At 44.7% G+C, this 57,671-nt stretch carries 55 protein-coding genes and 7 tRNA genes (1 of these 62 running past the window's edge); 21 read left to right on the forward strand and 41 right to left on the reverse strand.

Going from position 1 to position 57,671, the window contains the following annotated elements:
- The coding region (locus L876_RS21620; RefSeq protein WP_211237662.1) for a phage integrase N-terminal SAM-like domain-containing protein at positions 1–290 on the forward strand (290 nt) is incomplete at its 5' end.
- A 53-nt stretch (positions 291–343) separates the two neighbouring features.
- Positions 344–1,270: a LysR family transcriptional regulator gene (locus L876_RS0111375; protein ID WP_028763928.1), complete on the forward strand. Its 927-nt coding sequence runs from the start codon at positions 344–346 to the stop codon at positions 1,268–1,270.
- Positions 1,271–1,358: 88 nt separating this feature from the next.
- Here L876_RS0111375 and gntH read toward each other — a convergent pair whose 3' ends face one another.
- From gntH to L876_RS21630, 16 genes are all read right to left on the reverse strand, one after another.
- Positions 1,359–2,600 carry a guanitoxin biosynthesis MBL fold metallo-hydrolase GntH gene (gene gntH, locus L876_RS21625; RefSeq protein WP_051413093.1) on the reverse strand — a complete coding sequence of 414 codons (1,242 nt, stop codon included), beginning with the start codon at positions 2,598–2,600 and terminating at the stop codon, positions 1,359–1,361.
- 1,221 nt (positions 2,601–3,821) lie between these two features.
- The gene (dinB, locus tag L876_RS0111385; RefSeq protein ID WP_028763929.1) at positions 3,822–4,901 is read right to left on the reverse strand and encodes a DNA polymerase IV; all 1,080 of its coding nucleotides are present in this window, start codon (positions 4,899–4,901) and stop codon (positions 3,822–3,824) included.
- A gap of 140 nt (positions 4,902–5,041) precedes the next feature.
- On the reverse strand, positions 5,042–5,509 hold the full coding sequence (gene bfr / locus L876_RS0111390) for a bacterioferritin (RefSeq protein ID WP_028763930.1): 468 nt from the start codon (positions 5,507–5,509) through the stop codon (positions 5,042–5,044).
- Between the two features lie 10 nt (positions 5,510–5,519).
- Positions 5,520–5,993: a bacterioferritin gene (bfr, locus tag L876_RS0111395; RefSeq protein WP_028763931.1), complete on the reverse strand. Its 474-nt coding sequence runs from the start codon at positions 5,991–5,993 to the stop codon at positions 5,520–5,522.
- Positions 5,994–6,299: 306 nt separating this feature from the next.
- Positions 6,300–6,521, reverse strand: a complete 222-nt coding sequence (gene nqrM, locus L876_RS0111400; protein ID WP_028763932.1) for a (Na+)-NQR maturation NqrM — start codon at positions 6,519–6,521, stop codon at positions 6,300–6,302.
- Positions 6,522–6,631: 110 nt separating this feature from the next.
- A complete protein-coding gene (locus L876_RS0111405; RefSeq protein ID WP_028763933.1) occupies positions 6,632–7,648 on the reverse strand; it encodes an FAD:protein FMN transferase in 1,017 nt (338 codons plus the stop codon).
- Between the two features lie 104 nt (positions 7,649–7,752).
- Positions 7,753–9,000 (reverse strand): NADH:ubiquinone reductase (Na(+)-transporting) subunit F, encoded by a 1,248-nt coding sequence (nqrF, locus tag L876_RS0111410; protein WP_028763934.1) that lies wholly within the window; start codon positions 8,998–9,000, stop codon positions 7,753–7,755.
- 46 nt (positions 9,001–9,046) lie between these two features.
- Positions 9,047–9,655 carry an NADH:ubiquinone reductase (Na(+)-transporting) subunit E gene (gene nqrE, locus L876_RS0111415; RefSeq protein WP_028763935.1) on the reverse strand — a complete coding sequence of 203 codons (609 nt, stop codon included), beginning with the start codon at positions 9,653–9,655 and terminating at the stop codon, positions 9,047–9,049.
- A 5-nt stretch (positions 9,656–9,660) separates the two neighbouring features.
- Positions 9,661–10,293, reverse strand: a complete 633-nt coding sequence (locus L876_RS0111420; RefSeq protein ID WP_028763936.1) for an NADH:ubiquinone reductase (Na(+)-transporting) subunit D — start codon at positions 10,291–10,293, stop codon at positions 9,661–9,663.
- Positions 10,293–11,087, reverse strand: a complete 795-nt coding sequence (locus L876_RS0111425; RefSeq protein WP_028763937.1) for a Na(+)-translocating NADH-quinone reductase subunit C — start codon at positions 11,085–11,087, stop codon at positions 10,293–10,295. The genes L876_RS0111420 and L876_RS0111425 overlap by 1 nt, the downstream gene beginning before the upstream one ends.
- Positions 11,080–12,282, reverse strand: coding sequence for an NADH:ubiquinone reductase (Na(+)-transporting) subunit B (locus tag L876_RS0111430; RefSeq protein WP_028763938.1), 1,203 nt, complete (start codon positions 12,280–12,282; stop codon positions 11,080–11,082). The genes L876_RS0111425 and L876_RS0111430 overlap by 8 nt, the downstream gene beginning before the upstream one ends.
- Entirely contained in the window at positions 12,282–13,616 is a 1,335-nt protein-coding gene (locus tag L876_RS0111435) for a Na(+)-translocating NADH-quinone reductase subunit A (protein ID WP_028763939.1), read from the reverse strand. The genes L876_RS0111430 and L876_RS0111435 overlap by 1 nt, the downstream gene beginning before the upstream one ends.
- 497 nt (positions 13,617–14,113) lie before the next feature.
- The gene (luxS, locus tag L876_RS0111440) at positions 14,114–14,623 is read right to left on the reverse strand and encodes an S-ribosylhomocysteine lyase (protein ID WP_028763940.1); all 510 of its coding nucleotides are present in this window, start codon (positions 14,621–14,623) and stop codon (positions 14,114–14,116) included.
- A 183-nt stretch (positions 14,624–14,806) separates the two neighbouring features.
- Positions 14,807–15,106, reverse strand: coding sequence for a BolA family protein (locus L876_RS0111445; protein WP_028763941.1), 300 nt, complete (start codon positions 15,104–15,106; stop codon positions 14,807–14,809).
- 113 nt (positions 15,107–15,219) lie between these two features.
- Positions 15,220–15,729 carry an ACT domain-containing protein gene (locus L876_RS0111450; RefSeq protein WP_028763942.1) on the reverse strand — a complete coding sequence of 170 codons (510 nt, stop codon included), beginning with the start codon at positions 15,727–15,729 and terminating at the stop codon, positions 15,220–15,222.
- Between the two features lie 142 nt (positions 15,730–15,871).
- The gene (locus tag L876_RS21630) at positions 15,872–16,510 is read right to left on the reverse strand and encodes an alpha-ketoglutarate-dependent dioxygenase AlkB family protein (protein ID WP_037428547.1); all 639 of its coding nucleotides are present in this window, start codon (positions 16,508–16,510) and stop codon (positions 15,872–15,874) included.
- 134 nt (positions 16,511–16,644) lie between these two features.
- Here L876_RS21630 and L876_RS21635 point away from each other — a divergent pair, with 134 nt between their 5' ends.
- The gene (locus L876_RS21635) at positions 16,645–17,838 is read left to right on the forward strand and encodes a methyltransferase (protein ID WP_051413094.1); all 1,194 of its coding nucleotides are present in this window, start codon (positions 16,645–16,647) and stop codon (positions 17,836–17,838) included.
- A gap of 50 nt (positions 17,839–17,888) precedes the next feature.
- Here the strand turns inward: L876_RS21635 and L876_RS0111465 are convergent, their stop codons facing one another.
- Both L876_RS0111465 and L876_RS0111470 read right to left on the reverse strand, forming a co-directional pair.
- Positions 17,889–18,800, reverse strand: a complete 912-nt coding sequence (locus L876_RS0111465) for a sterol desaturase family protein (RefSeq protein WP_028763943.1) — start codon at positions 18,798–18,800, stop codon at positions 17,889–17,891.
- A 34-nt stretch (positions 18,801–18,834) separates the two neighbouring features.
- A complete protein-coding gene (locus L876_RS0111470; protein WP_028763944.1) occupies positions 18,835–19,878 on the reverse strand; it encodes a DUF2804 domain-containing protein in 1,044 nt (347 codons plus the stop codon).
- Between the two features lie 284 nt (positions 19,879–20,162).
- On the opposite strand from L876_RS0111470, the gene L876_RS21640 reads away from it, so the two are divergent.
- The 5 genes from L876_RS21640 to L876_RS0111495 all read left to right on the forward strand — a co-directional run bounded on the left by L876_RS21640 (position 20,163) and on the right by L876_RS0111495 (position 24,471).
- Positions 20,163–21,068 (forward strand): LysR family transcriptional regulator, encoded by a 906-nt coding sequence (locus L876_RS21640; RefSeq protein WP_245686987.1) that lies wholly within the window; start codon positions 20,163–20,165, stop codon positions 21,066–21,068.
- Between the two features lie 186 nt (positions 21,069–21,254).
- Positions 21,255–21,854, forward strand: coding sequence for a YajG family lipoprotein (locus L876_RS0111480; protein WP_373316141.1), 600 nt, complete (start codon positions 21,255–21,257; stop codon positions 21,852–21,854).
- A gap of 12 nt (positions 21,855–21,866) precedes the next feature.
- Positions 21,867–22,448, forward strand: a complete 582-nt coding sequence (locus L876_RS0111485) for a peptidylprolyl isomerase (RefSeq protein WP_028763946.1) — start codon at positions 21,867–21,869, stop codon at positions 22,446–22,448.
- A gap of 148 nt (positions 22,449–22,596) precedes the next feature.
- On the forward strand, positions 22,597–22,926 hold the full coding sequence (locus L876_RS0111490; RefSeq protein WP_028763947.1) for a hypothetical protein: 330 nt from the start codon (positions 22,597–22,599) through the stop codon (positions 22,924–22,926).
- A 120-nt stretch (positions 22,927–23,046) separates the two neighbouring features.
- Positions 23,047–24,471: an AmpG family muropeptide MFS transporter gene (locus L876_RS0111495; RefSeq protein WP_028763948.1), complete on the forward strand. Its 1,425-nt coding sequence runs from the start codon at positions 23,047–23,049 to the stop codon at positions 24,469–24,471.
- A gap of 69 nt (positions 24,472–24,540) precedes the next feature.
- Here the strand turns inward: L876_RS0111495 and L876_RS0111500 are convergent, their stop codons facing one another.
- Positions 24,541–25,026: a YajQ family cyclic di-GMP-binding protein gene (locus tag L876_RS0111500; RefSeq protein WP_028763949.1), complete on the reverse strand. Its 486-nt coding sequence runs from the start codon at positions 25,024–25,026 to the stop codon at positions 24,541–24,543.
- Positions 25,027–25,183: 157 nt separating this feature from the next.
- On the opposite strand from L876_RS0111500, the gene L876_RS0111505 reads away from it, so the two are divergent.
- From L876_RS0111505 to L876_RS22760, 4 genes are all read left to right on the forward strand, one after another.
- Positions 25,184–25,546, forward strand: coding sequence for a VanZ family protein (locus tag L876_RS0111505; protein WP_028763950.1), 363 nt, complete (start codon positions 25,184–25,186; stop codon positions 25,544–25,546).
- A 20-nt stretch (positions 25,547–25,566) separates the two neighbouring features.
- Positions 25,567–26,511 (forward strand): ketopantoate reductase family protein, encoded by a 945-nt coding sequence (locus tag L876_RS0111510; protein WP_051413095.1) that lies wholly within the window; start codon positions 25,567–25,569, stop codon positions 26,509–26,511.
- A gap of 92 nt (positions 26,512–26,603) precedes the next feature.
- Positions 26,604–28,106: a sodium-dependent transporter gene (locus L876_RS21645; protein ID WP_037428550.1), complete on the forward strand. Its 1,503-nt coding sequence runs from the start codon at positions 26,604–26,606 to the stop codon at positions 28,104–28,106.
- Between the two features lie 9 nt (positions 28,107–28,115).
- Positions 28,116–28,235, forward strand: coding sequence for a MetS family NSS transporter small subunit (locus tag L876_RS22760; RefSeq protein ID WP_139151878.1), 120 nt, complete (start codon positions 28,116–28,118; stop codon positions 28,233–28,235).
- Here the strand turns inward: L876_RS22760 and L876_RS0111525 are convergent.
- Positions 28,232–29,116 (reverse strand): LysR family transcriptional regulator, encoded by an 885-nt coding sequence (locus tag L876_RS0111525; protein ID WP_028763952.1) that lies wholly within the window; start codon positions 29,114–29,116, stop codon positions 28,232–28,234. The two genes, L876_RS22760 and L876_RS0111525, sit on opposite strands and share 4 nt — an antisense overlap.
- Before the next feature lie 153 nt (positions 29,117–29,269).
- Between L876_RS0111525 and L876_RS0111530 the strand changes: the two genes are divergently transcribed.
- From L876_RS0111530 to L876_RS0111545, 4 genes are all read left to right on the forward strand, one after another.
- Positions 29,270–29,626, forward strand: a complete 357-nt coding sequence (locus L876_RS0111530; RefSeq protein ID WP_028763953.1) for a MaoP family protein — start codon at positions 29,270–29,272, stop codon at positions 29,624–29,626.
- Positions 29,627–29,848: 222 nt separating this feature from the next.
- On the forward strand, positions 29,849–31,846 hold the full coding sequence (locus L876_RS0111535; RefSeq protein ID WP_037428552.1) for a flavohemoglobin expression-modulating QEGLA motif protein: 1,998 nt from the start codon (positions 29,849–29,851) through the stop codon (positions 31,844–31,846).
- 105 nt (positions 31,847–31,951) lie between these two features.
- The gene (locus L876_RS21650) at positions 31,952–32,614 is read left to right on the forward strand and encodes a phosphatase PAP2 family protein (protein ID WP_051413096.1); all 663 of its coding nucleotides are present in this window, start codon (positions 31,952–31,954) and stop codon (positions 32,612–32,614) included.
- Between the two features lie 153 nt (positions 32,615–32,767).
- A complete protein-coding gene (locus L876_RS0111545; protein WP_028763955.1) occupies positions 32,768–34,207 on the forward strand; it encodes a methyl-accepting chemotaxis protein in 1,440 nt (479 codons plus the stop codon).
- 58 nt (positions 34,208–34,265) lie between these two features.
- Here the strand turns inward: L876_RS0111545 and L876_RS0111550 are convergent, their stop codons facing one another.
- From L876_RS0111550 to L876_RS0111575, 6 genes are all read right to left on the reverse strand, one after another.
- Complete coding sequence (locus L876_RS0111550) at positions 34,266–35,150, reverse strand: DMT family transporter (RefSeq protein WP_028763956.1); 885 nt, start codon at positions 35,148–35,150, stop codon at positions 34,266–34,268.
- A gap of 146 nt (positions 35,151–35,296) precedes the next feature.
- Positions 35,297–36,829, reverse strand: coding sequence for an AbgT family transporter (locus L876_RS0111555; protein ID WP_028763957.1), 1,533 nt, complete (start codon positions 36,827–36,829; stop codon positions 35,297–35,299).
- 171 nt (positions 36,830–37,000) lie between these two features.
- A complete protein-coding gene (gene kdsA / locus L876_RS0111560) occupies positions 37,001–37,849 on the reverse strand; it encodes a 3-deoxy-8-phosphooctulonate synthase (protein WP_028763958.1) in 849 nt (282 codons plus the stop codon).
- 65 nt (positions 37,850–37,914) lie between these two features.
- Positions 37,915–39,168: a DUF819 family protein gene (locus tag L876_RS0111565; RefSeq protein WP_028763959.1), complete on the reverse strand. Its 1,254-nt coding sequence runs from the start codon at positions 39,166–39,168 to the stop codon at positions 37,915–37,917.
- 115 nt (positions 39,169–39,283) lie between these two features.
- Complete coding sequence (locus tag L876_RS0111570) at positions 39,284–40,063, reverse strand: transglutaminase family protein (protein WP_037428555.1); 780 nt, start codon at positions 40,061–40,063, stop codon at positions 39,284–39,286.
- Between the two features lie 8 nt (positions 40,064–40,071).
- Positions 40,072–40,458, reverse strand: coding sequence for a SirB2 family protein (locus tag L876_RS0111575; protein WP_028763961.1), 387 nt, complete (start codon positions 40,456–40,458; stop codon positions 40,072–40,074).
- A gap of 133 nt (positions 40,459–40,591) precedes the next feature.
- Here L876_RS0111575 and L876_RS0111580 point away from each other — a divergent pair, with 133 nt between their 5' ends.
- Both L876_RS0111580 and L876_RS0111585 read left to right on the forward strand, forming a co-directional pair.
- A complete protein-coding gene (locus L876_RS0111580) occupies positions 40,592–41,026 on the forward strand; it encodes a GNAT family N-acetyltransferase (RefSeq protein ID WP_028763962.1) in 435 nt (144 codons plus the stop codon).
- A gap of 357 nt (positions 41,027–41,383) precedes the next feature.
- Entirely contained in the window at positions 41,384–42,592 is a 1,209-nt protein-coding gene (locus tag L876_RS0111585; protein ID WP_028763963.1) for a class I SAM-dependent methyltransferase, read from the forward strand.
- 123 nt (positions 42,593–42,715) lie between these two features.
- On the opposite strand, the gene prmC is transcribed toward L876_RS0111585, so the two are convergent.
- The 3 genes from prmC to hemA are packed head-to-tail and all read right to left on the reverse strand — an operon-like array spanning position 42,716 to position 45,943.
- Positions 42,716–43,558, reverse strand: coding sequence for a peptide chain release factor N(5)-glutamine methyltransferase (prmC, locus tag L876_RS0111590; RefSeq protein ID WP_028763964.1), 843 nt, complete (start codon positions 43,556–43,558; stop codon positions 42,716–42,718).
- Positions 43,559–43,593: 35 nt separating this feature from the next.
- On the reverse strand, positions 43,594–44,679 hold the full coding sequence (prfA, locus tag L876_RS0111595; RefSeq protein WP_028763965.1) for a peptide chain release factor 1: 1,086 nt from the start codon (positions 44,677–44,679) through the stop codon (positions 43,594–43,596).
- A 13-nt stretch (positions 44,680–44,692) separates the two neighbouring features.
- Positions 44,693–45,943, reverse strand: coding sequence for a glutamyl-tRNA reductase (hemA, locus tag L876_RS0111600; RefSeq protein WP_028763966.1), 1,251 nt, complete (start codon positions 45,941–45,943; stop codon positions 44,693–44,695).
- Between the two features lie 272 nt (positions 45,944–46,215).
- Between hemA and lolB the strand changes: the two genes are divergently transcribed.
- The 3 genes from lolB (at position 46,216) to L876_RS0111615 (ending at position 48,717) form a co-directional block, all read left to right on the forward strand.
- The gene (lolB, locus tag L876_RS0111605; RefSeq protein WP_028763967.1) at positions 46,216–46,845 is read left to right on the forward strand and encodes a lipoprotein insertase outer membrane protein LolB; all 630 of its coding nucleotides are present in this window, start codon (positions 46,216–46,218) and stop codon (positions 46,843–46,845) included.
- Between the two features lie 3 nt (positions 46,846–46,848).
- Positions 46,849–47,703: a 4-(cytidine 5'-diphospho)-2-C-methyl-D-erythritol kinase gene (ispE, locus tag L876_RS0111610; RefSeq protein ID WP_028763968.1), complete on the forward strand. Its 855-nt coding sequence runs from the start codon at positions 46,849–46,851 to the stop codon at positions 47,701–47,703.
- A 66-nt stretch (positions 47,704–47,769) separates the two neighbouring features.
- Complete coding sequence (locus tag L876_RS0111615; RefSeq protein WP_028763969.1) at positions 47,770–48,717, forward strand: ribose-phosphate pyrophosphokinase; 948 nt, start codon at positions 47,770–47,772, stop codon at positions 48,715–48,717.
- A gap of 105 nt (positions 48,718–48,822) precedes the next feature.
- On the opposite strand, the gene L876_RS0111620 is transcribed toward L876_RS0111615, so the two are convergent.
- The 12 genes from L876_RS0111620 to L876_RS0111675 all read right to left on the reverse strand — a co-directional run.
- The gene (locus L876_RS0111620; protein ID WP_028763970.1) at positions 48,823–50,178 is read right to left on the reverse strand and encodes a transcriptional regulator; all 1,356 of its coding nucleotides are present in this window, start codon (positions 50,176–50,178) and stop codon (positions 48,823–48,825) included.
- Positions 50,179–50,362: 184 nt separating this feature from the next.
- Positions 50,363–52,720, reverse strand: a complete 2,358-nt coding sequence (locus tag L876_RS0111625; RefSeq protein WP_028763971.1) for a multiheme c-type cytochrome — start codon at positions 52,718–52,720, stop codon at positions 50,363–50,365.
- A gap of 943 nt (positions 52,721–53,663) precedes the next feature.
- A tRNA-Leu gene (locus L876_RS0111630) sits at positions 53,664–53,748 on the reverse strand.
- Between the two features lie 79 nt (positions 53,749–53,827).
- Positions 53,828–53,902: transfer RNA gene (locus L876_RS0111635), tRNA-Gln, on the reverse strand.
- A 49-nt stretch (positions 53,903–53,951) separates the two neighbouring features.
- Positions 53,952–54,036 (reverse strand) — tRNA-Leu (locus L876_RS0111640).
- A 93-nt stretch (positions 54,037–54,129) separates the two neighbouring features.
- Positions 54,130–54,206: transfer RNA gene (locus L876_RS0111645), tRNA-Met, on the reverse strand.
- 20 nt (positions 54,207–54,226) lie between these two features.
- A tRNA-Gln gene (locus tag L876_RS0111650) sits at positions 54,227–54,301 on the reverse strand.
- Between the two features lie 50 nt (positions 54,302–54,351).
- A tRNA-Leu gene (locus tag L876_RS0111655) sits at positions 54,352–54,436 on the reverse strand.
- A gap of 115 nt (positions 54,437–54,551) precedes the next feature.
- Positions 54,552–54,628 (reverse strand) — tRNA-Met (locus L876_RS0111660).
- A 266-nt stretch (positions 54,629–54,894) separates the two neighbouring features.
- On the reverse strand, positions 54,895–55,986 hold the full coding sequence (gene ychF / locus L876_RS0111665; protein ID WP_028763972.1) for a redox-regulated ATPase YchF: 1,092 nt from the start codon (positions 55,984–55,986) through the stop codon (positions 54,895–54,897).
- A 66-nt stretch (positions 55,987–56,052) separates the two neighbouring features.
- Positions 56,053–56,640, reverse strand: coding sequence for an aminoacyl-tRNA hydrolase (pth, locus tag L876_RS0111670; protein ID WP_028763973.1), 588 nt, complete (start codon positions 56,638–56,640; stop codon positions 56,053–56,055).
- 201 nt (positions 56,641–56,841) lie between these two features.
- Positions 56,842–57,671, reverse strand: the 3' portion of a protein-coding gene (locus tag L876_RS0111675; RefSeq protein ID WP_175427343.1) for an FAD-dependent monooxygenase. Its footprint extends 379 nt past the window's final position; the window shows 830 of its 1,209 coding nt (coding positions 380–1,209); its start codon lies off the right edge, out of view — the gene reads right to left on this strand; the stop codon is at positions 56,842–56,844.

Genomic DNA, 57,671 nt, shown 5'->3' on the forward strand with positions numbered 1-57,671 from the left:
CTGCTTACTTTGACTGTTGCCCTGATAACCTGAGCACCGACGATTTGAAGCGCTACTTTGCTCAACTGATTGCATCACACTCATGGAGCACGGTTAAGCTCGACCGTAACGGCCTGCAGTTTTTCTATCGCCATGTGCTCTACCAACACTGGGAGTGGCTCAACATCGTCAAGCCGCCACAGGTAAAACGCTTGCCTGATATTCTTACGCCTAATAAAAATCAAAGCCAGCCATTATTAATCATTCATGGGCCGAACTCAGCATATTTGTTCCACATCATTACTACATAGCGTTCAATACAGCTACAATACAATGTCGATATTTCACTTATCAGGGAAGTTTAATGGACAAAGCACTGACCGAAATGGATTTGAACTTACTCAGAATGTTGAAAGTGCTGGTTGAAACTCGGAATACCTACAAAACTGCTGAAATATTGGGTATTTCACAAACCAGTGTGAGTCGTGGTGTGGCAAAGCTTAAAGAAACGTTTGGAGACCACCTATTTCTAAGAAAAGCGCACGGCATCGAACCCTCTGAATTAGCAATCCAGCTTTCCGAAGCTACCGTAGAAATGCTCAACCCTGTCGCAAAAGTTATTGATTCATTTAGTAACTTCGAACCATTTCAGTTTCGTGGCACCGTGTCGATCTCCGTTAATACTTACATATTAGAAGTGTTCGGAGAACGGTTAATAAAACTGCTTTTTTCTAAGCTTCCAAATGCGAAAGTCGAATTAGACTTTTGGCAGAATCAGTCTTTAAGAGATATGTTAAATGGAAAAATTGATTATGCTTTACAAATTTCAAACTTTCCATTCCCTCAAGATATTTACAGCCACCATGTAAAAACCGTGACTTCAGGAATTCTTGCTAGAAAGAATCATCCAGTTTTAAAAGAAGGGAATGAGTGGGAAAGAATTCATGAATTACCTATTGTTCAACTCTATTTAGCAGGTGTCAACTACGACAAAAGCGCGCTACACGACATCTACCAATTAAAAGGGTATCAAGCTAATGTAGTACTGAAAACACACAGTCTCAAAGCGGCGTTGCATACCGTAAAAACAACCGACGCGATTTGTTTTTCCAGCAGTTATGTAGCCGAATTGGGAGAAGATTTAGACGTTCATCCGCTACCACTAGTTGCGGATGAACATAAACGGTTTGATATTATTGGTGGGTATCTGCAAACACGTAGGAGCTATCCTTTAAATCAATACTTACATCAAACCCTGCAAGATTTTTTTAACTCTGTTGAACAGCCCTAACGCTAAACAACATTTTCTTTTATCGCTAAAAAACGCCCTGTCAGGGCGTTTTAAGTTTTACATGATCAAGCCAATATATTGTTCATTGTTACAAACGAGTGTCGGATACCCATTTAGGCGTTAGCCCTTCCGTGGGTTTTTCATCAAATGTCACTTCACCAGGCTCAGATGGTGCAGACCAACTCAACAAATCTGTTCGTGCCATTCTAGTGACAATTTGCTCTTTAGTTACATTAATAACCATAAGATCTTGAGCAATAGCAACTGGGCCACCATATGACTCGACAAGTCCTTTAAAGGCCCTATCAATCGTATCTTCATTAGTGAAGAAATGCGTTCCTACCCCTAAACCAGGCTTAGAAATTGTAAATATTTCTCCAAGCTCACTTGCTGAAGTATGTTTATGCACAATATTCTCAGCGACTTCTATAGGCATATTGTTTTTGTCTGAAAATGTTGGAGCATCAATAAACAGCTCGTGGATGAACACATCTACACCTTTCGCCATTTCAGCTTCATGTGTTGTAGGCTCACTATCGCCAGTAAATGCCATTGATAACCCATTCCACTCTAGTCGATAACCCACTGAACCAACCAGAATATGATCAACCGGGAACGCATATATTTTCACATCGTTTTCTGAATATACTAACTGTTTCGGCGTTTCGGGGCTAAATTTCGAGTAATCAAATTCATGGGCTTGGATTTGCATGCCTTCATTTGCGGCGATCCCGGTTTTACTAAGTACATGCCAAGCCGCCGCCTTTTCAACATGCTCGACAAAGCTTGCAACTCCCAGCTCAGGATTATGACCAGAAGATCCATACACATTTAAAGGTGCATTGCGCCCCCAGCCCATTGAATCCCATAAATTAAATATTCCGCCAACGTGGTCTAAGTGTAAGTGAGTGACGAAGACTTTATCCAATGAATCGTGAGGTAAACCAAGACTCCAGAGATTTGGTACTGTTCCACCCCCTACATCAAAGATGAAATTATCACCATTTCCAAGTTCTACTAACCAACTTGTGGATGCTTGTCCCATACGTACAGGTGGGTTACCAGAGCCGATTGTCGTTATTCGCATTTCATCAAGCTCGATTGATTCTTGCCCTGCTATAAAGTGCTCTGAATATTGACGATGCTCGCCGTCAGTTTTTGAAATAACATTGTGTTTAGTTATTGGTTGTCCACATAAGGGGACTGGATACCCTGCCTCTGTTAATCGGCATTCTCGCGGGAATTGGAAATCTAGTGGTGATTCTGCCAACGCAGGAAGCGTGAAAGAAGTGCACAGCGCGTAAGTTAATAATTTGGGGATCGATTTCATAGGTACTCCGATAAAAAACTAGGTACTGAATAAGTTAGTGCAAGCAGATTATCTATGATTGAATACGATAAGAATATGAATTACAGAGACCCGAATTTGGTTAAGACGGGGAAATTTTCAACAATCAAAGAATTCTTATGGCCGACGGTATAGTAGTCTTGTTGAGCACATGCATTATTTTTTTTGGGGGGGGGAGGTGTAGTGGATTAGCTAATTTGGCCATAGAGTTAGAGCCCTGGGCATGAGGGAAAGTAAGTCAAACAGCAGATGTTTGAAACTAGGGTCAATCCCGTCCTGACACACTTTGGGGCAAAAGCATGTTAGCTTTTGAACTAGCGACTCACACCAAATGAAGCTAAATCGAAGAGATAAAATAACCTAGTGTAGATGCAGCTGCGGACGTTGATGGCAGGGATGCCATCGTCGAGCCTCCAAGGATGGATTCACGGCGTGGAGCAGAAGTATCTGCACATACCCTCGCAGGGAAGCGATAGATAACAATAAAGGAATAACCTTCATACAAACTAACCAATACCAACTCAGCCAGAAGCTAAACCAAAAAATGTAATCGGCCTTCATTCGAAGGCTAGCTAACTTTGGGGCAAAAGCACGTTAGCTTTTTACTCGCCCTCACACCAAATGAAGCTAAATCGAAGAGATAAAATAACCTAGTGTAGATGCAGCTGCGGACGTTGATGGCAGGGATGCCATCGTCGAGCCTCCAAGGATGGATTCACGGCGTGGAGCAGAAGTATCTGCACATACCCTCGCAGGGAAGCGATAGATAACAATAAAGGAATAACCTTCATACAAACTAACCAATACCAACTCAGCCAGAAGCTAAACCAAAAAATGTAATCGGCCTTCATTCCAAGGCCAGCACACTTTGGGGCAAAAAAACCTTAGCTTTTTACTCGCCACTCACAGCAAATGAAGCTAAAACGAAGAGAGAAAATAACCTAGTGTAGATGCAGCTGCGGACGTTGATGGCATGGCCGCTCTCTGACATCCATTTCATCGCGGCATTTGTGAATCCATTCACGTCAGATGCCGCCGTGGAGCGTATAGGGACATATTCACAGCGAGCCAAAAGAGCGCTTGCACATAAGGTCTGCGGCAGGCAATTAACGACCATTGAAGGTATAACTTCAAACAAACATAACCAATAACCATCCCATCAGCGGCAACACGCAAAAGGAATAAAGGAATAAAGGAATAACCCTAAAACCCGAGATTTAATTGCGCTGTATTCACTTCATCTTCGCTGTCAGAAATGACAGCAGCACTCTCTAACCCCACCGATACACCAAGCAAACGAATGCCGCGCCCTTCTCTGCGATTAAGGGCTTGAGATAATAGCTCGTAAAACAACTTCACAGACAGTGCATCGCTGCGATGTTCTATGGTGGTTTGCTTAAAGTCATCAAATTTAAGTTTAACCACCTGCTTATGAATACCACGGGTTTTAGCACTGCGGCTTAAACGCGCGCCAAGCTCCTGGATCAACTGCGGCATCACTGACTTACACTGCTCAAAGGTATAGATATCTTTTGCTAGAGTCGTCTCAACGCCGACTGACTTGCGCTCTCGGTTAAGTGATAAGCCTCTAGGGTCAATACCATAAGCCCTATCTACTAACACGCTGCCAAATTTACCAAACCGCTCAAGTAACGCCTGTTTAGGGTACTGCTGCACATCTAAACAAGTCACTAAGCCTATCTGTTCAAGTTTGGCAGCAGTGACTTTGCCCACCCCAGGTATTTTAATCAACGGCAGGGTTTTAACGAAGCCTTCAATCCTATCGGGTGTTATCACATACTGCCCATTGGGTTTGTTCATGTCGGAGGCGATTTTGGCTAAAAACTTCACGAGGGCGATGCCTGCCGATGCAGTGAGGCCTGTCAGCTCAAAGATATCTTGCCTAATTGCGGCGGCAATCAATGTCGCAGAGCCTTTATGTTGCTCGCAGTCAGTAACATCAAGGTAGGCTTCATCGAGCGATAAAGGCTCTATCAGATCGGTATAATGGGCAAACACCGAGCGTATTTGGCTTGAGACCTCTTTATATACACTCATTCTGCCGGGGACGAGTATCAAGTTTGGACACAGTTTCAGTGCATAGGCCGACGCCATTGCTGAGCGCACGCCAAACTGCCTCGCTTCATAGTTGCATGTACTGATCACCCCACGGCGATCGCTACGCCCACCTACCGCAATGGGCTTGCCCCTCAATTCAGGAAAATCACGCATCTCTACCGCAGCATAGAAACAATCCATATCTACATGAATAAACTTTTTCAATCTCGATACCTCCACGGCAAGAATACTGTATATTTAAACAGTATTCAATTAGGCCATAAGAGATTTTTCTGCTCAATAAAAAGGGCAGCGAAAGTTTCCCATCGCCGCCCAACAACAGCAGATATAAAGTTATGTTGCATTTACATTTTTGATTGTAGGTAGTTTTGCAGGCCTACCTTATCGATAAGCCCTAGTTGCTTCTCAAGCCAATACATATGATCTGATTCAGTCTCTTCCAGCAAGACTTCTAGTAGCTCACGTGAAACAAAATCTTCTTTTTGTTCGCACAGCGCAATCGCGCTACGTAAGTTAGCCGCGACCTGATATTCATAATTAAGATCGTTTTGCAGCATCTCTTGCGGGTTCTTACCAATATTGAGGGCTTCACGACTGGCAACATCGGGAGTTCCCTCTAGAAACAAAATACGCTCAACCAGCTTTCTCGCATGCTCTCGCTCATCATCAGACTCATGTGAAATGCGCTCATGAAGTTCAGTGAGCCCCCAGTCGTCATACATCAAGCCATGAACGAAATATTGGTCCATTGCCGATAGCTCGCCAGTCAGGAGTTGATTAAGTGTGTCTATCACTGCTTGATTACCTTTCATCGCTTAGCTCCTACTCTGACTCTATCTGTGCTTGTAAATAGTTTTGAATACCTGTCATCGCAATTAAGCCTTGCTGTGCTTCAATCCAATCTAGGTATTCCTCTTCATCTTCGAGCAGATCTTCAAGGATCTCCCGGCTGACATAATCTTGCTCTGTTTCACATAAGGAGATTGCCCCGCGAAGCTCAACCAGTTGCTCTTCGAGCATGGTTTTATCGCAATGCAACATCTCTTCAGGCTTTTCGCCGATGCGTAACTTTTCTAATTGCTGCAGATTGGGAAGTCCTTCGAGAAACAGCACACGTTCAATAAGCTTGTCTGCATGCTTCATATCTTGAATCGACTTTTTGTAGCATTTTTCATTGAGCTCTTCTAAGCCCCAATTTTTATACATGCGTGCATGGAGAAAATATTGATTAATCGCCGTCAACTCAAACGTTAACATCTTATTAAGCTGCCTGATCACATTGGGATGGCCTTTCATTTGAAATCCTTTTATTGATCTAAATCAATAAACAGCCTAGCTCAAAAAACAAGCGATAACAAATTAAACATTGACTTTCAGCCACTTACCAAAGTCAATCATTCTTATTTTCATTATGATTTACAAAAGCACTAGCTCATTTTTGCTGAACAATTAGGGGCGGTGTTATCCATTATCATCGAAAATTCACAGGATTCAGCAACCTAGATAAATGCCATAGTTAACACCACTGGCGTTCCCATAGCTCAGCCACAAAAAAGGCTCCACATAGGAGCCTTTAATCATTATCGCATTGAGCGAGATAACTTAGATGATGCGATCTTTGGTCAGTTTTTCACGACGCTCTTCTTCCGCCATTTTGGCTTTGCGCTTATCACAGGGATCATCGCAATCACAGGCTTTGTCGATTCCTAGGGCACCAAGGCCGCCACAACTTCCCGCAATTGACTTTTGCTTGACGATATAGCCAATCGACATCAATACGAAAAATAGTAGTAATACAACAAAAGCCGCTATAAAAGTGCTCATCACTTACTCCAACTGCATGTAAACCCTTGATCGATTTAGATGCTTTGCTACACGAATGTTTGGCGCCGTCTGCCTATCATCAAAAAGGGCTGCACAGCGCGGTCATTCTATCACAAACCTACGAATGGCTTAAAGGCATCACTATAATAGACCTTGTAGCCGTCAGCTTTCTTCTCAATCAGCATAATCGCTAACTGCTGCTCGTTCGCTAATGCCAGCGAGGCTTCAGTGCCTAACACCATCATTGCGGTTGCATAGCCGTCAGCAATCATACTTTGAGGATGCAAAACGGTCACTGAGGCTAACCGATGATCGATAGGATAGCCATTACGAGGATCGATGATATGCGTAAAACGCTGACCATCTTCTTCATAATAGTTACGATAGTCGCCAGACGTCGCCATTGCCATATTGCCCGGCTTAATCACTAACTGAACTTGGCGCTCATCAACATCGGGTTGCTCAATAGCGACGACCCATGCACTGCCATCGGCTTTTACGCCATAAAGGCTTAACTCACCGCCTATTTCGACCAAATAGCCTTTAGGCTGGTACTTGGCAAGCAAGCTAGCCACTTTATCGACACCAAAACCTTTTGCTATGGATGACAGATCGACATACAAATCTGCATTACGTTTACTCAAACGTTGACCATCGACTGAGAGGTATTTTATTCCCGTCTTGGCTTTTGTCTCTGCGATAAGGGCTGCACTGGGCACCTTTGTCGGTCGCTTGTCTGGACCAAAGCCCCACAAGTTAACCAGCGGACCTAAGGTAATATCTAATGCACCATCCGTCTTGTTATACAGGTCTATCCCCGCCTGAATAACTAGCGCAGTATCACTAGAGACCTCTGTTGTGGACGATAAAGACATCTGATTAAACTGTGAGAGTTCTGAGTTGTTGCGGTAAGTCGACATCTGATCATTGACTTTCTCTAGCGCAAGATCGATCTCAGCCTGTAACAGCTGTTCGTCAGGCATACGATCGCCGCCCACGAATTTAATATGATATGTCGTCCCCATCGTTTGGCCCGACAGAGAGATCATTTCAGCAGGTTTAGTACATGCTGAAATAAAAAAGGCTAGTCCGATAAGGACTAACCCATTTAAAAAGGTCTTAAACATGTTGACCATATTCCTCAATAACAACCCTGATTCGGTTACCGAAAACCAACCTAGCGGTTGATTCTCGGCACTATACAGGGCGATATTATCATAAGAATTAACGATTAACCGCCGAAGTCATCCAGAAGGATGTTTTCATCTTCAACGCCCAAATCTTTAAGCATACCGATAACAGCAGCGTTCATCATTGGAGGTCCACACATGTAGAACTCACAATCTTCTGGCGCATCGTGATCACGTAGGTAATTTTCATAAAGTACATTATGAATAAACCCAGTGTAACCATCCCAGTTATCTTCAGGTTGCGGATCAGACAGTGCAACATGCCAAACGAAGTTATCGTTTTCTGCCGCTAAGCCATCGAAATCTTCAACATAGAACATTTCACGCTTAGAACGAGCACCATACCAGAAGCTTATCTTACGCTTAGAGTTAAGACGTTTAAGCTGGTCGAAGATATGTGAACGCATTGGCGCCATACCTGCACCACCACCCACAAATACCATTTCCGCATCAGTCTCTTTAGCGAAGAATTCACCAAATGGACCAGAAATCGTCACCTTATCACCCGCTTTTAGGCTAAAGATGTACGATGACATCTTACCGCAAGGTAAGCTCAGGTTACGTGGTGGAGGCGTTGCAATACGCACGTTCAGCATGATGATACCTTCCTCTTCAGGATAGTTCGCCATGGAGTATGCACGGATGGTTTCATCTTCAACGCTAGACTCTAGATTAAAGAATCCAAAGTGCTCCCAGTCGCCACGGTACTCAGCAGGAATATCATAATCTGCATATTTAACATGGTGAGCAGGGGCTTGAATCTGAATATAACCACCGGCACGGAACGGCACTGAATCGCCATCTGGAATTTGCAGCTTAAGCTCTTTAATGAAGGTCGCTTTGCTATCGTTAGAGATAACTTCACAATCCCACTTCTTCACGCCGAAGATCTCTTCTTCTAACTCGATCTCCATGTCGTTCTTGACGTTAACCTGGCAAGATAAACGACAGCCTTCGCGCGCTTCGCCTTTACTGATATGGTCCATCTCAGTCGGCAGAATATCACCGCCACCGGATTTAACGTGTACTTTACACTGACCACAAGTACCACCACCGCCACAAGCAGATGATACGAAGATACCGCTCTCGGCGAGTGCACCAAGTAGCTTACCGCCTGCAGCTGTTTTAATTGCTTTACCCGCATCATCGTTGATGCCGATTGTGACATCACCGCTTGCAACTAATTTTGACTTAGCGAACAAAATCACTAATACCAAAACCGTTACAATCACGGTAAACATACTCACACCGAGATATACATCGATTGGAGTAGATTCAAGAATACCCATTAACTTATCCTTAAAGGTTCAAATTAAGACGTCGTTAGGTGTCTCTTTACAGAGACACACCAGAAAACGACATGAAACCTAGAGCCATCAAACCAGCGGTAACAAAGGTAATACCTAGCCCGCGCAGCCCGTTAGGAACATCAGCATATTTTAGCTTCTCACGGATACCAGCAAGCAAGACAAGCGCCAATGCCCAACCGATACCAGAACCTATACCAAACACTAAACTTTCAGTCAGGTTGTAGTCACGCTCAACCATGAAAGACACTGCACCGAAAATCGCACAGTTAACAGTGATTAGTGGTAGGAAGATCCCCAACGCGTTATAAAGCGGTGGAAAATACTTATCCAATGTCATCTCAAGGATTTGAACCAGTGCTGCAATCACACCAATAAAGGTGATGAACTTCAAGAAGCTCAAATCAGCATCTGGTACACCCGCCCACGCTAATGCGCCTGGCGCTAAAATACCTTGATAGATTATTTGGTTAACAGGCACTGAAATTGCCAGTACCACGATAACTGCAACACCTAGCCCTATAGCTGTCTTAACTTTCTTAGATACCGCCAAGAAAGTACACATACCGAGGAAAAAGGATAACGCCATGTTTTCAATGAAAACAGAACGAATCAATAGACTAATATAATGTTCCATTATGCTTATCCTTTTGCTTCAACTTGTTCTGGCTTCATCGTACGGATAATCCAGATCAATGCACCGATCAGGAAGAACGCACTAGGAGGCAGAAGCAGTAGGCCATTTGGCTGATACCAGCCACCGTCTGAAATCTTGCTTAAGATTTCAATACCGAACAATGAACCATTACCAAATAGTTCACGTACGAAGCCGACAGACAATAGGATTGCACCGTAGCCTAGACCATTTCCGACACCATCCATGAAACTCATCAAAGGTGGGGTCTTCATCGCATACGCCTCAGCACGGCCCATAACGATACAGTTAGTAATAATCAAACCAACGAAGACTGATAATTGCTTAGCCACATCGTAAGCATAAGCTTGCAACACTTGGTCTACCACGATTACAAGCGATGCGATAATGGTCATCTGCACAATAATACGCACACTACTAGGAATGTGGTTACGGATCATTGAGATGAACAAGTTAGACAACGCCGTTACCGCAGTCAGTGCAATGGTCATTACGATAGCTGTTTCCATTTTAGCGGTAACAGCTAGTGCACTACATACACCCAGAATTTGCAAAGCAATCGGGTTATTACTGATGATAGGTCCAGTGAGAACCTGTTTAAGTTCTTTAGCATCAGCCATTAGCTAAGCCCTCCGTTGCGAGCTTTTTCGATAAAGCGAGCAAAACCTTCTTCACCTAACCAGAAGTCCAGTGAGTTTTGAACACCATTACCGGTCAGCGTCGCACCTGATAATGCATCAACACCGTAAGGAGAAGCTGCAACTGTTGGGTTTTTAGTTACGCTAATCGCTAACTCCCCCTTATCGTTATATAGCTTCTTACCATTCCATTTAGCGATCCACTGTGGGTTTTGCACTTCACCACCAAGACCTGGTGTTTCACCAGAACCAGTAAAGCTGTAATACACCAAGCTTCGAATTGTATTCAGATCTGGCTCAACAGCAAGGAAAGCAAACATCGTTGACCACAAACCATAACCTTTCACAGGAATAATCACGGTTTGCAGTTGCTGGTTATCATCACGAACAAGGTAAACCACCGCTTCATTTGCTACACGTTTAACTGACGCTATGTCGTTTTTCGGTACAAAAGAGGTCGCTGGCGTACGCGCCGCTTTCTCTGTATCAAAAGTATCGGCATCACCCTCTACCCAGTCACCTGTTTTCAGGTCAACCAGCTTAGCTTCAACATACTTATTGTATGTTTCAAGGATCTGCTCTTTCTCTACTTTGCCTTCTTTGGTATTAATCAGGCCAGCAGCTTCAAGAATGTACTTCTGCTTATCGAGTAATTTGTTTTCTTGTTGAACTGGTTTCAATAGCACTGCAGCCGTCGAAACGAACATAGAGCAAATGAAACACAAGCCAATAACAACAAACAGTGTTCTTCCGAACGAATCTTTATTACTAGCCACGAGCAATCCTCCGCTTGATATTCGACTGAACCACAAAATGGTCAAATAATGGAGCAAATAGGTTAGCGAATAAGATGGCCAACATCATGCCTTCAGGGAAAGCAGGGTTGATAACACGAATGAATACAGCCATAGCACCGATGAGGATACCGTAGGCCCATTTAGCATTATTGGTAAATGACGCTGACACAGGGTCTGTCGCCATGAACATCATACCAAACGCAAAACCACCTAACACAAGGTGCCAATACCAAGGCATTGCAAACATTGGGTTAGTGTCACTACCAATCGCGTTAAGCAATAGTGATACAGCAATCATACCGGCCATTACACCACCCACGATGCGCCACGAAGCGATACGGGTATAGACGATAACTGCGCCACCAATCAAGATAGCTAAGGTAGATACTTCACCCACCGAACCAGGAATGAATCCAAAAAACGCATTCCACCAGTCTTGCGTTAGGCCATATTCTAATGTGCCTTGCGCTGCTTGGCTCAGTGCCGTTGCGCCAGAGAAACCATCAGCAGCAACAACCCAAGTTGTGTCGCCAGACATGCTTAGCGGGTAAGCGAAGAATAGGAACGCACGACCCGCCAACGCAGGGTTTAAGAAGTTACGCCCAGTTCCACCGAAGATCTCTTTGGCAACGACCACACCGAAGGTGATACCCAGTGCAACCATCCATAATGGAATCGTTGCGGGTAGGGTCAGTGCAAATAGAATCGAGGTAACAAAGAAACCTTCGTTAACTTCATGTCCACGTACTGATGCAAAGAGTACTTCCCAAATACCGCCGACAGCAAATGTCACGGCATAGATGGGTAAGAACCAACAAGCGCCATACCACATCAATGCGGCGACACCTGAATTTGCAGTCAATTCAGTACCAAACAGTCCGAACAAAGCAACTTGCCACGTATCAGGAGCGGCAAAGCCAGCAGCCAATGCGTCTTGTGCTTGTAAACCTACGTTATACATACCCACAAACATCGCAGGGAATGCACAAGCCCAAACCGTAATCATCATACGTTTTAGGTCTAGGTTGTCACGAACATGGGTACGGCCCTTGTTCACATGACCTGGCGTATAAAAGACAGTATATGCGGCTTCAAAAATCGCATAAAACTTTTCGTATTTACCACCCTTTTCAAACTGGGGTTCAATACTTTTGAATAACTCTTTCAAGCCCATTAGCCTTCCCTCACAATCGTATCTAAGCAGTCGCGTAGGTATGATGCATAGTCATACTTACCAGGACATACGAAAGTACATAGTGCCAAATCTTCTTCGTCTAACTCCAACGCACCAAGTGTTGCCGCGCCGTCTGTATCACCAGAAACGAGGTCACGTAGTAACATTGTCGGAAGAATATCGAGAGGCATAACACGCTCATAGTTACCAATTGGCACCATCGCACGGTCCGAACCACCAGTACTCGTTGTCATATTAAATAAACGAGATGGTGATAAGTGCCCTAAGAATGCACGAGTAATAGAGAACTTATTCGCACCAGGCATAGCCCAACCAATAAACTCTTGCTCTCTGCCTTCTTCAAGCAATGAAACTTGGTTATGGAAGCGACCAACGTAAGCGTGAGCGCCAACAGCGGTTTTACCGTTTAAGACTGAGCCCGCAATAATACGTACTTCACCTTCGGCAGCTTCACCTGCAGTTAATTCAACAGTTGATGCACCACCCACTGTACGAACTAATCTTGGCTTTAATGCTTTAGGACCCGCAACCGCAACAACACGCTGAGTGTTTAATTCACCAGTCGTAAATAGTTGACCGATTGCTATCACATCTTGATAACCCACTTGCCAAACAGTACGTTTAGCCGACGCTGGTAATACAAAATGAATATGCGTACCAGCAAGACCTGCTGGATGCGGACCGGCAAACTCTTCAACCTGCGCATTAGCCGCTGGGATATCAGTACCAGGCGCTTTACACAGATAAACTTTACCTTCCGTCAATCTCGCTAAGACTTTTAAGCCATTAGCAAAATCGTCCTTGTGCTCGTTAATGATAACGGCAGGATCGGCGGCAAGCGGTTGAGTATCGATGGCGGTCACAAAGATACCAGCGGCAGATGAATCTACGCTAGGTGCTTTGCTGAAAGGACGCGTACGTAGTGCGGTCCACAAACCTGATTCAATCAAGTTGTCACGCACCAGTTGCTGGTCAAGAGTGTCTAAAGCCGCTGCATCATATTTAGCAAAGGAAACGCTATCGTCCCCTTCCACTTCAATGACAACTGACTGAAGAACACGCTGTGCGCCCCGGTTAATTTCTGAAATTGTGCCACTGGCTAAAGCAGTATATTTAACGCCAGGATTCTTTTTGTCTTCAAAAATCACCTGACCTTTTTGCACTTTATCGCCCACTTTAATCTTCATTGTGGGACGTAAGCCAATATACTCTTCACCCAAAGTAGCTACATGTTTAATGGCTGGGCCATTATGGATAACTTGCTCTGGTCCACCTGTTATAGGTAGGTCCAATCCTTTCTTTATTGTAATCATATCCACAAGCACTACGTTATGAAGGAAAGATAATGCGTCGCGTTCCTGCTAAACGAGATAGATTTCAAACAAAACCTATCGCGTTGAGCTAGCGCAGATTTATTACAGAAATGCGATCGCAATCACGCTGGTCGGGCGCATTTTACCGTAAATATTTAGTTATCGCTATGAAAAATACGGGTGTTTTAAAAGGGAACAGAGCTTTTTTACAGTGAGGAGTAGATCACAGTTAATGTAATTTATATGATTTAGGTGATGCCAAACTAATTTAGCCCCCTGTCCTAGCAGGGTTATATGCATTTAGGTAGTCGGAAATACCATAAAAGCGGGCAATACTGGACGTCACAAGACGCCAACACTGATTGAACAAAAAAAATACAGTTCACGAGTTAAAATCGTGAGATTGCTGATGATGAACTGGCCATCAAGTTGATCAGCAATTCAGTTAACGCCGCAAAAAAAAGCGACCTTAGTCGCTCTTTTATTATGGGCGAATATTACAAACCATTGAGGATCTCATCGCTCAATTTTAAGTCATCGTTCTTATTCACGTTCACGCCCGCGGCAATAATGTTTTTAGCAATTTCTTTGGCTTGCTCTAAGGAGTGCATCTCATAAGTGCCGCACTGAAACTCGTTTAACTCTGGAATTTCATTTTGCTGTTTCACTTTGAGTACATCTTCCATCGCCGCTAACCAGCTTTCAGCCACGACTGACTCAGCAGGCGTGCCAATTAGGCTCATATAAAACCCAGTACGACACCCCATAGGTGAAATGTCGATAATTTCCACGCTATCACCATTTAAATGATCACGCATAAATCCGGCAAAAAGGTGCTCTAAAGTATGGATCCCACGCTCGCTTAATATCTCTTGATTGGGTACACAAAAACGTAGGTCGAATACCGTAATCGTATCCCCTTTTGGGGTTTTCATCGTTTTTGCCACACGCACTGCTGGGGCATTCATTCGTGTATGGTCAACGGTAAAACTATCGAGTAACGGCATTTTTCTCTCCAATATTGGCGACTTAAGGCGACTAAAGTAGCGGTAATTATGTAGGGATAACTGAGTGGATAATATGCGTGACGGATGATTGGTTGTAAAGCATTACGTAAGTAACATGAGGTGAATTAGACTGACGACTGTATGACAATATGCCAACGACAGTAGTCAGTCACTAAAGCTTGCTTAGCCCTTGCACTTTGGCGAGTCAGGAACATTACCTTCTGCTTGCCACTCACTAGGGGTAAAGGTATGCATAGAGAGTGCATGCAGCCCTTGAGCAAATTCATCAGCAAGCGCTTCATTAACGCTACGATGGCGACCAATTAAGCGTTTACCCTCAAAGGCCTCGCTGGCAATAATCACTTTAAAATGGGTTTCTGAATTGGGTGGCACATGGTGATTATCGCTTTCATTTATCACTTCTAAATGAACCGGTGATAATGCCGCGGTAAGCTTTTCGGTAATATTCTGTTCAACTGACATAGACGTTGTCTCAATTTGAGTACAAAAACGATGGCGGCAGATTACTTTGACAGCGACTAAAGGTCAACCGTCTCAATGCAAGGCTCAAATCCGCCGCACAATTAGCGACTCCCTTAGGCAGCAAGAATGCTCACACGCGCGTCTTTAGCTATCCCTTCAAGAAGTTCAACCACACTGTCATTACTCACTTCTGCAGGCACTGCCAACGCGAGCTTGGACGAGAACACCGTTTGACCAATGGTCGACACATGCATGCGGTTAAACTCCATATGCTCTATGATCAAATTTAGGTTCGATAGCATATCGACAATCTCTCGAGTCAACCCTGGACGATCGCCACAATCGACATTTAAGTGCAAGGTTCTGGTAGACGCACTCAGCTCTTGCGTTGGCTCCGCATAACTAAATGTCAATGTTGGAAACTCAGCGTTAAAACGTGATTTAAGCGACGTTTCATCATTCTCTTCAATGTTCACCTTCATCATTGCTGCAAACAAAGTATCTAACTTAATCACTTTGCTTGTTACCCACTCGCCCCCCACTTCTCGGGTGACATTCGCCATGGCTTTTACGACTCCAGGGGTCACCTCACCAGTGACGGTTGTGATAAATACTTTTTTCATGCTCAACTCCTTTTAACTATAGCGATATAGATAATGAACAACGCAATGGTGCGAACTTATTCCAGCGACTCTCTTGAGCATAGAACATTCGTCGCATCAAAATTGAGAACTGAGTTACAAATAGTACTCTTCACACCACAGTTCATCCGGTGGCGTGAAAATTAGGCACTAATTGGCGAAAGGTATAATTTAAACGACAATCACTCACAGCCTTACGTTTAGGCAGTGAATGCTGCCAAGCTTGCTGCATTGGCCAATGCATGATCAACAGATCACCACTCGTTAGCGCTATGGTATAGCGCGCCTTTGTCTGTTTGTGGCGAATAAGGAAATCACGACTCGCCCCAAGCGTGAGCGACGCTATGTCACTGCCTGGCTCTATCTCCACCTCATCATCACTGTGCCACCCCATGGTGTCGTTACCATCCCGATAGCGATTAACCAGCACCCCATTACTTTGTAACCCAAACTCCCTGGCTAACATGTCACGGCAACGCTGCGCATATTTAGGCCAATCGACGGCCTCGATAAACAGATTGGAATAACGATAATCACACCCTTTATCGGCAAACCATACTTGGCTACGCGGTATTGGGTGGTATTGACCATAAACACGGATTTGAGGGCGTTCAAAGGGATAGTGTTGCGCCTCCTGCATGAGTGCTTGCTGCTGCTCAACGTTCAGAAAGCCGCGAACTAAAGTAATAGGGGCTGGGCATTGGGTTGCTGCCGCTGCTTGCGCACTTTGTGACAAATCGAAACTAAAACCTTGCTGCTTCACCTAAAGACTCACTGTGGTCATTGAACATAGCTTATATGCCGATAGCCGCACATAACAAACAACGGCAGCTTACTATACCTATAATAGTAAATCTGCGATAATCGGCGCCCAAATTTCAAGGTAGCAGCACTGTCATGACAACTCAATTCTCCGCCGTCGATATCGATCTCACGCTTAATCGTTATCCTGCTAAGCAAGCTTCTAATCTACAAGCTTGGGACGCGGCTGATGAACACCTGCTCAAACACCTTGTGGAACGTAAGTTGGCTGATGTGCCTACCGCAATCATTAACGATAGCTTTGGTGCCCTAAGTACCGCATTGCTTAAATATCAACCCAGTCGGGCAATCACTATTGAAACCGATGCAAAAACCAGCCAACTGGGCACACTACATAATTTTGAATGCAATGGTATAAATGCCACTGGGGTGCAATGGTGCAATAGTCGTGAACTCTTGCCAGCATCAACTCAACTAGTATTAATGAAGCTGCCAAAGAATCTCAACTACTTTGCCCACCAACTCGACAGACTGTCACAGACCTTGCCTCAAGGAACCCAAGTGCTGATTGGCGCCAAAGCGAAATCGATCAATAAATCATTATTGGCGGTGATAGCTAAGCACCTAGGGCAAGCCAGTGCCAGTTTGGCGTGGAAGAAAACCAGAGTCATTAGTTGCATTAGTGACGGAGTAAAAAGACCCCTGCCGAGCGAAAGCCGATGGACGGTGCCAGAGTATCAGCTTACCCTGAGTAACCTTAGCAATGTATTTACCGCCAATAAACTCGACATTGGGGCGCGCATTATGCTGGAAAACATGCCAGCGGGCGATTTTAAGTCCGTGATCGATTTAGGTTGTGGTAATGGCGTATTAGGGCTCAGAGCGAAGCAGCGATATCCTGATGCACAGATTCACTTTGTCGATGATTCAGAGATGGCTATCGCCTCTGCCCAGCAAAACTGGCAACTAAACGGTCATAAAATTGATGACGCCTGCGATGACAGTGTTAGCTTCAATTGGGACGACTGCTTAACCCATCTCGATGCTAAGATCATACCCGATCTGGTATTATGCAACCCCCCTTTTCATCAAGGTGAAGCGATCACCGATCATATCGCTTGGCAGATGTTCTTAGATGCATACCATCGCTTAGACAATGGCGGCATTCTACATGTTGTTGGCAACAGACACTTGGCTTACCACGTTAAGCTAAAACGTATATTTCACAACTGTACTACTGTTGCAGCTAACGGAAAATTTGTGATTTTACAAGCACAGAAACGCGCCAATACCGCCCCTATGACTGACAATACAGTACCCAGCCATTAGCTCAGTGGTTACATTAATTAAGGACAAAAAAGAGGCTTGCGCCTCTTTTTTTAGATTTTATGGGCAGCGCTATGGTCAGCTGGCACCTCATCAACTATCGACGGCTCATCATTTGCCGTCGCAGGCGGTGCAAACAATGTCTGCAAGCGCTTTCTAACCGAGATTCCGGGGCGACAAGCCTCATGCAACATCGCTTGCCACTCGCTAAACGTGACCACCAGCGGGTTGAAACTATTCACAGGCTTGGTGATCCCGTATTTAACCGTTTCTTCCTCTTTTACATAGGTGCCAAAAAGTCGGTCCCAAATGATCAGTACCCCAGCGTAATTTTTATCAATATATTGCGGGTTGCTACCGTGATGCACGCGATGATGAGAAGGCGTATTAAAAATCCATTCTAATGGTCCGAGTGTTTTGACCGCTTGAGTGTGAACAAAAAACTGTAAGCCCAAGTTCAATAACACCACAAAGACTACCCAGTTAGGGTCAAACCCGATAACGACGAGCGGCAGCCAAAATAACCACATGCCAGCTAAGGGATACATTAAACTTTGACGAAAAGCCGTACTGAAGTTCATATTCTCAGAGCTATGATGGGCCACATGGGCGGCCCACATCCAGCGCACTCGATGACTTGCTCGATGAAACCAGTAATAACAGAAGTCCTGTGCCACGATCAGTGCCAAAAAGCTCGCCACCCCCATATCAATATCAAACAATCGCCAACCAAAAAACAGCAGGTACAATTTAGCGATCAGCAACCCGGTTAAAATATCGGTTGCCTGATGCAGGCCCGCAAGAGAAAAGTTACACAGCACTTCTGGCAAGTAGTAGCGAGCACTCTTAGGTAAACGTCCGCCGCGATCGCCAATTAGCCATTCAAGTAAAATACAGATAAAAAACAGCGGTGCTAACACCAACAATAGCATCTCTGGGTGCTCAATCAGCCCATTAAAATCCATCTAATTATTCCTTTATATTTGATTGCTGAAAGGGTTACCAACGAGCAAAGTGATCTTCCGTCAAGCCTAATACACGCGTTAACTCATGCTTGCGGCCTTTGTTATCAATAATAAAACCATCGAAATAACCGATATACTGCCTAAAGTTACTCTTTATCAGCCACAGGTTAAGCTTCTCTTGCCGGCAATTCTTAGCATTAAACTGTAATTGGATTTGACCATCGTTGCCGCTGATACGCCAACTCGATTGAGATGGACTGCTTTTTTGTCGCGAAAACTCAAACTGCACCGGCCCTAGCAGATGGCGCTCTCCATCAACCCAAAATACATTTTCATTGCACCCCGTCTCATTAACGCCCGCAGCAAGATTGAGCCCTATAGTGCTTTCTCCAATTTGTGCATTTATGCTCGCCCAGCGCCAGCTAGTCTCGCGGCGCATATATCCCGCCGAGAAGTCATAACCTGCCAACGCGCAATTGAGCGGCTGAGGTTCATGATTAATCGATAAACTTCCTTTCACCTTCAAGCCGTTGTGCTTTTGCGTATAGGTCCAGCCGTTATAACCTGTGGGATTACACATCGCCATCGGCAAAGAGAGGGCGGGAGCCTCAAGAGAAAGCTGCGCTGACAACTGTGCAGTCTCAAGAGAGATCTGCCATTGACCATCGAGTAAATTAAAACAAATATGACCTTTACCACTGGCTATTTTTGCTTCGCCAGATACCGGCGAATCGGACATCTTATAGCCCATCCCCAAGGATTTTAGCCAGGTAACTTCCACCAGCCGGTTGGCTTTAATGTCATACAGATAGCAGAATGCACTGCCAACATAGCGGATATCTGCAATGGCAACACCGATCAGATAGCGTGCAGTCTTAACCGAAACAAATTGAAACTGCTTAAAATGAAAGTAATTGGCTAACCAGCCAGCAGGCTTGTCCATACAGTCAAAATAGCGAAAATTTGCTAAGCCTAACGTCTGCGCTGGCCCATCAAAATGGCCGTATTGGACCTGACCAGAGGGTAGAATCAAGCTATCCGGTGCTGGCTGAGTAACTATGGCTGTAGATTTATTCATAGTATCTGGCGTTACCTTGCTCTTTTGCTAATATACGACTTAGTTTTCATCTTAACCATTTATCGTCATGGTTAACTATGTCTAAGCTCTCATTTGAATTTTTACTCTAACGGTTTATGGTTCAAGATAAAAGCCTCATTGTAACGAGTGCTTAACAAACGCCTTATTCCTGCTTAGCACCACAAACTTTATCATCATCGGCTAGGACTTAATGAATAACTAACAGTGATGATATACACTTTGTGAATGACTGTACTAACAACGTTGCCGATATGAAACAACAGATGGATTTGAATTTACTCAAAGTACTCAGGGTACTTATTGAGGTAAGGAACACCCGTAAAGCAGCGGAGCAGCTTCATATTAGTCAGCCTGCCGTAAGTCGTGCATTGAGTCGCTTACGTGAACATTTTAATGACCCTCTTTTCATCCGTAACGCACATGGGCTAACCCCTACCTCAAAAGCCGAAGAGATAGGTGCCAGACTGCCCACCGCATTAGATATGCTCTATGACGTGCTAGAGGGAAATAATGATTTCGATCCCGCACATATCTATGGCAAGGTCACCGTCGCCATCAATGGGTTTATCTCACAGTGGTTGGCACCACCACTCATTAGGCGAATAAACAAGTTAGCCCCTAATGCCGAGTTGCACCTGGTTAATTGGGAAAGCAGTACCCCAAATATGTTAGTCGATGGACGCATCCAAATCGGAGTTAACTATTTTCCAAGCGAAGTGACTAAGCAACTGGTACAACAGAAAATTGACCACGATAGCTTTGTGATCTTATGCCGTAAAGACCATCCATTTAACCAATCGGTAATTGTGCCAGAAGACTTTAACCACTATCCGCTAGCTTCACAGCTTATCCCTAATTGGAATGAACAACAGAATCACACGACAGAGCTGCTCAAAGATTATGATGTTTTCCCTCGAAATCAGTTACGCAGCAGTCAACTCAGCATCATCTTACAGGCGCTAAGGGACACAAATATGCTATTTCCCTGTTCAGCGCGCACCGCTAAAGTGGTTGGCCCCGACTTTAAAGCGATTCAAATCTGCCCCGACTTACCCGTTTTTAATGGCGACTTTGCCTTAATCATGGCAAACAAGAGTCGTCGCCATCCGCTTTCCTTATGGCTAAAAGAGCAAATAAACGCGGCGATTGCCGACGCCGATAGCCAGTAGAAAAACAGAAATTGCCCAAGCAATAGCCAGCATGAGTTCGCCATCGATATGGGATTAAAACTCGAGGGTGTCATCATAGGCGTTATTCTGGTCTTGTCGCTACGATACCACTTAAAATGCCAAGTCCCCCGAGCATAGGGATACGCAAGCTAAACTCTGGAAACCTGATTCAGTTCTGGTATGCTGATGCCACCCTTTATATCAGCACACATTCCTTATATGAGACGTTTTATTCCGCTTATCGCTTCAGCGACACTTTTATTGGGTTGCGCAACCCAAATGCCAACTCATATTGCATTAGATCCACAACTGCCCGCGGTAACGATGCAAGCCGATAGTCTTGCCCCAATTGCCATTGAGATGATCGATACCCGCTCAGCCAACTTTATCGCCAGGTTCAATAAAGAGGGGGAAGCCGCTAAATTAGTGAGCCCATCAGAAGCACCACGTCAGCAATTGGAGCAAGTATTTAGGACGGGTTTCACCAAAGCCGGTTACCAAATAGACCCCAGTTCGCCACAACATATGCAGTTCCAGCTAGAGCAGCTTTTGACGGACGTCAACAACAGCACTTTAGGCTATGAGGCGAGCAACAATATCATTATCAATGTCATTGCCAGCAATAGCACTAAAACATTCACTAAGCGCTATACCGCGCGCAACCAAGTATCAGGTCCTTTTAGCGCTGACTTTGCTACTTTAGAATTGGCAATGAATAACCTGCTCGGGGATCTCACAGGTAAAATTATAAACGATCCGGAATTGAACCAGTTCATTCAACAATAATAAGGAGATAAAATGAAACGTTGGATACTCTCTCTCATCATATTGTCAGTCAGCAGTCTCGCCCATGCAATCGACATACAAAGTGATACCATCTACCCCAAAGTAGAACTCGATACCACTATGGGTAAAATCATTGTTGAGTTAGATCGCAAGCGTGCCCCCATTACCGTAGATAACTTTCTGACTTACGTTGTTAAAGGCCATTATGACAACACCCTGTTTCATCGAGTGATCCCTGAGTTTGTGGTACAAGGCGGTGGACTCAACCCTAAATTGGAAGAGAAGCCATTTGGTGAACCTATTATCAATGAATCCGGAAATGGCCTCAGTAATGGCTTGGGTACTATTGCCATGGCACGGGAAGACGACCCCCACTCCGCCACCGCGCAGTTCTATTTTAATGTTGGCGATAATAAACGCCTAGACCCCTCTAAGCGCCGTTGGGGCTATGCGGTGTTCGGAGAAGTGGTTGAAGGAATGGAAATACTCGAAGCGATGTCACTCGTGGAAACACAAATAAATACTAAGCTCGGCTGGCCAGACTTTCCAGTGAACGACATCATTCTAAAAAAAGCGACATTACTGCCACGATAAGAAGATAGTGACACAAAAATCAGTATAAAATGCCGCCAATTAGTCTAACAAGACATGTATCGCAAGGGCACAGATTGGAATTGTAAATTTTGAACATTGGTCAAATGCTCTGACTATACTTATCTGCGCAGTAGCAAGGAGGCGAACGATGACACCCAATGAGTTCATCGATAATAAAGCGCCCCAGCTGGCTCAATATGGGAAAGCGTTTTTGAATAATCAACTCGATTTCAATGAGATCCAGCTTTATTTATGGGACACCTTAGAAGAGTGGCAACAGTTCAATCATCAAGGTGATGCGCAAAGTGATATGGAGCGTGTGTTTTGGCACCTCTTACATGCTTTAGATAAATGGCCCGACTGGATGATCCGCGGTAATCAATTTTTACGTAAACAAATTGATGATTGCTGCGAATACCTCAGTATTGGCGGTCAATGCCCTTCAGGATGTATCGGCCATAGACCAAGCTCTATGTAGAATAAGCAAAAGCCAAGCTCAGTCGTTTAGACTGAGCTTTTTTGTGTCTGATATCCCCTTTTTATTTCGGCGCTTAGCGTTTAAGCTAACGCCATCTTTATTGCAAATATAAGAGTTTCTGTGACCGCTTCTTTTTCACGCCTCAAAGAGGCACTCTCCATCTACTGTCACAAACGTGTCTTAGTCTTATTGCTCCTTGGGTTCTCCGCAGGGTTACCCTTGATGCTGGTTTTCTCCACGCTCTCTTTTTGGCTCAGAGAAGCCGGTATCGATCGAACCGCAATTGGTTACTTTAGCTGGATAGCACTGGCTTATGGTTTTAAGTGGGCCTGGTCGCCATTGGTCGATCGGCTATCACTGCCGTTTCTCACTCGTTTCCTCGGTCGCCGCAGAGGTTGGATGCTATTGGCTCAATCGCTGCTAGTGATTGCCATTTTAGGCATGAGTCAAAGTGATCCGGTGCAAGATTTAGAGCGTCTCGCACTATTTGCGCTAATGGTCGCCTTTGCCTCGGCCACTCAAGATATCGTGATCGATGCTTTTCGTATCGAATCAGCCCCAGAGAAGATGCAAGCGGCTCTGGCTGCGGCCTATCAAGTCGGCTACCGAAGTGCCATGATTGTTGCCACAGCGGGGGCATTAACCATTGCCGCCTGGGTCGATCCCAATAGCGAAGTGTATGATCTCGCCTCATGGCAGACCGCTTATTTAGTGATGGCAGGCTTAATGGCTGTGGGCATCATTACCACGCTTATGAGCAGTGAACCCACGGTAGAAACCAAAGAAGCGGATGACAAAGAGGCAGAGGTAAAAGCGCAGCTATCGGCCAAGTATCCCCCTATTGTTGCAGGCGGTCTATCTTGGCTCTACACCGCCAGCGTTCTACCCTTTATTGATTTCTTCAAACGGTACGGCAAAAGTGCGTTATTGATCCTGTTACTTATCTCCTGCTATCGCATCTCCGATATTGTCATGGGCATTATGGCCAATGTTTTTTATGTCGACATGGGCTTTGCCAAGGCTGAAATCGCTGCCATTAGTAAGGTATATGGTTTGATAATGACCTTAGTCGGCGCTGGAGCGGGCGGAATTTTACTCGCACGCTATGGTACGATGAAAATCCTTTTCCTAGGCGCTTTCATGGTTGCCATCACCAATTTACTGTTTGCCTACCAAGCAATCATTGGCTACAACGTGCCCCTACTTACTGCGGTAATATCTATTGACAACTTCAGTGCAGGTATTGCAACCGCCGCCTTTATTGCTTATCTATCCAGCCTCACCAGTAGCGGCTACAGCGCAACGCAATATGCCCTGCTCTCCTCCATTATGTTACTTTTTCCTAAATTCATCGCCGGATTCTCCGGTGCCTATATCGACGCCTTTGGCTATGTCAATTTTTTCGTTGCCGCCAGCTTGATCGGCTTCCCAGTATTGGGGCTCATTATACTGGTGGAGAAATATGCGCCGCACCCAAGCCATGACAATCGTCTCGATGCGCAAACTGAATCGAGCGAAAAACAGCACCAAGCAAAACCAGAGTAATACTTATCAGTATTGAATTTAGATAACAAAAAGCCCCGCATTGCGGGGCTTTTTTCATTCAGATTAAGCTTAATCTCTGAAGTTATTAAACTGGAATGGTTGACCTAAATCAGACTCTCTGGCCAACGCCATCACAGCTTGTAGGTCATCACGTTTTTTTCCTGTCACACGAACGGAGTCGCCTTGAATAGCCGCCTGAACCTTTAGCTTGCTGTCTTTAATCTGTTTCACCAACTTTTTCGCCACAAGGCTTTCTATACCCTCTTTGAAAGTCACTTTAAGCGAAAAGGTTTTACCGCTATGAATAGCTTTTTCAGCCACATCCATCGATGCAGGATCGACATTACGTTTACTCAGTTGATTTCGTAGCATATCCACCAGCTGCTGACACTGGAAGTCTGACTCTGAGGCCAAAGTCACCTGATGATCTTTATAGGTAATTTCGCACTCTACGCCCCTAAAATCGAAACGACTATCCAGTTCACGACGCGTATTATCGACCGCATTACGCAGTTCAACTTCATTCACTTCTGAGACAATATCCATTGAAGGCATATCTTTACTCCTACCAATAACAATTTTATTGACGTTAGTTTACCTGCTCGCTCACCCTTGGAGCAAAAAAAGTTAACCAGCACAACAAAGCAATTATTAATGACTTTAAGATGACATTTTTTTATGATTGATAAAACAACTCGACTCAACAGATTCCGTGATAACAAGAAAAAGCCTTTTTAAATTAGCTCTGCTCTTCGCGTTAATTGTGATTAGTTACCTCGTTTTCTCTCGACCCAATTACCCTCAAGTGATCCCCAATATGGATAAGCTTGGCCATTTAGGTAGCTTCTTCTCATTAGCCCTGCTAACACACCTAGCGTTTGAGCCCAGATGGCACACTTTAGCCGTGGTACTTGCCGGCTATGCAATGTTTATTGAATTGGTGCAATCAAGATTGCCTTATCGCAGCGCGTCTTTTGCCGACTTTGTCGCTGACATGTTGGGTGTACTGCTGTTTTATTTTGGTCTTTGGCTCTATCGTCGCTACGTCAAAGCCAGCGCGATTAAAAGTGAATGACAAATCAAGGCGAACTGAAGATGCACTCAAGTCCTGAGCAAACAACAGCCAATAACATCGCAATTCTTGGCGCTGGAGCCATAGGTCAGTTGATTTTCCATCAATTAGCTGACCAAGGTGTTGCCGCTAAGCTACTCGTCAGACGCTCAGAAAACACTGAAAAAAAACTGACAATTACGACGTTAGACGGACAGACCTCGATTCGAACGGCGCAAATGATATGTGTCGATAAATTAGTGCAACCACTGAGCGATATCAATCTACTTATCGTCTGCACTAAGGCCTACCAAGTGGTCGATGCGGTATCGGCGCTTTTACCCAAACTCGCTGACGATTGTCATATTTTATTGCTCCACAATGGGCTTGGACCACATATCGCATTATCCAGTCAGTTAAAACATCATGGGTTGACCCTAGGCACCACCTCACAGGGTGCACTTAAAAACACGCCATGGCATGTGACTCAAACGGGGGCTGGGATTAGCCAATTGGGGCCTTTTCAAGGACCAGTTCTCGCCCCCGATTTACAAGCACTGCTACGAGGGACGCTACCCAATAGCCAGTGGTGCGATCCTATTTTGCCTATGTTATGGGAGAAACTGGCCGTAAACATCGCCATTAACCCCCTTAGTGCAATTCATCACTGTCGCAATGGGCAGCTTGCCGAACCACAATACAAATCCACCATCGATGCACTCTTAAAAGAGGTGGTCACAGTAGCTCAAGCTGATGGCATAGCACTTGATAAGTCGGCCTTGTCCGATCGGGTATTTAACGTCATAGCACTGACCCAAACTAACTACTCCTCAATGCATCAAGACGTTCATCACCAGCGAAAAACTGAGATAGATGCGATTACTGGGTATCTACTTACCCGAGCCGAAAGTCATGGTATTACCGCTGCCACTAACCAAGCCCTTTATGAGCAACTGAAACAGTTAGAGCAAAAATATCTCGACGCTTAAGTAAGGTTTTTTCCAAATATTTCCGACCTCTACCGCTATTAGCGACTAAAATACCTCTATGCCCAAAGCATTCGTCAGCGCAGAGGATGAGGATGAAAAGAGAGCAATGGAATTCACGAGTCGGTTTTATCCTTGCAGCTGTAGGTTCAGCCATCGGCTTGGGTAACATTTGGCGCTTCCCCTATATGGCCTACGATAACGGCGGCGGTGCATTTTTTATTCCCTACCTATTTGCCATGCTGACTGCGGGCATCCCCTTTATGATCATGGAGTTCAGCTTAGGGCATAAATTCCGCCAAACGTCTCCACAAATATTCGCCAAACTGGGCAACAGTATCGGTATCAAACTTGAGTGGCTTGGCTGGTTCCAAGTTTTTATCGCGGCGGTAATAGCCGTTTACTACGTGGCAATTATCGGTTGGACCATCTCCTATTTAGGATTTTCGTTTAGCCAAAGCTGGGGCGACAATCCCAACCAATTTTTCTTTCAAGATTACTTAAAGCTCGGCAACAACTCGCCTTCGAGCCTAGGCGATTTTCAAGCGGGTATCGCTATATCCATGACATTAGCATGGACAATGACCAGCATCGCCATTCTGTCAGGTGTCAAAAGCGGTATAGAACGCGCCAGCAAGATAATGATGCCATTACTGTTTATTATGGTTTTGGTACTAATTGTTCGTGTACTCATGCTACCTGGCGCCCTCTCTGGGCTTAATTACTTGTTTGAACCAGACTTCAGTCGCTTACTCGATACCAGCGTCTGGTCTGCCGCATATGGCCAAATATTTTTTACCCTCAGTGTGGGATTTGCCATCATGTTGGCCTATTCAAGTTATCTGCCCAGCAAAGCAGACATCAATAACAATGCCTTTATGACAGTGTTGATTAACTGTGGTTTCTCCATATTAGCTGGCATCTTGGTATTTGGTGTACTGGGTTATATGGCCGAGCAACAGATGAAACCGCTAACTGAGGTAGTTTCATCTGGCATTGGCTTAGCGTTTGTCACCATTCCAACGGCCATCAACTTGATGCCCGCTCCCTATATTCTTGGCCCGTTGTTTTTTACCGCACTAGTGATAGCAGGGCTTAGTTCGCATATTTCCATTATTGAAGCGGTAACCAGCGCCGTTATCGACAAATTAAACATATCTAGGAAGATGGCAGGCGCAATAGTTTGCGGGACGGGTTACTTAGTATCGATGGCATTTGCGACCAATGGTGGTCTATTGCTGTTAGATCTAGTCGATTACTTTATCAATAACATCGCGCTGCTTCTGAGCTGCTTGATTGAATTATTAGTGATTGCTTGGCTACTAAAGATTGCCATATTGCGCCAGCACGCTAATCAGCGTTCAGAGTTTAAGATTGGGGCTTGGTGGGAAATCTGCTTACGCTTTATCAGCCCTACTATCTTGTGTGCTATTTTGTTGAAAAATCTCTATACCACCCTAGTTGAAGGCTATGGCGACTATCCAATTGCCGATCAACTTTTCTTAGGCTGGGGGCTAATCGGCACCATGCTGTTCTTCGCCATTCTCATTAACGCTGTCGGTAAAAAAGATAGTTTTCCCACAGATGAATATAAATAAGGACGACCCATGAGTTACAGCGCCATGATTATGATGTTACTCACTCTACTAATCACTTGGGGCGGTGCAGGCATTTGTATTGCTATCGCCATGAAGCGAAAAACAAACACCGCCGCCCCTGAACATTAGTTTTGCTGGCCAGCCTGCTGCAGGGTATAGGCAGTCGACGGATCAATTTTTGCCACCAACGCCTCTATTTTTGTGATGGCATCCAATGCTGTGCTGTCTTTTCGGTAGTTAAGATAGATGGGGCGACTCCACGCCTCAACATTGTCTACTAGAAATAACTGCTTCGCGGCAATAAATGGCGCCACGATTGAGTAAGGTAAATAAGCAGCACCCGATTTATCGAGTATGAAATCCAATGCTATTCGACCAGTAGAGGTTCTCAAGTAGGGTGCACTGTGACTATGGTGTCGTTCTGCATGTTCTGAGGCAAACTTTGTTCCCCAGTCCACATAAACATATTGCTTTGACAGAGCATCTCCCTCATTGCAGGCTTCTGTGGCAACCAATACCAGCACCAAATCTGCGACCTGCTTAGATACCAGTTCATCAGACTTTAGAGGATCAAAACTGAAGGCCATATCCAAGGTTCGCTCAATCAAATTTCGATGGAGCTGCTCGCGGCTTAATGCTTCTGCTTGAAACCCATACCCTTGAAACTCCTCAGTGACTTTGCTCAAACAATGTTGAAGGTAGGCATCCCAGATATTTGGTGTGCCAGCCATCATCAATTGCAACGCTTTATGGTTAGCCAATGCCAGCTCGTTTTTAGCCTGCTCCAAGGTATTAACCATCACTTCAGCGTAAGCCACCAGACGCTCACCAGAGGAGGTCAGCTTGATGCTATTGCGGTCTCGAATAAACAGTGGCGAGTCAAAAAAGGCTTCAAGCTGTTTAATCCGCGCACTAACCGCCGCCTGAGTAATGTAAAGGTTCTCCGCTGCACGCCCAAAATGACGAGTTTGTGCCACCTCTAAAAAGGTTTTAAAAACTTTTACATCCATAAATCAGCCTCTGTAAAATTCACGCAGAGAATAACAATTTATCGTTATAGTGACGATAAAAAAATTTTGCTTCTCTTTTTCATCCAAACGTCATAATTTCGCGATTAAATAAACCCGTAGTAAAAGCGTTTCCTTTACATTGTCGAGGCTGTTATGTCTGAAGAGTCATTCCGTTTTGGTCAAAAGCGTTTTTTTGATGATAAAAACTTCCCTAGAGGCTTTAGCAAATCAGGAGAGTTTACGCTGTCTGAAGCTGAAATTTTAAGCCTTTATGGTGATACCATGCTAGCGTTTGAAGCTGGCCAGTTAGAGCCAGAAACGGCAGAAGAGAAGCATTTCATTAAGGTTTTAAAACACCCTAACAAGGCTAACACCAAATTAGAACACGTGTGGGTGAAGTACACTAAACTCACTCGTGAGCCTAAAAAATTCCACACCCTCAATAGCACCAGCAATAAGCGCGTTGAGAGCGTCACCTACAGCGAAAGCTACAACGAAGAAGTTGCTTAAATAACGTAACTTTTTGTCTGCGCTTACCTCATTAGGCGCAGGCAAAAACCTAATTAATTTATTTAGGTTCACCTTGCACGCCCTACTGTGCTCGATACAGAGGATTAATCCCAATTAGTCCTATGATTTATTGCATTCCGTGCAATGGCCACATCTGGCTTGCGTAATCCCCATCAACGTAATAACGTTTATCGTTAATAATAAGAAACCAGCACAGTGCATATGAATATTCAATCTTATACGCTCGAACAGATGTTAGCGTTAATCAAACGCGGAGAAGTGTTTGCAGGTCAATTAGAGTCCTCAGGATGCATCATTAAGATAGAGGAATACCTTCCCGTAGTCAGTACCGCAATTCATGCCGGCCATCAAGTTAGAAATGATCTGGTAAAACTGTGTCAATTAAACGCTGAAGAGCGCTATTTAGAAGAGAACCCCTATACGGACGAGCTACTTGCCTCGCAACCGATCACATTAGCCTGCACAGATTCTCGATTTGAGTACGACCTCAATAAACCTAAAAGCCTGAGTACTTATTACAAGTCAGCATGGCAAAAACAAGTATGGCGTAAACCACTGAGCGATAAGCAACGCGCTATTAGCCAAGCCAAACACAATGACTTTTATATACTCTACCAAGCACTCATTGCCAAATTGGAATCAATGTTTGGCATGGTCATGGTGTTTGACCTACATGCGTACAACTACAAACGCGAAGAGGTACGTACACCAACATTCAATATTAGAACCGCTGGCATTGACATTGAGCGCTGGGGCGATGTAGTAAAGAAATTCCAAGCCGAGCTCACTCACATCACCTTGCCACATATGGATGTCGATGCCGACACCTTAATTTCAGAAGACAAGCAAGGCTATCTGATCACCCATACCAATGCTCACTTTGACCGCACCTTAGTGCTGCCACTGGCGATAAAGAAAGTGTTTATGGATGAGCTAACAGGTGAGGTTTATCCCATCGTGCTTGATGACCTTAAACTGGGTCTTAAGCACGCATTCAGTATCACGAGTGCTTATTTTCAACGTAAATTTAACCGCCGTAGCAAAATTCGCCGTGCAGATATGCTAAGCAGTGCCATTGAACCCGCGGTACTGGAAATTGATGCAAGTCTCTACAGGCTGGCGCAAAAAGTCGATACCCTAAAGTATGTTAACCCAACCAATTTAGCCTCGGAAAAAAAACGTTTCTTTAGAGAACTGAACCGCTTTAAGCCTGCGTTTAAATATCGGCAACTGCCTATCGACGCCAACGAGTTTAAATATAAAATCTACCGCCTACCGATAGACAATATCTCCGATCCAGCGCTTAAACAGATGTACAGCGACGTGGTAAATAAGTTAAGTGAACAAGTTGACCTACTTACCAGTGTTGGCCAGGAAAGCTTTGTTTATAACGCATTGCGTTACCATGGCCGCCCTGATCGCAGTGCGATCAGTAACGCCAAATTCCTACTTTATGCCAAAGAGATCCCTGAAGCCGACGGCGAGCGTTATGATGCCAAAGCAGCTTGCGAAATGATGAAGCAGCAAGCAGAACAATGGGGCATGCAATGCAAAGTGGCGACCAGCAGCGCTATAGTGGCCAGAGCTATGGTCAGCTCCTTGCCTGCACAGCTAACCGTCAATAGCCAAGCAGAGTTTAGTCACGCCGAAGTACAACGCCTTATTCAACATGAGCTCGGCATCCACATGGCCACGACCCTAAATGCTAAGCAACAGCCGCTTAAAGTGCTCAGGCTTGGTCTGCCAGGTGCTACCCATACGCAAGAAGGCTTAGCCATTTTAGCCGAACTTCACGCCGGGTTTATGGCGCACGCGCGACTTAATACTCTCGCCTGTCGAGTTTTGGCCGTCGATTCCATGTTAAGAGAACAAGACTTCTATCTCACCTTTAATTATCTGGTTGATGAAGTAGGTATGGATAAGGACAGTGCATTTGTGACCACTGCGCGTGTCTATCGCGGCGGTGGTTTTACTAAAGATCATCTCTACTTAAGTGGCTTCCTGGAGATGCTTCATTTGTCGAAAACGCGCGATCTCAGCAACCTTTTGGTTGGCAAGACCAGCGTGCAGTATTTGAGCCTTCTAGATGAACTTGTCCATCGAAATTGGCTAATCGCCCCAAAATTCAATGTCACCCCAGTCCAGAATTTTGAACAAAACCCTAGCCTAAACTATTTAATTGATAGCCTGCGCCACTAAGTTCCTAACGACTTAAAAATGCCGTCCGAAGACGGCATTTTGATAATCGAGGTAACTGGCGTAAAGTATGAAGCCAACAGATAACTCAGAGCCAATTACCTCTCTATGCCACAGTTCTTGTTTCCCAAGACACTTAAAGGCTTTAGCCTACTTTATATCCTGCTCGCGTCTTTATGTCTGGTGAGTATCACCTACTTCGACCGAGATCTATCATCACTCATGCACACCCACTCGCTAAATCGCGAATGGTTTAAGCTGTTTAGCTATACCCCCGTATTACTCGAATTGATGGCCGCGTTAGTGATAATCGCCTGCATCGTTAAACAATTTAGGGCTAACTATTTACACTTAGCCATTGCTCTATTAGTAACTCTGATGCTGGCGTTCATCGTGCGACTTACTGCCAAATTTATTTTTGGCCGCACTTGGCCTGAGAGCTGGATAACCTTACCGACTGGCCACAATCCTTCGTGGATCGCCGACGGTATAGAAGCATTCCATCCTTTCGCCCATGGTCTTTCTTATAATTCGTTTCCATCAGGCCATGCGTTATTTACCAGCGCACTGGCACTCACCTTTTGGCGACAATTCCCCAAGCTCTGGCCGTTATGGACAGGACTTATGCTCATCGCGATTGCCGGACAACTGGGGATGAACTATCACTTTCTTGGTGACTTGATCGCTGGAGTAAGCTTTGGATTACTGGTGAGTCACTGCGCTATGCTGCTAACAGCAAAAATCGCATGGCAGCCACAACAAAATAGGTAAATAAATACAACAGATGTGAATCAATTGACACTAATGCTTCTACATGCAGCTATTATAGATACGTACTGTATTTATTAATAAAAACAGCGTAGGTTAACTTAAAGCTGTTATCGGCATAAATCTTTAAATATTACGCACCATTTGGAAGAGACTATGAAAGAAGTCAATTTTCGCTCCATAGACAAGTTATTCATCAAAATGTCCATCAATGATAAGTTCTGGGTCATTTGGGGCTTGTTTTTTATCGCACTCACCAGTGTCGCAGTGTTGCGGTATCAAGATAACATTGCACAAATAGAACAAGAGTCTCTTAGCACTCTTGAGGCTAAACTCTCTGGGGCTGTGCGAGCCTTGGATGTAAGTGGTCAAAGCGACAAATTAGCCATGCTTAACATTCAGCAAGCCAGTGCACCCAAATCATCTCGCAGCGGTGATGCCATTACAGCCGTTGTGCGTAATCAAGCTGGACAAAACCTCAGCATGACAGAAAATGTCGGTAATGCCGAAAAGTCTGCTAAAAGCAGCGCTTTCTCTAGCCTATTGCTAACCTACCTCTGGTTACTGCCATTTAGCGTTTTACTTTATTGGAATGCGACCTTCATCGGCGGCGCACTCTGGGTGCTCTGGACAACCACTGAAAACATAGGAAAGGGCGACCTTACTTCACGCCTGGGCTTTCATCCTGGGCGTGATGAGTTTGGCACAATCGGCTGTGCCTTGGATAAGGCAATGGATACATTGACCGAACTAGTGGTAACCGTTAAAGACAACGCTAATACGTTACATGGTACCGCCTCTTCCTTCGCTAATGAGAATAGAGAGAGTGAAGAGCAGATTCAGCAGCAATATCTGTCACTCGACTCAGTAGCAACGGCAATGGAGGAGATGACGGCCTCTGCGGCAGAAGTATCAAGTATCTCCACCAACTCAGTACAGCAAGTGGAGCAAAACTCCGCCTCTATCCGTCAGAGCTATCAACGAGTTCAGCGTGCCATTGAGGATATAGAGCAGCTGTCAGGGTTTATTGAACAAACCTCAGATTCTGTTAGCACCCTAAAAACCAACGCGACCAAAATTAATGAGGTGATCACCACCATTAATGGTATCTCTGAGCAGACCAACCTCTTAGCACTCAATGCGGCAATTGAAGCGGCGCGTGCCGGAGAGATGGGGCGTGGCTTTGCCGTCGTGGCAGATGAAGTACGAACCCTTGCCAGCCGCACCCAGGCTGCAACCGTCGAAATTCAGAGCATGATTGAGAACTTGCAATTTGAGACCAACAACATTGACAGCATCACTCAAAATACGGTGAAGCAGGCGCAATCAAGCCAAGCCCTGATCACCGAGATTGGTACCGATGTCAGTTCAATCACCGAGTCATCGCAAAGCGTTATCGACATGAGCTTTCAAATTGCGGCCTCCTCACAAGAGCAGAGTGAAGTGGCCAATGGTATTGCCTCTGAATTGAGTGAGATAAGACAGAAAGCCAATACGATTAAAGATCTCGCCAACCAATCTTCACACGGGGTGAGTCAACTATCTCAAGCCTCAGAAAGCTTAGGTAAAATCTTAGCTAGGTATCAAACCGCTTAAACGCTATGCGACAATGTCACCTTGCCGTTAACCGCAAGGTGGCATTGTCAAATGAGAATTAGCTCCACATCACTAATACCGCCGCAATACCAATTAACACCAAGGCTGCGACATCCTTAATTTTTACCTTCTTTTGTAAAAATAACGTAGAAATTAAAATGGTAAAAAACACTTCAACCTGACCCAATGTTTTCACATAAGGCACGGCCTGCAATGACATTGCGCTGAACCAGCCAATTGACCCCATACAGCTAGAAAGACTGATAAGTAGTGTCAACCTAGGCCGTTGCCAAAGCGCCAATAGCGTCGCTCTATCTTTAATAGCAAGAAACAGCAATAAACTGAGGGTTTGTATACCAATTACCCACAACAGCACCCAAGCAGCCCGATGTGGAAATGGTATATCTAGGCATAAACTTGCCTCCCTCACCCACAGAGAGGTCAATGCAAATGCACTGCCACAGGCTAAACCAATTAGCAGCGTCGCGAGAGAAAGGTGTTTAATGCCTTCGCGAGTACTCATCATAAATATGGCGGTTGCACCGACAATCACCCCAATCCAGCCCAAGACACTGAGATCGGTACCAAAAAACAACACGCCAAAAATGGCGGCTACAATCGCCTCACTCTTAGCAAGCCCCGCTCCAATGGCAAAGTCACGCATCTTAAACAGTTGCACCATTAATGCGGTGGCGAGGATCTGCATCGCAGACGCACCGATAACATAAGCCCAGAACGGTGCAGTAAACAACTCAAAAGTGATCGGTGTGGTTATCGGTTGCCAAAGAGACAAGCCATAGAGATAGAGTGCTGCAAACGGTCCAGCCCAAATAAAGCGCGCCAAAGTCACACCCGCCACCTTAACATCAGCACTTAACTGGCTTTGAAACGCATTACGCCATGCCTGCATAAAGGCCGCAAGCAGTGTGAAAAACACCCACATATCAACTTATCCCAATCTTGTTAGCCATCGATGATACGTGCAATGATAGAGGACTTCGAGCAGAAACTGATAAGCTGAGCATTCTTCAATTGCCCAAGCTTATAGCCAAAAAAATAGAGCCTCCAAAGGAGACTCTATTTTAATTACTAGTATGTGTAGCTCGCACCTAGCCCTAGCGGGATCCCCAGCGACCAGTAGAGCAATAACCACGCACTCCAAATCGAAATCAAGGCTAAGCTAAATGGCAACATCATCGAAATAAGTGTGCCGATGCCAATCCCTTTCACATACCGCTGACAGTAAACCACAACTAATGGGAAATAGGGCATCAACGGGGTAATGATGTTAGAGCTTGAATCCCCCACTCGATAAGCTGCCTGAGATAGATCTGGACTAATATTGAGCTGCATTAACATCGGCACTAATACCGGACCTATCAAGGCCCATTTTGCCGATGATGAACCGACAAATAGGTTCACAAACCCCACCAGCAGAATCATGCCGACAATGGTAATTTCGGCAGAGAGGTTCATCGCCTTCAGCGCACCGGCACCTTCAACCGCAATCAAGGCACCTAGATTAGAGGCTGAAAACGCAGCAACAAACTGGGCACAGAAAAACGCCATCACAATATAGTGTGCCATGCCGCTCATCGATTTTGACATGGCTTGCACGACATCAGATGAGTTAGTAAATGTCTTTGTTAAGTAGCCGTAGACCAAACCTGGCAACATAAAGAAGATGAAAATCAATGGCACTATCGATTTCATCAATGGGGCACTAAAACTGGTCAGCGAGCCATTGGCATCGCGCAAGGTAGAACTCTCTGAGATAGTCAGTGAAAAGAAACCAAGAATAGCAACCAGCATCACTAAACTGGCAATGCGAAACGCCTTCATCTCAGCGACGGTAGTTTGCTCCATCACAGGAATATCGACCGCTTCACGGTTAACCTTATGGGTACGATTTAAGCGCGGCTCAAGCACTTTATCTGTGAGGTACCAAATAAGCAGCGTAATAGGAATACATGACGAGGCAGCAAAAAACCAATTATTGAGAGGATTAACTTGAATAGTTGGATCAACTATTTGCGCTGCGGACTGGGTAAAACTTTGCAGTAAGGGATCAATGCCTGATGGAATAAAGTTAGCGCAAAAGCCACCCGATACGCCAGCAAATGCCGCAGCGATACCCGCAAGTGGATGACGACCGACCGTAAAGAAAATGACTCCAGCAAGAGGAATAACTACCACATAACCAGCATCGGTTGCGGTATGAGAGATAATCCCAACCAATACAACCGCAGGCGTCAGCAGTTTTGCGGGGGTAACCTTGAGCATCTGTTTTAATGCTGTATTGATGTACCCCGAGTGTTCTGCAACCCCGACACCCAACATTGCCACTAAAACCACGCCCAGGGGCGCAAATGCGGTAAAGGTCGACACCATGGTGGTTAGGAAGTGAGTCAGCGCTTCGGCACTCAGTAAGTTAGTCACCTCAATAGGCGCGTCAGTTCTTGGGTCTATTGCATCAAAGCTCATTCCAGAGAGTAATGCTGATAGCCCCCACACGGAAAACAGCAAGATTAGAAACAGCATAGCCGGATCAGGCAGTTTATTGCCCACCCGTTCAATCCCATCCAGTGCACGGCCCAGCAGCCCCCGGCGCCTGAGTTTCATTCGACATCATCTCATCCCTCTTATTTTTTATTGCCGAGCATCTTCTACCTCAGCGTTTTTTAATATAGCAGCAGGATACATAGGCAGACTGTAACCAACCTTAAAAATGCTCATATACCAGATAAAACAAAGCCCCGCGAATGCGAGGCTCTATGGATTGATGTTAAGTCATTACTTACTGGTATCGATAGGATCAAATGACTTAACTAAATCATCGATTGCCTTCATTTGTACCAAGTAGTTCTCAAGCTGATGCAGTGGTAATGCACATGGGCCATCGCATTTAGCATTATCAGGGTCTGGATGTGCTTCAATGAATAAGCCAGCCAAGCCTAACGCCATACCACTGCGGGCCAATTCGGTTGCTTGAGCACGGCGTCCACCAGCACTGTCGGCGCGTCCACCTGGACGTTGCAATGCATGGGTCGCATCAAAGATAACTGGGTAGCCAGACTGTTTCATCTCATCCATGCCCAGCATGTCGACAACAAGATTATTGTAACCAAAGCTTGAACCACGCTCACATAAGATGATCTCATCATTACCGGCTTCGTTAAACTTGGTAATAATATGGCGCATCTCATGCGGTGCTAGAAACTGCGGCTTCTTCACATTGATGATAGCGCCAGTTTTTGCCATCGCGACCACTAGGTCGGTTTGACGCGCAAGGAAAGCGGGGAGCTGAATAATATCAACAACCTCTGCAACCGGAGCACACTGATAGGTTTCATGCACGTCGGTAATGAGTGGCAGATTGAAGGTTGACTTTATCTCTTCAAAAATCTTTAACCCCTCTTCCATGCCAGGGCCACGGTAAGAGTTGACCGATGAGCGATTAGCCTTATCAAATGACGCCTTAAATACATAAGGAATACCTAACTTCTGCGTCACTTCAGCATAAGTTTCAGCAATCTTCATGGCAAGATCACGCGACTCGAGCACGTTCATACCGCCAAAAAGAACAAACGGCTTATCATTGGCTATCTCAATGGCGCCTAGTGTAATAGTTTTATTACTCATCAGTAATTTCTCTCTCAAAGAGCCGAGGCAAAACCTCGGCATTAATCCAACTCTTTACTCAGATTTTAAGAAGCGACAACTTGTAAAACCTGACCACATAACCATGCCATATAAGTGCCTACAGCATAGCCCAGTACCGCTAAGAGTACACCTACGGGCGCTAATGCGGGGTGAAAAGCCGCTGCAACCACTGGTGCAGATGCCGCGCCACCAACGTTTGCTTGGCTGCCAACCGCCATATAAAACAGCGGTGCACGAATCAGCTTAGCCACCAGTAGCATAAAGCCAGCATGAACCAGCATCCAAATAATACCAATAGCGAAATACCACAAGTTAGCAGGGTCAAAGAGTTTAAATACATCCATATGCAGACCAATGGTCGCAACTAAGATATAGAGAAACGCCGACGCCACTTTGGACGCACCAGCGGCTTCTAAATGACGCACAGGGCTAAAGGACATCGCCAAGCCTATCGTGGTCACGGTAACAATCAACCAGAAAAACTTAGAAGTCAGACTGTAATCACGGGTCCAAGGATAATTGGCCTCAAAGAACGGACCTAAGAAATCGGCAATCATGTGTGCAAGACCCGTGATGCCAAAACCAACCGCGACGATCATCATTAAATCACGCAAACTCGGAATACGTGCGTTTTCTGCGTGATACTTTTCAACCTTCTCTTTTAAGCGTTCAATCGCGGAAGTATCAGCCCCGGTTTTCGCATCAATCTGTTTCGCTTTTGAGGCCATAAACAGCAATACTGCCATCCAGATATTAGCCACAATCACATCCACGGTGACCATTATTGAGAAGATGTCACCACCTACTTCATAAATCTCTTTCATCGCCGCTTGGTTAGCGCCGCCGCCAATCCAACTACCGGCTAGGGTTGTCATACCACGCCAAATCGCTTCAGGGCCAGTAACACCTAAAACATCGGGATTAATAGCCGAGATAATGAGTAACGCAATAGGGCCACCAATGACGATCCCCACGGTACCGGTTAAAAACATGACAATCGCTTTCGGCCCAAGGCTCATGATCGCCTTAAGGTCGACACTTAAAATTAGCAGCACTAAGCAGGCAGGTAATAAGTAGCGTGACGCCACAAAATAGAGTTTTGAGGTATCACCATCAAGAATGTTAAAGGAGTTAAGTAAGGATGGTAGGAAGTAACAGAGCAATAGCGCCGGAATAAAACGATAAAACTTAACCCAAAATGGATGGCTGCTGCTATTGGTGTAAAAAACAAACCCTAAGATCACCGCTAGCAGGCCTAAGCCAGTGGCATCATTGGTGACTAATGCGGTACCGCTCATATTAACTCCCTTTGATATCATTCAATTTATTATTTTTAGTTATGATGTGTTGTGTCAACGTCTAGCAAACAAAGAAATAGAGGCTGTAACCATCCGTCATTCAGCCTCTAAAACACTAGTGATAGATCTCAACCTCATCGTTGAGCTCTTTTAATTGCAGCTTAACCAGTTCGGTGACAGGATCATGGGGACTATTATCAACAAAATGCTGTAAGTCAGCTGCTGCGACATTGATACAGCCTAACTGCTGAGCTATAAACGCCCGTTCACGATTCAAATTAAGATCATCACTATGCCACTGCAACAACAGATTACAGCACTCCATAGCGCTCTCAAACTGATGGGACAAAATAGCCCCAGCTTTTAATTCATGAATCATCCGTGACAATACGCGTTTGAGACTAGCAGGCTTTAAGTAACGAGGCTTAAATGGTGCGCCATTACCTAACTCACCACGCACTAACACATGCAGTTGATGCTTAGTGATATCTTTCCCCGTCAACGGATCAATATAGCGCACCTGCTTGTCGATTCGGCTACACAACACTGTGTTCCCCGGCAACAACAAAGGTTCTAAGACTAAATCGAGTTGTTTAGCCAGCAACATTAATACCGCTGATAACGTGGTGCTGTTTCCCTGGCGTGTCGTGATACAACTGGCCAAATCTGCGGCTTCTACACTGAAATATGAGTCTCTGGCGCAAAAGCCCAAATCCTGATAAAACCAATGTAGCAGCGCATTCAATCTATCGTTGCGATCGACAACATAATGGCTAAGTACTGCGCCTGCTAATTCAAGCCAAGCCCATTTAGCGCTGTCTTTCTTCGAAAAACCTAAATGTTCGGTAATGTCAAACGCACTCTCGGGCAGTGAGAGCTCATCATTAAGGATCATTGCTCTGATTAACCCATTAATACTGCTTGCTTAAACATTGCAATCTTGGCCGCATAAACGATCCAAGCAATAGCACCAAGCGCTGCAAACACTTTGAAAAGGGTATTTCGATTGGCTTTAAGTGCGATAGTCGCTAAGAATATGTACGCCACAACAGCACCGATTTTTTCGGTAAGCCATGCATCTTGAAACGGATACTGTTTGATGATGAAACATAAAGTCAAACCTGATAGCAGCAGCAAAGTATCGATGACATGAGGCGCTATTTTTACGAACTTCTTATCCATAATCGGCGACTGTCTGATGTGCAGTACAAAACGTACAATAAAAAACAACACACTGAGGGCAATAAACGTAAGGTGAATATGCTTAATAGCTGGGTATAAACTGTCCATTATAAGTTCTTTCGTTGCTCGCAAAGGCGCTAGTGTACCTGATCCAATGCACCATAACCAATATCATCAAACGAATATCCGCGATAAACTGTACCCAAACATCTAAAGCCACAGTCCGATGAAGAGCCAAACTATGCCGCTAACTTTTGCACACGACAATTCAGACACATTCGCCGACGCCATAAAACAAAAAATTGCCGAGTTTAATTGGCAACATTGGGAGGTCAGTGAGCGCTTACCTCTAGGCCTGAAATTAGAGAATGAACAAGGTGTATTGCTTGCAGGCCTGTCCGCACGTACCTTCGGCAATTGGTTAATGATTGAAAATCTTTGGGTAAGTGATGCACTACGCGGTCAGCGGGTCGGTAGTCAGTTGCTCGACGAGGCTGAGAAAACAGCCAAAGAGCGCGGTTGTATTTACGCCGTTTTAGATACCCTCAACTTTCAGGCTAAGCCCTTCTATGAAGCCCGCGGCTATCAACTACAATGGACCCAAGAGCAGTACCCTAAAACGGGCTGCAAGTATTTTATGACAAAGACATTATCAAGTGTTCAAACTAACATTTAACCATTACAGTCTAGAGTAGATAAGCTAACTCCCCAATGTACGTTTAAACTAAAATATGCTGATTAAGGCGGAAATTGGATGACCGCCCATAAGCATAAATAACAGGGAGACTCAACAATCAATTTCACCATTGGTAAGCTATCGGGTAAACGCCTAGCTGTGACATAGGTTTTTGCAAATGGGGTTAAAGTAACATAGATTAAATAACATTAAGCTATTAACACTATTATCAATTTACCTCGAATTTTGATTATCCAGCTATTTCGCTAATTTGATGCCATCAGGCTTGTTTTGGATAGCAACAAACTTCTTTACACCCTTTAGCATAACCAATTGTGCCTTATGAGGAGATGGACCGTGGATCAAACAACTAAAAAAGTAAAAAGTATGTATGAAAGATATCCCTATCCACCTGGGAATGCGTCCATAAAAGCGGGTTTTGATGCTAGATTACTTTTAAGTTATGTGACAAAGAAAAAAGATACCGATACACAACTGAATGTTTTAGACGCTGGGTGTGGACGTGGCTTAGGGGTCCTCGGAGCAGCTTCAGTGCAACCCAATGTAATGTTTACTGCTGTTGATATTAATAGTGTAGGTCTAGCGGAAGCGAAAGCTGATGCTGAGGTTCGAGGGCTCACCAATGTTAATTTTGTACAAGCAGACCTGATGACATTGGAGGGAGTTGAGATTCCTCCAGGAGGGTTTGATATTATCTATTCGTCTGGCGTATTACACCATTTGGCAGACCCTCAGGTCGGCCTTAATAATCTGTCCAATATTCTTGCGCCACACGGGGTTATCTCTTTAATGCTCTATGGTAGTTTCGGTCGACAAGCTCTATACCGACTAATTGAAGGAATCGATATAGTCTCCTCTAATAAAGACGAAATTGAAGATAGATTACCACTTGCAAGAGCATTGACAGAGGCGGCCGATAACACAATTTTTAAAGGCAATTATTGGCAAGGTTCCTATAGAACCCCCGATGTCGAGTTTGTCGATAGGTGCTTAAATGTCAACGAAGTGAGCTACGATGTCGCTTCCCTATGGAAGTTCATTGATAAGGCGAATATGAAGTTTGTTCGTTGGATCGATCCTGATGTCTGGTCAGTAGATAGACGTTTTAACAACCCTCAGCTTTTAGCAAGACTAAGAGAGTTGAGCGAATTTGAACAATATCAAGTAATTGAAAGATTATTCGAAATCCCAAAGTTAGAGCTTATTATATGTAAAGCTGATAATACTGCTGCTGAGAAGGTGGATATAGCTGAGTTAGAGTCCAGTCAATTTGCGGTAAACCCTGAAGCTTCATTTTCAGTGGAAAAGCGGAACTTAAACCAGTCTCAAAGAATTGAGAGCTTGAGCTATAAGATTAGGCATAGCAAAAGTCAGTCGGTAACCGATCCTCTACTAGCACAAATAATATTGCTTCTTGCTGAACAGACAACATGTTTCACGGGTAGCGAGATAATCAGTGTGTTGAGTCAGAATGGCGCAGATAAAAACTCAGCCATCGAGTTAATATACGAGTTGCTTGAGAAAGAGATTATTTTCATCCCCTAACGATATTCTGAAGGTAGAAGACACACTTCTACCTTCAGGTATAAACGACTGGCATACTTTCAGTTGTTGAAAGCTTATCAATTTATCTAATACAACCAAGCTAAATGGTGCATTAATGTGCCACTATCTCGGCCAGCGGCCTAAAGTGCAACGGTCATTGCTGCCAAAGTCTCTCACTGTTGCCACAGCCTCATACCCAAGCTCAATCATCTTGGCGCGCACTGTAAGCGCCTGGCCAAAGCCATGCTCCAGCACCAAATAACCGCCTGGCGCCAAATAGTCTCGCGCGCAATCGGCAATATGAAACAGGTCGGCATATCCATGCTCACCCGCGGTTAATGCACTCTGCGGCTCAAACCTCACATCACCTTGAGAGAGATGTTCATCCTCTTCATCGATATAAGGTGGGTTTGAGACGATTAGGTTGAAATCATACTGAGTGATTGCATCAAACCAATCGCTTTGCAAAATATTTACCTGAGGCTGTTTTAAGTTGTCTCGATTAGCTTTTGCCAATGCGACCGCTTCAACGACCTTGTCCACGGCAGTCATTTGCCAGCTGTTACGCTCAAATGCCAATGACAGGGCAATCGCCCCTGTACCTGTGCCTAAATCGAGCACCTTAGCGTTATCAGCCAAGGGCAGATTGAGGGCGGTTTCAACCAAAATCTCGGTATCAGGACGTGGAATAAGCGTGGTAGCGTTTACCATAAATGGCAATGACCAAAACTCGCGCTCACCAACGATATGCGCAATGGGCGTACCGATAAGCCGTCTGCTGACCATCTTTTTAAAGGCCGTCACCTGCTCGGAGGTCAAACGTTCATCTGGCCAGGTATAGAGATAGCTACGTTGCTTATGAATGATATGCAGCAGCATGACTTCAGCGTCAAGCTTTGCACTGTCTGAGATCTCAACGAGTTGAGATGAAGCCCAATCTAGGGCTTCAGATAGTGTCTGAAACAAAGAATATCCTTAAAAGCCTTGTTAGTTGACGAAGATTAATCTTCGCCTAACGCTGCTAACATGTCGGCTTGGTTTTCCTGCATAAGCGGCTCAATAATCGCGTTCAAATCGCCTTCCATCACCTCATTCAGACGGTAAAGGGTCAAATTTATGCGATGCTCACTCACGCGACCTTGTGGGTAATTATAGGTGCGAACACGCTCAGAACGATCACCACTGGCCACCAAACTACGGCGAGTCGTCTCCTCTTCGCTACGGCGCTTCTCATCTTCAACAGCTTGAATACGCGCGGCAAGCACACTCATTGCTTGGGCACGGTTCTTGTGTTGTGAACGTTGATCTTGGCACTCAACAATGATGCCCGACGGAATATGGGTAATACGAATCGCAGAATCGGTTTTGTTAACGTGCTGTCCACCCGCACCTGAAGCGCGGAAGGTATCAACCTTTAAATCAGCAGGGTTAATTGAAATGGCTTCAGCTTCTGGAACTTCAGGCATAACGACGACAGTACAAGCTGAGGTATGCACACGCCCCTGAGATTCAGTTTCTGGTACACGCTGAACACGGTGTCCACCCGACTCAAACTTGAGCTTACCGAAGACACCTTCACCAGAGACTTTAACGATAATCTCTTTAAAGCCACCATGCTCACCTTCATTGAGAGTCATGACTTCGATTTGCCAACGATTGGCTTCACAATAGCGGCTGTACATACGGTATAGATCACCAGCAAAAATAGCAGCTTCGTCGCCACCAGCTCCTGCTCGGATCTCAACGAAAGCGTTATTATCATCTTTAGGATCTTTAGGAAGCAGCAGAATTTGCAGCTCAGCTTCGAGGGTTTCTAAAGTGGCTTTAGCCTCTTTTATCTCCTCTTGCGCCATCTCTTTGAGATCAGCATCATCTTCGCTTAACATCTCTTTAGCTGATTCAATATCTTCTTCAGCTTGCTGATAGGCTTTGAACGTTCTTACCACATCTTCAAGTTGAGAGTACTCTTTGGACAGAGCGCGAAAACGCTCCTGATCGGCAATGATGCTCGGATCGCTCAGCAGCGCCAACACTTCTTCATTACGCTCAAGCAAGCCTTCGAGCTTGCGAATAACACTGTCCTTCATTCCAACGCTAACCTTAGTCTTTATCTAATCCAAGTGCTGTGCGCAATTGTCCTATGCTGTTTAAGTCGCCTCGGCGGCTTGCAGCAGTCAGAGCCTGAGTTGGGGCATGGATCAATTTATTGGTTAGCTTATTGGCCAATTCCAGTATTAGCTGTTCGCTATCACCGCCTTGGGCTAACTTATTGATTGCTCGCTCAACCAGTTCATCTTTTACCGCCATACTTTGGGTGCGGTACTCACGGATGCTGTCGACCGACTCTAACGATCGGATCCACTCCATGAAAAGATGAGATTCCTCTTCAACAATTATCTCAGCTTGCTCGGCAGCCTCTCTTCGAGAGGCCATATTCTGTTCAATGATACTTTGCAGGTCGTCAACCGTGTACAGGAAGGCATCATCAAGATCCCCCACTTCAGCTTCAATATCTCTAGGAACTGCTATATCAACCAATAACATAGGCTGATGACGACGCTGCTTCAGCGCTTTTTCTACCATGCCTTTACCAAGGATCGGTAACGGGCTGGCGGTAGAGGATATCACGATATCGGCTTTAGGGAGATACTCTGGTATCTGTTCGAGTGTAATTGCTGTCGCACCGAACTCTTCACACATGGCTTCGGCACGTGAAACCGTACGGTTGGCAACAGTCATTGTCTCAACGCCATTGTCTTTTAAATGGCGCGCAACAAGTTCTATGGTTTCACCAGCACCAATCAGCAGTACTTTTGTGGCGCTCAGTGCAGAGAAGATATGTTTAGCCATACTGACGGCCGCAAACGCAACGGATACTGCTGCAGCGCCAATCTCAGTTTCAGTGCGGACTTTTTTGGCAACAGAAAAGGTATTTTGAAATAAACGGTCCATAGTGACCGCTACCGTTCCAGCTTCTTTAGCCTTCACAAAGGACTGCTTCACTTGGCCAAGAATCTGAGGTTCACCCAAAATGAGTGAATCAAGGCCTGCTGACACTCGCATCAGGTGCTGCACAACTTCTTGCCCCTGATATTTATACAAGCAGGGCAATACATCTTCATGAGCGAGTTGGTGATACTCTTCTAGCCATGCGATCACCGCCTCTTCTTCACCCGTATTGCAGTAAAGTTCGGTACGATTACAGGTAGAGACGATCACCGCTTCACCAGTCTTAGTGTGGCTGGCTAAGCTTTTCATCGCATCATGAATTCTATCAGGCGCAAACGCTACTTTTTCGCGTAGGTCTACCGTGGCTGTTTTATGATTAATACCGATTGCTACAAGGCTCATCTGACTCTTTCTGGTCTCTAGGCATCTCACTTATTGGGTGCCATTCTACTGAATTGAACCAACTAAAAACAGAATACGCTTAACAAAACCGAATAATAATCTCGGTTGTTACACGCTTTCGTGATTAATGATGGCCTTAAAACTGACTAAAACCGCAATGAATGAAAATTAGTCATTGCTAACGCTAGCCTAGGCTAGCAGGAAATTTGGCAATTAGCATTGGTATTTGGAGACAGCCCTCGTATGATATGGGCTAGTTAATCAGGCTATAGATGAATAATTTGAACTACTTCACAAAAATGGCTGTCACCCTAGTAGGATTCACCCTCCTAACACTCACAGGTTGCGCTAATCGTGTGCCAATCAATCTGAGCGCCACCGACGTGACCCATGTTAACCAAGCCTCAGCTTGGGAGATGCAAGGTAAACTCGCCGTTCGCACCAGCGATGACAAATTTAGTACCAATCTATATTGGCTGCATACCCAGGCAAGTAATGAGCTGCGGTTAACCACTATGCTTGGCACCACAGTAATGTCCTTGACCAGTGATAGCACAGGGTCAACATTAGAATTGGACGGAAAAACCTACCACGACACAGATGCTGAACGCCTATTAAAGCGATTAACCGGTTGGTCAATTCCAGTCGCAACCCTCCCTTTATGGATCACGGGACAGATATCGCCTAGCGATGAACTGCTTAGCCAAGATGAACAATTACGGCCAATCAGTGCTCGTAGCACCAACTCCCCCTCACCTTGGCAAGTCACCTTTAATAGCTGGCAAGTACAAAGTGGTGCACAGCTTCCTAGATTATTACAACTCTCACGTGACGATGTTCGACTAAAAATACAAATTAACCAATGGCAAGCATTGGCTCCCACACCAAACAATGCTGGATAAATTATGAAAGACAATCGCTCCAACCATTGGCCGGCACCGGCAAAACTTAACCTATTTCTGCATATCAATGGTCGCCGAGCCGATGGCTATCATGAGTTGCAGACACTATTTCAATTCATTGACCATTGCGATTATCTCGACTTTGCCGTTAACGATACAGGAACGCTCACTTTGCACTCATCAATGAATGATGTTGTCGCACATAGCGATAACTTAATTCTGAAAGCTGCAAAATCGCTACAAGAGGTCACTCAAACGACGCTTGGCGCTGAGATTTGGCTAGATAAACGCTTACCGATGGGAGGTGGAATAGGTGGCGGCTCATCGGATGCAGCCACGACACTGGTAGCGTTAAATCACTTATGGCAAACCGGATTATCAAGCCAAAAACTAGCTGATATCGGTCTCTCTCTAGGCGCTGATGTCCCTGTATTTATTAATGGTTTAGCCGCTTTTGCAGAAGGTGTTGGCGAGCACCTTCAAGCAGTAGATGTCGCTGAGCCTTGGTACTTGGTTATCACGCCAAACGTACATGTTTCTACAGCATTAATCTTCCAAGATCCAGCATTACCCCGCGATACACCCAAGCTTAACCTAGCCGATTTAATGAGCAACCCCTGGCGAAATGATTGCCAACAACTGGTCAGCAATCTTTACCCCCAAGTTGCCAAAGCATTAGCGTGGCTGATAGAATATGCGCCGTCCAGAATGACCGGAACGGGAGCATGTGTTTTCGGGGTTTTCGATACTCGCCAGCAGGCAGAAGATGCTTTTGCTAAAATGCCAGTGGATTTGAGCGGTTTTATCGCCAAAGGGACAAATAAATCACCATTAGTGCTGCGATTAGCGCAATACTAAAAATCATGCGGGATAAGGCTATTTATCCCGATCATTATCATAAAGCATACGCCTGAGGTTCATACAGTGCCTGACATTAAACTATTTGCCGGTAACGCAACACCCAGTCTCGCAAAGAAGATAGCGGATCGTCTATTTTGTAAACTTGGAGACGCTGAGGTTGGCGTTTTCAGCGACGGTGAAATCAGTGTTCAGATTAACGAAAATGTACGTGGGGCGGATGTATTCATCATTCAATCTACTTGTGCGCCGACTAACGATAACTTGATGGAACTTATCGTTATGGTTGATGCGCTACGTCGTGCATCTGCCGGCCGTATTACCGCGGTAATTCCTTACTTTGGTTATGCTCGTCAAGATCGCCGTGTACGCAGTGCGCGTGTACCGATCACCGCTAAAGTTGTTGCTGATTTTCTATCAAGCGTAGGTGTAGACCGCGTCTTGACTTGTGATCTTCACGCAGAGCAAATTCAAGGCTTCTTCGATGTCCCTGTAGATAACGTATTTGGTAGCCCAGTACTGTTAGAAGATATGTTAGCGAAGAACCTAGATAACCCAGTTGTCGTATCACCAGACATTGGTGGCGTTGTGCGTGCTCGCGCGGTCGCTAAACTGCTCGACGACTCAGATCTCGCGATTATCGATAAACGTCGCCCGCAAGCGAACGTTGCACAAGTAATGCATATTATTGGTGATGTTCAAGGTCGTGACTGCATCATCGTTGATGATATGATCGATACTGGTGGCACGCTTTGTAAAGCTGCTGAAGCTTTGAAAGAACACGGTGCAAACCGCGTCTTCGCTTATGCCACTCACCCAGTATTCTCTGACAATGCAGCTAAAAACATTGCAGAGTCAGTGATCGATGAAGTTATTGTTACCGATACCATTCCACTAAGTGCTGAAATTGCAGCACTCGATAAAGTCACCCAGTTGACAATGTCTACGGTTATGGCTGAAGCCATTCGTCGCGTCAGCAACGAAGAGTCAATTTCAGCAATGTTTAAGCACTAATCTTTATTCGATTAGCTTTAATGCTGAAATAAAAAACGCACTCCATTGAGTGCGTTTTTTTATGCGCTGATTTAGAAATCAAATATTAACAGCGTTCAAGCTAAGTTAGAGTGAAACTTGCTCTCTGTGGGCCCACACCATAGTCTCCCCCCATAACGGCAGCATCCACACACCGCTATCATCATCTTGATAAATTTGCCGTAAAACCATCCGCTCGTTCTGCAGTACATTTTTGCGGATCTCTCGATATATGGTGGCTGACTCTTTTGAGATCTGCTGCGGACTAGTGAAGGAGCGATCATCTACATCTACAAGAAAAGTGCTAACGGCTTTACCATCGACTTCGCTTTGTGACACCTTAAACTCACCGCTAAACTGATAGCGAATGGAAATCTCTTTGAGCATATCATCGGTGATACAGGCTGCCGCAACTAGCTTACCTCTATTTACAGAGTCAAAGATCAATGACAACCGAACATCTGCACGGACCACATTCTTACTCTCTGAGTAGTAATAAACATCAGCTCTATATACGTCTTCAACCAGCCCTTTATCTGCGGGGGCAAATTCATCTAAAAGGATATTATTGTAGGTCACTTGTTCCATTCTGAGCTTAGTATCCGCTAACCATTGAATATCAAGTGGAGGCATGGAAGTGCTTACATCAGTGACTAAATTGAGTGGCTGATTGTCAATACAACTGCCGTTAAACTGGTTACATAATGCGACCGATTCGTAACGGCCATTTTCAAATGCAAACAACTGTTTTTCAGTAGAGTTTTTAAAAACACCGTCGTAGTTAAACCAATTTTCAATCACATCCTTTGTTGCCATATTTTTTGTCTGGCCATCTAATTGCACTGTATGTAGCAAGGATTCGTTTTGCGCCAGTGACAAAGACTTTGCAGTGATCGATGCAACTTCAGGTTCAGCAAGTAACGATAAGTCGTTTACAATGACTTTCAATCCACCAAAAAAGTGCAACCCAGCAATTAACGTGGCAACGAGGGCAATTGCTGTAATGCGGTAGCGCCTGGTTTTTTTCCTACTTTCGCTCTCGTTCGAATAATCGGTTGTACAGGCCCCTTGAGGGGTAACCGTTAATGCCTGATGACTTAGAAGGCTCACACTAGCAGCCGATGCTGAAGATACTGCTTCTAGCGGCTCGATAACGCATAAGCTGTAACCGTAGCGAGGGATGTTTTTAATCTCAATATCCGTTTGGCCTTGTAATTTCTTTCTCAAGCTACTCATACATTGCGTTAATGATGAAGGAGCAACGATTCTTCCAGGCCAACCAGCCAAATTTAGCGTCTCTTTACTAACCACTTCACCCACATGTTTAACTAGACTTTTAAGTATTTCTAACTCAGCCAGCGATAATGCACAGCGAGTCGAATGTTTAGTATCGACTAACTCTCTGGCATCTAAATCAATAATTAAAAATTCTGAAATCTTCACAACCTAACCTCTACTACTTTTTAGTAGATCCCCAATCAATATTCTACTGCATATTGTTAACCCTAAACCTGACATGATGCTGAGTTCCGATTAAACAGTTAATGCTTTGGTAATATTTGTGATCCCCGTAAAAAAAGACCCTAACAAAATGCTAGGGCCCAAAAATATTACACGGAGGAGAATCTTATTTCAGGTTATGAGACTCCTTTAGATTGGTTAGATCATGACATACTGCACATGACTCTTCACCTGTATACTGACCAAGCTCGACACCAAACTGAGCGCCGTTTTGTTTCATATGACTAACCACGTCTTTACGAACCTGGCGGCGATCTTCGCCCTCTTCAGCGGCTCGTTTACCGTGACAACTCAAACATACAGCTGCAGTTGGCGATACAAAAGCATCAGCAACAGCATCTACGGCATAACGTTTGTTACCGCTAGTGTCTTTGCCATTTGCTGGGTCAAGACCGTCATAGGTATCCATGTAATCAAGATCAAGCGCTAATGGTTTACGACCCACTAGGTACTTAGCATCGAAGCTATCTTCAATATGACACTTAGCACAGTTAGCTAAATCTGCAGAGTATTCCACATTCCGTTTCCACCCTTCACCACTTTGGTTAGCACGGTTGTTAGCATGCATCGCATGGATCCAGACCTTCTGATCAGGATGACTCATGGTCAACTGTTCGACATAGTCCTCATCACCTTGCTTGGTTTGCGAATTACGGATGACCTGAGTTGGCATATTGTTGGCGTTATGACAAGCCACACATTCTTCAGCAGCATTCGATGCAGTAGTCCAATCTCGTTCACCGCGCGGCATCAGCTCCTTCATCATAATCATTGGGTCTAAAGAGCCATTACCATCTAAATCTACTGAGCCAGAGGCACAAGTAGTGCCAAAATAGGTACTATCATTCTTAACCACAGAATGGCAACTACGACAGTTCAGCGTCATTTGTACAAAGCCTTCATCAGACGTAGTCGTACCATGACAGTCACCACAGAGCTCATTAGTCACGATCTGACGACGTGGGCGCTCTTCCAGTAACCCTTGCTTATTGAAAAAGTGTTGCCAGTTGTATCCCGCAGCACCATTACTCCAATCAGTCTTACCATCACAATCTTGAATGGTTTCACCATCTTTATCGATACAGAACCAGATACGTGGTGTCACCATGCCGTAGCTGTCGTTCAAATCACCATCAAAATCGTCTTCAAGATCGAATGGACCGATTTCAAAGGTCGTCTTACCATTTTCATAGTTGAGTACGATTGGTTCATCTACGTAGCCAGGGAAGTTCTCTTTGTTGGTGTGAACGCGCAAAACTTTACCGCGATCCATGCCCATATCTTGGCCACCCCAGTTGATATAGAACTCAGCGTAGTACATGTACTTAACCAGATCTAACTGCTCATTGCGAGTGTTACCATTTTTGTCCAAAATATCCACGGTCAACTGTACATAACCAGTCTTATCAGTATCTAAATTGGCATCGATATTGGCTTTTGCTTCTGGCGCATCAACCATCTTAGCTTCGGTAATGGTCAAGTGCAGATTTTCACGGCGCTCGTTTTGTCCTTTGTAAGTAGACAAATGCACCATTTCTAACGTACCAGAAGTATGACAATTGGCACATTGTGCATTGTCTTGATATGGCCAGTGACCAATCCCCTCTTTAAAGTTTACGTCTGTATGACAAGTAATACAGGTTTCTTGCGTAGGAACCTTCTTCCAGTTTGCAAAATCAGTTGCTTGTTCGTTCTCGGCATGGCAATTATCACAGCCACCAACTGGTGCAGGGATGACTCCGATATGAGCTTCATGAGCCAGCATTGGGAACACTTTGCTGATATCACTGACTTTGTTGTCTGCGTGACAAGCAACACAAGTTTCTACTTCAGTATATTTCCCACCATGAATAGTAAAGTCATCGTGACAACTTACACAGTTCTGGTTATTAACCACATTCTTGGTATACAGTGGTTCTAAACCTGCCCCTCTAAAGTCATAATGCATATTCTCATAGCTAAGCTCTGTTGCCCCAACAGCTTCACCACCAGTTCTCATTACCAGTCTTAATGTCTTTTCTTCGGTAATGGCAAAAGCGCTCTCAGCCGTAACATCTTTCTCAAAACTATAAGTATAGCTACCGTCTTTGTTATCAACCAAGCTACCGCACTTAGCGTACTTGCTTGCAGGACATGCTTCAGAGCTCAATAGCTTCCAGCTGTTTGCATCTCCTTCAGTACCTAGCTCTAAACCAGATAGGATAAAACCGAACTTCTCTAAACCAACAACAGGCAGATCTTTTTCATTGGTGACCGTAAATGTAATGTCAGACTGCGCCCCGACAGCAATCTTATCCACCGCTACAGTTAACGCTTTTGCATCTGTTGCCACAGGAATGCCAGGAAGTCCTGGTGTTCCGGATTCGCCATCTTTACCATTTTGTCCATCATCACCGGAACAACCCGTTAAGGCCAGTCCAATGAAGGCTGCTAACGTAGCAACTTTTATATCGACTCGTTTCATCATCAGCTCCACTCACTTATATTTTGCCCTCTTTATTGGGGCAAGTGAAATGTAACTAAGCGCGTGAAATTAAAGTGTGATCATCTCGGTTGCATTTTAGAACAAATTTTCCAACGAGAAACACTGCACAAATAAAGCCTGCATTGTTAACAACCATACCAATAACAGTTAATAAATGTGACAACCAAAGTTATAAGGTTGCTATTAAACATAAAGAAAGCGTGATTGCTAGCACTAAAGCAGCTAACAAAAGTTAACAAAAGGGTGATTTGTTACCAAGCATTAGGATTTTAACGTCAGCTTGTTATTTCCCACCGAGAAATAAATCCCTTCACTACTATAAATTTGTGGTGCATCAGGGGCAAAACACCTCAATTAGCAGTGTCAATGTTAGGCATTATTTATTGAAATCAACCGGAAAACGTTGCAGCCTACTCAGATGCTTGGAACAACTTCATCGGTGATACAAAAAGAGTGATCTCTTCATGTCATAGAGAATGGGCAATAATGACTAAGTGTTAGTAAGGAATGCTATTACAAGAGAATTCTAACGTTTCAATGGTGTGTTAACGAGTGTACATCTAATTCAACTACCCACGTCCATTGTTACAATCAACAATTGGCTAGATGCAGCTTACAGACTTAAGCTATTCATCACATCCCCGCTAAAAGTCGATGTTATGGCAGCCCTGATAGAGTGCTTAGTAAAGAAGGGAACCTTTGGCGCATTTCCGGGAACTTAAGAGATTCAGAAAATAAAGCAAGCCATTGAGCTGTTGCTAAGGGCGTAAGAGCCAAGGATTATTTGATTAACATTCCCTACGAAGCACTAAACTCTCGATTAGCTATCACGCTTTATACTGATTGACATGCCGCGTCTCATATTTTCTAAGTTGCAGGCACAAAAAAGCCCATCAAAGATGGGCTTTTTTGTTTTTAATAATGGTACGGGAAGAGAGACTTGAACTCTCACACCTTACGGCACCAGAACCTAAATCTGGCGTGTCTACCAATTCCACCACTCCCGCACTGCATCTAGTTTTATATCCTGACAAAGATAACGAGTTGTACTCGCACATCATGTTTTATATCTTGATGAAGATAATATGGCTGGGGTACCAGGATTTGAACCTGGGAATGCCGAGATCAAAACCCGGTGCCTTACCGCTTGGCGATACCCCAATCTAACTTGCATATTGTTAAAGATAGACAATCTCTAACTAAAAATAAATGGTACGGGAAGAGAGACTTGAACTCTCACACCTTACGGCACCAGAACCTAAATCTGGCGTGTCTACCAATTCCACCACTCCCGCACTGCATCTAGTTTTACATCTTGATTAAGATGTTAGCCATAATCGGGACAGAGTCCTTACCGCTACATCTTCCTTTTTACATCATGAAGAAGATGGTAGCAATGGCGGGACTTGAACCTGCGACCCCAGCATTATGAGTGCTGTGCTCTAACCAGCTGAGCTACATTGCCACATTTATCTTAAAGATAAATGGCTGGGGTACCAGGATTCGAACCTGGGAATGCCGAGATCAAAACCCGGTGCCTTACCGCTTGGCGATACCCCAATCAATCTTGCTTCATGTTAAAGACTATACAATCTCTAACTAAAAATAAATGGTACGGGAAGAGAGACTTGAACTCTCACACCTTACGGCACCAGAACCTAAATCTGGCGTGTCTACCAATTCCACCACTCCCGCACTGCATCTAGTTTTACATCTTGATTAAGATGTTGCCAACCCTATTTCTGATAATTTAAATAAATTAAATTTATCAACTAGTCGGCTAATCTCTAGTTTTACATCTTAGAGAAGATGGTAGCAATGGCGGGACTTGAACCTGCGACCCCAGCATTATGAGTGCTGTGCTCTAACCAGCTGAGCTACATTGCCATCTTTTCTTACATGTCCCTCTTGCTGAGGAACGGGGCGTATTATGCTTATTCAGCGTAGGCAGGTCAACAGCTTTTTTTCGCAATATTAAACTATCTAGGTTGTTCGCCTATAAACTCGCCAAAGTGAGCAGCAGTTATCCAAAAAATGCCATGAAACCGCGTTTTTCAGCGATTCCGCTTATTCATTAAATACAAAAAAGGCCCAATAAGATGATTGGACCTGTTATCTCGCTGCACAATTTTCTCGCTTAATGCGAGAAAAAATCAGACGTTAAATAAGAAATGCATCACGTCGCCATCTTTCACCACGTAGGTTTTACCCTCAACGCGCAGCTTACCCGCTTCTTTTGCACCGGCTTCGCCTTTATAGGCAATGAAATCATCATAAGACATCACTTGCGCGCGAATGAAACCCCGCTCAAAGTCAGTATGAATAACACCAGCAGCCTGCGGTGCACTCGCACCAACACGTACTGTCCATGCACGAACCTCTTTAACACCTGCTGTAAAATAAGTGTGTAGATCAAGTAGCTCGTAACCAGCGCGGATCACGCGATCAAGACCGGGCTCTTCTAGTCCTAAATCAGCCATAAACTCTTGGCGATCTTCGGCATCCATTTCAGCCAATTCAGATTCGATAGCCGCACATACCGCAACAACTACAGCGTTCTCTTTTGCTGCAATGTCACGAACCGTGTCGAGATGTGGGTTGTTTTCAAAACCATCTTCAGACACGTTAGCAATATACATAGTTGGTTTAAGCGTAAGGAAGTTAAGGTAAGCAACCGCAGCTAACTCCTCTTTACTTAAATCCATCGAGCGCAGCATATGGCCTTCATCCAACACTGGGCGCATTTTTTCAAGGACGCTCACTTCAAACTTAGCTTCTTGATCGCCGCCTTTTGCACGCTTCTGTTGGCGGGTAATCGCGCGCTCACATGAGTCGAGATCAGCAAGCGCTAGCTCAGTGTTGATCACTTCAATATCACTGGCTGGTGATACTTTGTTAGCAACGTGCACTATGTTGTCATCTTCGAAACAACGAACAACGTGACCGATTGCATCAGTTTCGCGAATATTAGCCAGGAACTTATTACCTAAACCTTCACCTTTCGATGCGCCAGCCACAAGACCCGCAATATCAATAAACTCCATGGTTGTTGGTAAGACGCGTTCCGGATTAACGATTGCAGCCAATGCTTCTAGACGAAGGTCCGGCACAGGCACAACACCAGTATTAGGTTCAATCGTACAAAACGGGAAGTTTGACGCTTCGATACCCGCCTTGGTCAACGCATTGAACAATGTCGATTTACCTACGTTAGGAAGACCAACGATGCCACATTTAAAACCCATATCTTTACCTTTATCCAATTAATATTATCGGTTGTCCCAATAATTAAACATTTAGCTTGTTATCGCTTAGCCAGCCTTGTAAGAATGCAACCTGTGCATCGCCTTACTCATATCTTCTTTAAACAACACTTCTGTAGCGCGAACCGCTTCATCGATAACCTCTTCGATCAAACGCTGCTCTGCTTGTGGTGCTTTACCTAATACATAGTTACTCACGAGACTCTTGTCTCCTGGGTGACCGATACCGATTCTTAATCGGTAGAAACCTTTATCATTAGCAAGCTTAGCGATGATATCTTTAAGGCCATTATGACCACCATGACCACCACCTAATTTAAACTTAGCAACACCTGGGGGCATATCAAGCTCATCATGCGCCACAAGGATCTCCTCAGGTTCAATACGAAAAAAATTCGCCAATGCACCCACTGATTTCCCGCTCAAATTCATGAAAGTCGTTGGGATAAGTAATCTAACATCCTTACCATAAAGTGTTGCTCTAGCAGTCAATCCATAATATTTGCTATCTGGCACAAGGCTAACACCACACACTCTTGCTAACTCATTGACATACCAAGCGCCTGCGTTGTGCCGAGTTTGCTCATATTTATCACCGGGATTAGCAAGCCCAACAATCAGTTTTATATTGCCCATAGAATCTTTGCCTATCTCGCAAGCGCGTAAATAAAAACGCGGCATTTTAGCACTCAATCGGGCCAGCAACAAATTTGTTATCTCATAGAGGGGATTTCGCAAATAGAAAGATGTTCGCACTAAGCTGGAGGCTAATAAAACAATAAAGCCACTTAATCACATCGTCATTTAAGTGGCTTCAAAAAACGGGTTACCCTAAACTCATAACCCCATGGCGTACTTTAGTACTTTATGCTTAATTGGCGTATCTAAGTTCGCCATCTTCAAGGCACCATTGCGTAGTAATTTTAATGGCAATAGATTGTTGCTAAAGCTTGCGTAAAACAGATCCATTGTTGTCATCATCAATTGATTGTCGATGTAACGCTTTGATTGATAGTCGGCTAACACCTCTGTTGTCCACCAGCATCGATTATTGGCAATAGCGGTTGCAAAGGTATCTATCAGTGCATTGACATCTTTAAACCCAAGGTTAACACCTTGCCCCGCTAGCGGGTTAATCGTGTGCGCCGCATCACCAAGAATGACAACATGTTCATGGTAGTAACGCTGAGCGTGTCGACGGGTTAATTTAAAGCACCCTTTCGACAATACCTTAAAGCCTCTGTCGAGACGCTCGGGAAAACAGCGTTTAATCTGTTGGGCTAATGCCTCGTTACTTAAAGATGACAACTGCGTAATACGGTTAGCATCGTCATACCAAACTAATGAAGCATTATTGCCAGGCAACGGTAGTAATGAGCGCGGCCCTGTTGGGGTAAATTGTTGCCACGTAACGTCTTGCTCTGCTGTGTCAGTGGCAATATTGATAAGCATCGCCGACTGGGCATAATCCCAGCCAGTCAAACCTATTCCAGCCCACTGACGAACTTGAGAGTTAGCTCCATCAGCGCCAATCAACAACCGCGTTGTCATTTGTGAACCATTACTTAGACTCAACGCAACACCGTCGTCTATTCGAGCAAAACTCTCTACTTTTATAGGGCAAAGTAACTCAAGGTTGCCATGCTGGGTAAATGCCTGCCATAAGG

The organism is Shewanella colwelliana ATCC 39565 (assembly GCF_000518705.1).
In the GTDB taxonomy this organism is placed as follows: Bacteria; Pseudomonadota; Gammaproteobacteria; order Enterobacterales; family Shewanellaceae; genus Shewanella; species Shewanella colwelliana.

What these genes read in the sequence shown, in the direction of transcription:
- ychF (WP_028763972.1), bottom strand. Translation starts at nt 55,986, where the DNA reads ATGGGTTTTAAATGTGGCATCGTTGGTCTTCCTAACGTAGGTAAATCG.
- L876_RS0111420 (WP_028763936.1), bottom strand. Translation starts at nt 10,293, where the DNA reads ATGGCTGATGCTAAAGAACTTAAACAGGTTCTCACTGGACCTATCATC.
- lolB (WP_028763967.1), top strand. Translation starts at nt 46,216, where the DNA reads ATGAATAATTTGAACTACTTCACAAAAATGGCTGTCACCCTAGTAGGA.
- kdsA (WP_028763958.1), bottom strand. Translation starts at nt 37,849, where the DNA reads ATGAGTAATAAAACTATTACACTAGGCGCCATTGAGATAGCCAATGAT.
- nqrE (WP_028763935.1), bottom strand. Translation starts at nt 9,655, where the DNA reads ATGGAACATTATATTAGTCTATTGATTCGTTCTGTTTTCATTGAAAAC.
- L876_RS0111580 (WP_028763962.1), top strand. Translation starts at nt 40,592, where the DNA reads ATGCCGCTAACTTTTGCACACGACAATTCAGACACATTCGCCGACGCC.
- L876_RS0111485 (WP_028763946.1), top strand. Translation starts at nt 21,867, where the DNA reads ATGAAACGTTGGATACTCTCTCTCATCATATTGTCAGTCAGCAGTCTC.
- pth (WP_028763973.1), bottom strand. Translation starts at nt 56,640, where the DNA reads ATGGGCAATATAAAACTGATTGTTGGGCTTGCTAATCCCGGTGATAAA.
- L876_RS0111550 (WP_028763956.1), bottom strand. Translation starts at nt 35,150, where the DNA reads ATGTGGGTGTTTTTCACACTGCTTGCGGCCTTTATGCAGGCATGGCGT.
- L876_RS0111565 (WP_028763959.1), bottom strand. Translation starts at nt 39,168, where the DNA reads ATGAGCGGTACCGCATTAGTCACCAATGATGCCACTGGCTTAGGCCTG.
- L876_RS0111465 (WP_028763943.1), bottom strand. Translation starts at nt 18,800, where the DNA reads ATGGATTTTAATGGGCTGATTGAGCACCCAGAGATGCTATTGTTGGTG.
- L876_RS21635 (WP_051413094.1), top strand. Translation starts at nt 16,645, where the DNA reads ATGACAACTCAATTCTCCGCCGTCGATATCGATCTCACGCTTAATCGT.
- L876_RS0111570 (WP_037428555.1), bottom strand. Translation starts at nt 40,063, where the DNA reads ATGATCCTTAATGATGAGCTCTCACTGCCCGAGAGTGCGTTTGACATT.
- ispE (WP_028763968.1), top strand. Translation starts at nt 46,849, where the DNA reads ATGAAAGACAATCGCTCCAACCATTGGCCGGCACCGGCAAAACTTAAC.
- bfr (WP_028763930.1), bottom strand. Translation starts at nt 5,509, where the DNA reads ATGAAAGGTAATCAAGCAGTGATAGACACACTTAATCAACTCCTGACT.
- L876_RS0111510 (WP_051413095.1), top strand. Translation starts at nt 25,567, where the DNA reads ATGCACTCAAGTCCTGAGCAAACAACAGCCAATAACATCGCAATTCTT.
- luxS (WP_028763940.1), bottom strand. Translation starts at nt 14,623, where the DNA reads ATGCCGTTACTCGATAGTTTTACCGTTGACCATACACGAATGAATGCC.
- L876_RS0111545 (WP_028763955.1), top strand. Translation starts at nt 32,768, where the DNA reads ATGAAAGAAGTCAATTTTCGCTCCATAGACAAGTTATTCATCAAAATG.
- L876_RS0111450 (WP_028763942.1), bottom strand. Translation starts at nt 15,729, where the DNA reads ATGAAAAAAGTATTTATCACAACCGTCACTGGTGAGGTGACCCCTGGA.
- L876_RS0111490 (WP_028763947.1), top strand. Translation starts at nt 22,597, where the DNA reads ATGACACCCAATGAGTTCATCGATAATAAAGCGCCCCAGCTGGCTCAA.
- L876_RS0111480 (WP_373316141.1), top strand. Translation starts at nt 21,255, where the DNA reads ATGCCACCCTTTATATCAGCACACATTCCTTATATGAGACGTTTTATT.
- L876_RS0111625 (WP_028763971.1), bottom strand. Translation starts at nt 52,720, where the DNA reads ATGAAACGAGTCGATATAAAAGTTGCTACGTTAGCAGCCTTCATTGGA.
- L876_RS0111525 (WP_028763952.1), bottom strand. Translation starts at nt 29,116, where the DNA reads ATGGATGTAAAAGTTTTTAAAACCTTTTTAGAGGTGGCACAAACTCGT.
- nqrM (WP_028763932.1), bottom strand. Translation starts at nt 6,521, where the DNA reads ATGAGCACTTTTATAGCGGCTTTTGTTGTATTACTACTATTTTTCGTA.
- L876_RS0111430 (WP_028763938.1), bottom strand. Translation starts at nt 12,282, where the DNA reads ATGGGCTTGAAAGAGTTATTCAAAAGTATTGAACCCCAGTTTGAAAAG.
- L876_RS21645 (WP_037428550.1), top strand. Translation starts at nt 26,604, where the DNA reads ATGAAAAGAGAGCAATGGAATTCACGAGTCGGTTTTATCCTTGCAGCT.
- gntH (WP_051413093.1), bottom strand. Translation starts at nt 2,600, where the DNA reads ATGAAATCGATCCCCAAATTATTAACTTACGCGCTGTGCACTTCTTTC.
- L876_RS0111500 (WP_028763949.1), bottom strand. Translation starts at nt 25,026, where the DNA reads ATGCCTTCAATGGATATTGTCTCAGAAGTGAATGAAGTTGAACTGCGT.
- bfr (WP_028763931.1), bottom strand. Translation starts at nt 5,993, where the DNA reads ATGAAAGGCCATCCCAATGTGATCAGGCAGCTTAATAAGATGTTAACG.
- prfA (WP_028763965.1), bottom strand. Translation starts at nt 44,679, where the DNA reads ATGAAGGACAGTGTTATTCGCAAGCTCGAAGGCTTGCTTGAGCGTAAT.
- L876_RS0111535 (WP_037428552.1), top strand. Translation starts at nt 29,849, where the DNA reads ATGAATATTCAATCTTATACGCTCGAACAGATGTTAGCGTTAATCAAA.
- L876_RS0111530 (WP_028763953.1), top strand. Translation starts at nt 29,270, where the DNA reads ATGTCTGAAGAGTCATTCCGTTTTGGTCAAAAGCGTTTTTTTGATGAT.
- L876_RS0111555 (WP_028763957.1), bottom strand. Translation starts at nt 36,829, where the DNA reads ATGAAACTCAGGCGCCGGGGGCTGCTGGGCCGTGCACTGGATGGGATT.
- L876_RS21640 (WP_245686987.1), top strand. Translation starts at nt 20,163, where the DNA reads ATGGATTTGAATTTACTCAAAGTACTCAGGGTACTTATTGAGGTAAGG.
- L876_RS0111405 (WP_028763933.1), bottom strand. Translation starts at nt 7,648, where the DNA reads ATGTTTAAGACCTTTTTAAATGGGTTAGTCCTTATCGGACTAGCCTTT.
- hemA (WP_028763966.1), bottom strand. Translation starts at nt 45,943, where the DNA reads ATGAGCCTTGTAGCAATCGGTATTAATCATAAAACAGCCACGGTAGAC.
- L876_RS0111435 (WP_028763939.1), bottom strand. Translation starts at nt 13,616, where the DNA reads ATGATTACAATAAAGAAAGGATTGGACCTACCTATAACAGGTGGACCA.
- L876_RS0111375 (WP_028763928.1), top strand. Translation starts at nt 344, where the DNA reads ATGGACAAAGCACTGACCGAAATGGATTTGAACTTACTCAGAATGTTG.
- nqrF (WP_028763934.1), bottom strand. Translation starts at nt 9,000, where the DNA reads ATGGGTATTCTTGAATCTACTCCAATCGATGTATATCTCGGTGTGAGT.
- L876_RS21650 (WP_051413096.1), top strand. Translation starts at nt 31,952, where the DNA reads ATGCCACAGTTCTTGTTTCCCAAGACACTTAAAGGCTTTAGCCTACTT.
- L876_RS22760 (WP_139151878.1), top strand. Translation starts at nt 28,116, where the DNA reads ATGAGTTACAGCGCCATGATTATGATGTTACTCACTCTACTAATCACT.
- L876_RS0111445 (WP_028763941.1), bottom strand. Translation starts at nt 15,106, where the DNA reads ATGTCAGTTGAACAGAATATTACCGAAAAGCTTACCGCGGCATTATCA.
- L876_RS0111575 (WP_028763961.1), bottom strand. Translation starts at nt 40,458, where the DNA reads ATGGACAGTTTATACCCAGCTATTAAGCATATTCACCTTACGTTTATT.
- L876_RS0111470 (WP_028763944.1), bottom strand. Translation starts at nt 19,878, where the DNA reads ATGAATAAATCTACAGCCATAGTTACTCAGCCAGCACCGGATAGCTTG.